Here is a 57,671-nt window from a genome sequence, read left to right as displayed (position 1 = left end):
GAAGCCGATGGTCACGAAGTAATTGGAGCTATCGAAGGTGATCTCGGCGTCGCCGTCCAAGAAATCGTCGAACACACCCGGCATGACATCGATTCTCCTTAATCCACCAAACCACCCAAAGTCGGAATGCCAGATACTGGAGGGTTCCCCTGCCAACAAGTCCGCGTAATTGCCGACAGGATGACTACCTAGCCGCGACAGGCGGACCGAAAGCGGAGGGGCGAACACATCGTCGATCGATCCCTCGGGAGTGTTGAGTCGCTTCAAGCCCTCTTCGCCAACCCCGAACAGTTCGACCGTGATGGTATCGATCGACTCAAATTTCGTGGAGGTCGAGAAGGGAACGGTTAGGGCAGCATCGCCATACGCCAGCGATTGCTGCGGCACCGGCAGATCGAACACGTACGTGCCAGCCGAGGCGACGGGGGTCGTCAGCCATAGCGTCGTTAGCAGCAATACAGACATTCGTTGAAATCGGTTTTGCATGTCGAAACTCCTCACTTCGGAAACTTCTGCCCCTGCAAGCCACGCGTTGTGCGCCCTTCGACTCTTACGCATAAGAGATTCCCATCTTAGCAAACGGTGCGAAATAGCAGACCGTATTTCTCTCGATTTTCACCCTGCCCGGCCACGGAAATGCCGTTCGGAGAGTGAACGAGTTTTTCTCCCCACTTTCCACTATTCCGGGCTGCCCCGAGCGTGGAAATCTCGCCCCCAACTATTTTCCACTTTCTTCCAAAAAGTGACTAGAAAGCGCGCGTTGGGTATGTTCTGATGAACACGTTCGCTGTGTTACTAGGTATTCGACATAGAAAGGCTGGGGCGGAGGTTTAACTGCGTGAGGTGGAGGAATCATGGAGGTCGCCGCTGGGACGAGATTCTTCCGGAACTCCACTCCCGTCAGAATGACAGCGGCCCTAGCCCCTAGCCCCCAACCCCTAGCTCTCCACCCAATAAAGTCGCACCTGCGGGTTCCCCCTGCGACATTACTCGAAATCGATCGACCGCCCTTCACCCCCTAACCTCTTTGACAACAACCACTTACAACAAGGTTTGACGAGCCCCTCAAAAGAGTAATGTCGCACCCATTAAAATAGTGGCGGAACGGCGACTTTATTCCCGCTACCGCGACGTCCCTTAACTCCCGTAAATCCATGAGTAGCCCACGCATTACCTCACCCGACTCCCCTGCCCTGGCCACGCTGTGTGCGCAGCTTGCCGCGAGGGCGGACGCGGCGGACCTGTCGGGTGCCTGGCCAGCGGAGCAACTTCGGCTGTGTGGCGAGGCAGGAGTGTATGAGTGGTTCCTGCCGGTCGAGTACGGTGGGCAGGACTGGAGCGACCTCGATGTCGTGCGTGGGTATCTCGCTCTCGCTGCGGCGGACCTCACCACGACGTTCATCATTACGCAGCGAACCGGCGCGTGCCGCCGCGTGGCGTCGGGCGAGAACGAAGAACTCAAACAGCGAGTCCTCCCCGCCCTCGCCACCGCCGACAACTTCGCGACCGTTGGCATCTCGCACCTCACCACCAGCCATCGCCATCTGGGAAAACCCGTGCTGACCGCGACGCGAACCGCAGCGGGTTACGTGCTCGATGGTTTCTCGCCGTGGGTCACGGGAGGTGATCACGCGGGTTGCATTCTCGTGGGAGCGGTAGTCGTTGACGGCGATGTCGTCACCGACGAGCAGATCCTGGCGTTCGTTCCCACGAGCGACCCCGGTGTCCGTGCCGATATGCCCGCGAAGCTGGTTGCCGTGTCGCACAGCCACACGGGTCGTGTGCAGTTTGATAGCGTCTTGGTGAGCGACGAGTGGATCGTCGCTGGCCCCGTGGCGAACGTGATGATGGCGGGGCGAGCTTCGCGGCCTGGTGGTCACGAGACATCGACCTTAGCGATTGGATTGGCATCGGCGGCTCTCGATTTCTTGAAACAGGAAGCCGCGAAGCGCGAGGAACTCCGCCCCGCGCACGAGGCGCTCGCCGCCGAGCACGCCGAAGTAGTGAGCGACCTCCTCGCCATCGCCGAAGGCAACGCGGTCTGCTCGAGCGAGTCGCTCCGCCAACGAGCCAACAGCCTGGTCCTCCGCTCGACCCAAGCCGCCCTGGCCGCCGCGAAAGGAGCGGGCTACGTCGCCGGCCACCCCGTAGGCCGCTGGTGCCGCGAGGCGCTGTTTTTCTTAGTGTGGAGCTGCCCCCAACCGGTGATGAACGCGAATCTGTGCGAACTCGCGGGGCTGGGCATGGTCTCCGATGGTTAGCGAATGACATAATGGCACACTCCTTCTAATCCCCAGCTCCAAGCCCCTACTCCCCAGCCCCTCCCCATCCCATGTCCGACCCCTCGAATCCCAAAGTAATCTGGCACGATCATGCGGTGACTCGCGACGAGCGGGAGCGGCTCAGCGGGCATCGCGGGTGCGTGGTGTGGTTCACCGGGCTCTCAGGTTCGGGGAAGAGCACCATTGCGAATCTGGTGGAGCAGAACCTGTTTCACTCGGGCGTGCGGACCTACCTGCTCGACGGCGACAACGTTCGGCATGGGCTCAACGCCACACCGCAGATCCTCGCCCCCAAGCATGGCGAAGTATTCGCCCAGCGTTTCGGCCTGGGCTTCGGTTCGCAGGATCGCGAAGAGAACATCCGTCGCATCGGCGAAGTGGCCAAGCTGTTTTGCGAAGCGGGAATGGTGACGCTCACGGCGTTCGTAAGTCCCTATCGCCGCGATCGTCTCGCGGTGCGCGAAGTGCTAGCACCGGGCGACTTCATCGAAGTGTTCGTGGACACGCCGCTTGAGATTTGCGAAGCACGCGATCCAAAGGGTCTGTACAAGAAAGCGCGTGCCGGCGAGATCAAGCACTTCACGGGAATCGATGATCCCTACGAAGCGCCCAGTTCGCCCGAACTAACCCTTCCGGGTGGTGAGCTCGCGGCGGAGCTACTAGCCGATCGGGTGGTCGATTTCCTTCGCGCGAGTGGCAAGTTAGGTAGCTAGCAAAGAGTCGCAGAGAATAATCGATGAAATTGGTGTTCAATTAGGGTGAAGCGGCGTAGCTCGCATTGACAGAAGGAGGTGAATGGCGCTAGATTGGCATACCCCGGCGGAGTTGTCTTTTAGCAACTCAAGAGGATGTTAAGGCCGGGCAACGGAGGCGAGTGTGCCATGGCAAAACGCATGTCGGCTGGTGCGGTGCGAGGCGGTTGGCAAATGGCCGACGACGACCCTCGATCGTTCTACGAAGGAAAGACCGACCCTGCTATGCCCGTACATACTGCCAATCTCTGCGAGCTCATTCGCGATCGAATCCGTCAACGACTCAACCAGCGCGTCAGCAACTTGGAAGTCGAAGAAGAAGCGGGAGCCATCGTGCTCACCGGACGTTGTGCAACGTTCCACACCAAGCAACTCGCCCAGCACGCCGCGCTCGGAGTGCTGAACGACGAACCGCTTGAGAACCGCATCGAAGTCCTGATGCCGTAATCGCCTTAGCGATTACTGCTGGCCTTCAGGCTGCGTCTCGCCTTCCGCCGCGGGAGTTTCGGTAGCCTCCGGAGCTTCAGCAGCTTCCGGAGTTTCGGCTGCGCCCTCCGCGTCGGCTGGTTCGGCCGTCTCGGCTGCGTCACTAGTCTCGGCTGCCTCGGACATTTCCGCGCTTTCGGCGGAGTCCGTGGCTTCGGGAGTTTCCGAAGTGTCGGGCGTTGCGGCAGGTTCTTCCGTGGCGGCGGGTTCGGCTTCGGTGGCGGGCGGAGTCGACTCGGCGGGCGGGGCAGCTGGCGGAGTGCTGGCGGCGGGGAGTTGCGGCAGGCCCGGAATCGCGGCACCCGGGGCACCCAGCATCGACTCGTTAGGATTGGCAGCCGGGGCACCTTCGGCAGTGGTGACCAGCTCCTCGCGCCCCAGGTGGATCTTCTTGAAGACCTCGTTCGGAATCACGTAGTACCAATCACCAAACCGGGCATTGAGCTCCTCTGCCCGCTTCTTGCCCGCTTCGATCTTCTCCTTGTACGTTTCCTCCGCACGCTTGTTGTTCTGCTCGATCCGAGCACGCTCGGCCTCGATCTCCTCGCGGCTAGGCTTGGCTTCCTCACCTTCGGCAGCTTCACCTTCTGCAGCAGGTTTTTCCGCGGTGGCGTCTTCGGCGGGCAGTTCGGGCAGGGCTTCGAGTTCAGGCTTAGGAATCGCCGATTCGTCGAAGCGTGCCATCACGAACAGGTATCGATTGAGCCCCTCGTCGCCAGCCTTGGCGAGTTCTTCCGCCTCGGCGTCGGCCTCGGGTTGTTCGGCTTGCTTGGTGGTGTCGACTTGGAGGTCACCGAACCTCAGCACGTACTGGACGCCATCGTTCTGCGTGATGACGATCTCGCCCTCGCTGGAGAGCAACAGGATGTCGCCCTCGGGGTTATTGGGATCCCGCGTGGCGAGGAACCCACGTCGGGCGAGGCTTTCGACGGTCTCGCGACTCTTGATGAAGTCGTCGCCCGCTCGCAGATCAGCGCTCAATCCGCCGGGCTTCTTCTCGACGTCGACGATCACCAAATCATCGAGCGCGTTCTTGAGTTCGCGCAGGGCGTCGGCGTTGAGCGTCTCGCCCTCGGCGAGCGTGAACTCCTCGTATTTGCCGGCGGCCTTGTTGTAGGTCTCAAGCGTAACGGGCTCCCACTTGCTGTCGGTCTCGTTGTACTTCAGTTCCATCTTCGCGCGGCGATCTTCTTTGATCCCCTGCTCCAAGCCGCGCTGCGTCAACATCAGCTCGGTCTCGATGGTGTAGTCGTCGATGCCAACTTTCGAAACCTCGAACGTGCTCAGCTTCAACAAGTCCTTCTCAATCCAGTTCTCGAAGTTCGTCGTGAACTTATCGAGGTCGAGCATCGCTTTGTACACGACGCCCTGCTTCGCTTTGCGGACGTAGTACTGACCGGGCTGGTCTTTGACTTCTTTGCCGATGATCAGGTCGGCGAGTTCCTTGTCCGAGCCGTCGTAGAGCTTCACGTGCGTGCCATGGCCTTCGTCCGCGGAAGAGTCGGAAGGGTCGATCACTCCGTACATCGCTTGATCGCCACTGCCGGCATCGATCACGTCGAGAATGTCGCGACCCACCACGCCTTCGACCGCCGCGGCCATTTGGGCGGTGGCGTCGGCGGGGTAGCCGCTCTTCGAGGGGATGGTCCACGTGCCATTCACCTCGGCGACTTCAAATCGCTCAAGGTCGCCCGTCTCGGCGTTGCGAGTGACGATCTCCAGACGCTTCGGAGCGTCGGAGGGGAAGGTGTCGACAAGTGGCGTGCCGCGAAGGGCTTCGACGTTGTACTCCTCGGAGGTGGGCCGAGTGAACAGCGCGAGGCCAATCGCCCCAACGGCGACGACAAAGAACACGCAAGTCTTACTGAGTTCGGACATGGTAGGACAACGAATGGGTAGGATTCGGTGGTTGGTTATCTAGTTTCGAGTGACTAACGGATGGCCACAAAAAGGTACAAAAAATCACAAAAAGGAATTGGTGAAGGTGAGGGAAGAACTGCTAGTCGATTCCATCGGTTCGCATTAGGTTCAGTTCTGCCTGACTATTCTTTTTGCGGCCTCTTCGTGCCTATTCGTGGCAATCTATTTAGCGGCGTCGTCTTTTTGGTTGAACCGCAGGCGGGTCTTCGACACGCCCTCGCGTTCGCCACTGCGGCGATGGAAGTACACCAGGATGCCCAGCAAGATCGGCAGGATGGGCGGCAACAAGAGCGCGTAGGCCTTGTACCGGTCCTGCACGCCGCGAACTTCCTTCTCCAGCGCTCTTTGCGTCTGCAACGTCTCGCGGTCGAGTTCCTTTTGCAGGCGCTCGAGCTGACGATCGAGCTTGCGGCGTTCGCTTTCCTGAATGCGGGCGATCGCCTGCGCTTTCTGTTGGTTGTTCAAGTCTTTGCGGGCTTCGATGGCTTCGATTTGCTCGCTGAACTTTCGTTGGGCCTCTTCTTGGGCTTTCTTCAGTTCGGCCTGCGCGTTTGCCAGATCGTCGCGGAAATCCTGACGCGAGTCTTTGGTCGCTTCTTCGATCTTCGTGAGCACGCGGTGCGGGCGGCTTCGCTTGCGGATTTCGACGAACCGCTCGTCGCCCGCCAAATAGTCGAGCACGTTGAGCACGTAGGCGACGTTTTGGAAATCGAGCTCTGCGAGATCGCTAAACTCCTGCTCGCCACGGGCACGAATCTCGAAGAACGCGTCGAACAAGCAGTCGATGTCCGTCATCACCACGGCGCGGATGAAGGTCTTCTCGATTGGCTTACCCGCCTTATCGTCCTTCGCTTCGCCTGCGGCTGCGTCGAGCGACAACCCGCCGGCTAGGTCCTCGGTATTCTCGTAATCGCCTTCAATCAAAGCGCTGATAACGTACGAGTCCTTCGAGGGAGAGGCTTCGAGCGAGATGTTCGACGTGTCGCGCATCGATTCCAAGATTCGCGTCGGCAGCGTCGCGGTGAGTTTGCCCGTCACCGTGAGCGGGATGAACTTCATCTTCGAGCCGTCGACTTGGCGAAGCGAACCCGGGCGGACGAACAACACTTGCTTGAAGCCCGCCGAAATCTCCTGCTCGCTATTGAATGGCTGTGGAGCCTCGTAGGCGGTGAGTCCTTCGTCGATGAACACAAAGTCTTTGGGGAACGGATACTGCGGGTACGGGTTGTACTCCTGCAGGATCACTTGGTCGGGATACATCTCGATACCCAGCAGTTGCCAGAGCTGATTGATGTCGCCCTTGGGTTGTTGCTGACCGCCACCCATCATCGCCATCGGACCGCCACCCGCCGTGCGTGGTTGCGACGTGCCGGGGACCGGCCAGAACGCGGGCATCGGGTCTTCGAACACGGCGATCGGCGTACCACGCTTCACCGCGTCGACCAAATTATTCATCGCGTCGGGAGCCATAGCAGAAGGCTGAACGGCGAGCAGCACGTCGAACTCTTCGGTGATTGGCTGGTTGGGATCGACCTGCACCACGTCGTACTGCTTGCGAAGTTCGACGATCAGTTGCGACTCGGGCGTGCTGGTCATCGCCTGCATGTTGAAGCCGCCAAACAGCTGGGCGTCGGTCGTCACCACGCCGACGCGCTTCCGCTTGTCCTCGGCCACCGTCGTGATTGACCGCACGAGTTCGTATTCGATGGGGATACCCTTGTCGATGAACGGCACCACGACCTTGTCGAGCTTGTGCCGCACGGCGACGCCCATGAAGATGTCCTCGGTGCTCATGACGCCGCGCGAGATGGTGTTGACGCGCTGGGGTGTGATGCCGAAGGCGGTGTCGGCCGTCGAGGCTTCTTCGCTGAAGTTCTCGATCTCGTAGATGTTGGTGCGAATCTTACCGCCGCTCATCGACTCGAGTTCTTGCAGCGTGCCAATCAGGTTCAGCTTGTGGGCCGCGTACTCGCTGGGGACCACGGGGCTGACGTAGGCGTCGACCTGGATGGTGTCGACTTCGTCGTTCTTGCTCAGGTCCTTGAGCAACGTGATGGTCGAACCCGACAGCGAATTGATTCGCTCGCTGGTCACGTCGGCGCGGAGCGAATTGTAGTTGGACAGGAAGACGTTCACGCCGCCGAAGATCAGCAGCAATGCGACCGCGCGGAGCAAGTAGTGAGCCCAGCGGTTGTCGCCATCGTCGCCGGTGCCCCAATGCCGCTTTCCAATGAGCACCATGCAGATGTAAAGCATGACGACGGCGATGCTGACGAAGTACGTGATGCCGGTGAGGCTGATCACGCCACGTTCGAAGTCGGCGAGCTGGGCGTCGGCGCTCCAGCGGGTAATCATCTGGGCGGTTTGCGGGTCTTTGACGATCCAGTCGGCGACGCCAAACACGGCGAGCGGTGCGTTGAACACCATGCCGAGCACGAAGCCAACGGTCAGGTTCTTGGTGAGGAACGAGGCGACCATGCCGATCGCCAGCATTGCGATGCCGAGGAACCAGTAGCCAAGGTAGGTGCAGAGGAACAAACCACCGTCGGGCGAGCCGAGGCCCCAGCTGAACACGAGCCAGATGGAGAACATCGAGAACAACAGGGCGACGGTGAAGATCGCGACGCCCGCTTTGTACTTACCGAGCACCACGTCCATGTCGGTCGCGGGGATGGTAAGCAGCAGCTCGTCGGTTCCTTGCCGGCGTTCTTCGCTCCAAGTGCTCATCGTAATGGCGGGGATGAACACCAGCAGGATGAACGGCATCCATTTGCTGAGTTGGTCGAGGTTCGCCAGGTTGTTGTTAAAAAACTCCGGCGGCCAGAACGCAGCCAGGGCGCTGAGCATGACGAACACGCAGATAAACACGTACCCCGTGGGGTTCGAGAAATAGCTGATGAAGTCGCGCTTGAAGATCGCCTTGATGACGGTGAAATTCATAGTCTAGGGACTGGGGGCTGGGGTCTAGAGTTTGGGATCTGGGGGCTGGGATCTGGAGGGAACAAGTAGCCCCGACCAAGCCTGGTTGGGGAATACTTTGACAAGCTACTCCGAGGCCGCGGCGCCCGTTAATTCGTGGAACTTCTTGTCGAACTCGCTAGGGTTGGTGCCAAGGTCCCCGGGTTTGCCATCGAACACCACGCGGCCTTCGTTGATGAACACCACGCGGTTACACATCGCTTCGACTTCTTGCAGGATGTGCGTCGACAGCAGGATGGTCTTGGTTTCGCCGAGCTTGCGGATGAGCTTGCGGACGTCGCGAATCTGATTGGGGTCGAGACCCGAAGTTGGTTCGTCGAGAATCAGCACCTCGGGCTCGTGCAGCAGCACTTGCGCCATGCCGACGCGCTGGCGATAACCCTTCGACAACTTGCCGATGGGCTTGCCGAGCACTTCGTGCAGGTTGCACAGGTTGATCACCTCGTGCATCCGCTCGTTGATTTCACTGGACGACATGCCGCGGGCTTCGCCGAAGAACCGCAGCAGCGTCCGCGGGGTCATATCGGGATAGAGCGGGCCGTTTTCGGGCAGGTAGCCAAGCACTTTCGAGGCTTCGAGCCGCTCGGTTTGCGTGTCGTAGCCGGCGATGTATGCCTTGCCGGTCGACGGCGCGAGGTAGCCGGTGAGCAACTTCATCGTGGTGCTCTTGCCAGCACCGTTGGGTCCGAGAAAAGCCGCGACTTCGCCTCGCTTGATTTGGAACGAGACATCCTGAGTGGCTGCGAAGTGCCCGTAGTATTTGGACAGCCTCACGGCCTCGATCATGGTGTCGTTTTTCGGTGCCGGGTTCGGCTCGCTCATCGTCATTCGCTCCGCAAGTTCTCGTAAGGTGCTACGAGAAAGGAAGTAAGGGAGATTGCACAGGTGGGGGCAGCGGGCCGTCGGCACCACGCAGGTCGCCTGTTACCCGCTGAGCGAGTGCCCTGCCCGCTGCCGGCCGTCAAAACCGGCGAGGACAAAGCACTAGAGAACGCCCAAGGTAACCCGCGACCGCACGTAATGTCCATACCAGACGGCACTTGTGGCTACGGGAGAGATCGGGCGGGGGTTCGCGGCGGAGGCCAGAAAATGCATGCGTTTGGCCCTTTAGGCGAGCCGGGACCGTCAGGCCGCGGGTGGGTTTGGACTGGATTTCCACGTTGGGATCAGGAAGAACACCACCCCGGGCCTGACGGTCCCGGCTCGCCTGAAGATTAGCTCATAACCCCACGAACTCGGGCTCCGTGTCTCGGCGGAGCAGTATGTGCTTCCGCCAGTTCTTGTCGTCCGACTCTTGATAGTCCGTTCGCAAATGGACGCCGCGGGACTCGGTGCGCAAGAGTGCCGCTTCGATCATCACGCGCGAGACGGTGAGAAGATTTTGCAGCTCCCAGCCGCTGGGGTCGGTTAATTGGCGTGGCAGGGCGTAGCGAATCCAGGTGTCGATCGTGCGGCTGGCTTCTTGCAGCACTTGCTCGTTCCGCCACACCCCGGCGTCGCGCCACATCAGGCTCTTGAGCGAGTTGCGAATGTCGGCGAGGTCGAGTGGTTCGTGACGCGCGCCGGCTTCCGGGTTCTCTAGCGGAATGGCTTGGAAGGTGTCGGGCTCTTCGAGCGCGGCGGCGCTCATCGCGCGGCCGGCGTGGGCACCGTACACCAGGCCTTCGAGCAAACTGTTCGACGCTAGGCGATTCGCGCCGTGCAAGCCACTCGCCGAGGCCTCGCCCGCCGCCCAGAGCCTCGGGAGCGAAGTGCGGCCATCTTGATCGACGCGCACCCCGCCAACCATGTAGTGCGCACCGGGGCGGACCGGAATGGGGTCGCGAGCGATGTCGATGCCGAATTCGCTGCAAGTTTGGGCGATGCCCGGGAAGCGTCCGCGAACGAAGTCGGCGTCGAGATGACTGAGCTTCAGGTAAACACAGGGGTGGTTCGTTTTGGCCATCTGCTCGACGATCGAACGACTCACAATGTCGCGCGGAGCAAGCTCGGCACGCGGGTCGTAGTCGGGCATGAAGCGGTGACCATTGGCATCGACCAGTTCGGCCCCCTCGCCACGCATTGCTTCGGTGATCAGGCTGCGGCTCGAACCGGCGATGTAGAGGACCGTGGGGTGGAACTGCATGAACTCCATGTCCGACAGCACCGCCCCCGCGCGGTAGCTCATCGCGTGTCCATCGCCGGTGGCGACGGGTGGGTTGGTGGTTTCGCGATAGACCTGCCCCGTGCCGCCGGTGCAGAGAATGGTCTGCTTCGCCCACACGAACGTCTTGCCATGCTGGGCATTCCACACCAGCGCGCCGCGACACTCGCCCTCGGTGGTCAAGAGATCGATCGTGAACGTGTTGGGCCAGATCTGTGCTTTGAGTTCCTCGCGAACACGGACGGTCATCGCCCGCATGATCTCGGCACCGGTCGCGTCGCCCATCGCGTGGACGATTCGCTTGTGGCTGTGCCCTCCTTCGCGGCCGAGCATCAACTCGCCACCCACCTCGGTGTCGAACTTGGTTCCCCACGCAATGAGCTGGCGGATGTGATCGGGGGCTTCGCGCACCACCATCTCGACGACATCGGGGTCGCACAAATTCGCCCCGGCGGTCAGCGTGTCGGCGACGTGGTTCGCAAAATTGTCCGCCGTATCAAGCACACCCGCGATACCACCCTGGGCGTAGGTGCTGTTCGATTCGCGCATGTGATCTTTGGTGACCACGAGCAGCGAGAGCCGCGGGTCGATCTCCATCGCCGCCCGCAGACCCGCGATGCCACCGCCGATGATCATCACGTCGACGAAGTGATGCGAAATCCGCTTCGGGTGAAACGGCACCAAATAACGTGGCGGAGAGAATGGCATGCGGGGATTATAGTGGGGCGACGTGGCGAGAGGAATTAGTCGCGGATGGACGCGAATCGAAGCGGATATCCACGGATAAGAGTACGAAATCTACAGCCAGGACCATGGGATTCGTCCATCCTTACAGACGGTCCGCGAGAATCGTCTGTTGATCCGTGGTGATCCGCGACTAATTCTTCTCGTCACCGCGCGAGACCCCTTCGGTGTACGCCTTCAGGCGGTCGCGGTACTTGAGGGGCACTTTGCTTTGGTAGCCTTCGCTCAGGTTGCGGAAGTCGTCCTCGGTCCGCTCCTTGGTGCCACCCTTGATGCCGAGCGATCCCCCCAGACTGCGAAGGCGGGCATCGAGTTCCTGCTTTGCCTCGCTGGCATTGGGTTTTTCGGCGGCGGCGCGGAGGCGGTTCCAACGATCGACGAACTGCCGCAGGTCCTCTTCGCTCCAGCCAAGCTCGTCGAGCATTTTCTGGTCTACTTCGTTCTTGTCGAGTTGATCGGCGAGCTTTTCGAGCACCATGTTGGTTTGCTGACGGGTGTACTCAAGATTCGCTTTGTCACCCTCGGCGAGCTTGCCATCGAACGCCCCCTGAGGTTGTCCCGGCGCGGTGCCGTCGTTGCCGCCAGGTTGACCACCTTGCGACGCGGGGCGGTTCGAGCTTTGCTCGGACTGCTCTTGGTTCTGCTGATTTTGCTGCTGCTCGCTTTTGCCAGGCTGCCCTTGGTTGCCGGGCTCGCCTTGGTTGGCTTGTTCGCCCTCGGCTTCGGTGCCTTCTTGCTGGCCTTGTTGCTGGCCCTGTTGCTGGCCCTGTTGCTGACTTGGCTGCTGGCCTTGCTCGCCCTTCTCTCCTTGCTGCATTCCTTGCTGCTGTTCGCCTTGCTGCTCACTTCCTTGTGGCTGCGCTCCTTGCTGCTCCCCTTGTTGTTGACCCTGGCCTTGGCCTTGGCCCTGGCGCGATTCGGAACCGTTGCCTTTCTCGTCGCCCGACTGACCGGTTTCGCCATCGGCCTTCTGCGAGTCGCCTGCGCGCGTGCCGGTTTCGCCGGGGCCTTGGTCGTCGGATTGACCAGCACCTTCGTCGGCGGCTTCGTTTTGTCCGGCGCTACCTGTGCCCTTGCGTGGAGCTTTCTGACCGCCACCTTCGTCGCCGCCGCCCGCGCGATCGCCACCTTGGCTACTCGCCGAATCGCTCTGGTGCTTTCCATGGGCAGGAGTCGGGGGCTCGTCCCCCTGCCCTTCACCACCTTCGCCCATGTCGGGTTTCTTGTCTCGCTGGCGCATTTTCTCTTGTGCTTCGGGCGTTCCTTCCGCCTTGGTGTCCTGGCCCGCGCCGGGTTCGCCCCCGGCGTTGCGCTCTTCACTGCCGGCGGACTTACTTCCGGCGTCGGGTTGCGACTCGTTGGGCTTGCCACCTTCGCTTTGCGGGGCGTCGGTCTTTGCGTCGGCGCCAGCCCCTTCGGCCTCGCGCTCGGCGGCGGTACCTTCTTGGCCATCGGGCTGTTTCTGCTCGCCCTTCTGACCTTGCTCGCCGGCTTGCTTGTCACCGGCTTCGTTGCTGCCTGCTTTTTCGCCTTGGCCTTGCGAGGGTTTTGGAGCGCCTTCGCTACCCGAGCCTTCGGGGCTCTTCTTCCCTTGCGTCTCGCCTTGCTGACCCCGCTCGCCTTGCTGGGCGTCCTGCTGATCCCCTTGCTCCATTTTGCCGGTGGGATCGGCGGTGCCTTCTTTTTGCTGTCGCGTGGCGTTCTTCTGCTCTTCTTGCGTCATGTGATCGCGAAGTCGTTCGAACGCAGACGTATCGTCGCTGCCATCGTTGGCGACCGGGCGCGAGTTTTGCTCGCCACCTTGATTGCCTTCGCCCGACTGTTGATCGCCACCTTGCTGTGGATCACCTTCTTGCGCGCCCTGATCACCAGAAGCCTCACGGCTTCCGCTCGCCCCGTTTTGACCTTGCTCGCCACCCGCGCCGTCTTGCGATTCGGAATCGGACTGTTGCTCGCCCGCTGCGCCGCCAGCACCTTGCTGCTGGCCTTCGTTCATTCCTTCGCCGCCTTGCTGCTGTTCTCCAGCCGCACCGGCACCCTGCTGGTTGCCCTGGCCTTCGCCGTTTTGGGAGTTCTCGCCTTGCTCGTTGCCTTGGCCTTGCTCGCCTGCCTGCTGACCTTGCTCACTTCCTTCTTGGCCGTTTTCTCCTTGCTGGCCCTGCTGTCCTTGCGCGCCGTTCTCGCCTTGCTCGCCGGCTTGGCCTTGCTGACCTTGTTCGCCGTTCTGTCCTTGCTCGCCATTCTCACCCGCTTGGCCCTGTTCGCCGTTCTCCCCATCTTGGGGTTGGCCCGCACCTTCTCCACGCTCTCCTTGGCCTTGCTTGGGATTGCCGACGACGCGGAATTGCTTGCGGTCGCTTGCCGTGCGATTGGCTTGCGGTGTGCGTATGTCGGTGGCTTCGGCCCAGTACTCGACGATGTCGCCGGGTTGGAGCTTCAGCTCCACCGGCGTGAAGTTCCACTCCTTCTGAAACCGACCTTTGTGCGCACGATCGACCAGCATCTCGTCGTGCACCGCCGTACCATCTTCTTTCGCGAACTTCAGCGTCACCGTCCGCAGCGCGAAGTCGGGATCGAGCGCGTCGACCGAGATCGGAATCGTCTCGTTCATCTGCACGTCCTTCGCACGCTCTTCGGGAGCGAGCACACTCACTTCCGGCGCGTAGTCGGGCACGATCTCCAGGCTGTGCTGCGGCGGCTGGTTGTTCGCCAAGCCCTCGGTGCTTGTGTAGCGCAGCATGTAGCTGGTGGTCTTGATCGCGCGGCGATCGTCGAGCCGCAGGTCGACGTCCACTTGCGCCTTGGAGCCCTCGTGCTTCATCCGCGCGTCGTTGCGACCATCGGACGCCAGATCAAGAAACGCCGCTTCGATGTCGGTGTTCGCCGTGGCCGCAATGGTGACTTTAGTTCCCTCGATCGCCCGAATATCGCCGCGGCCATCGATCGTGACGTCGGCGTAGCCCGTGTAGTCGGGGAAATCGAAGTGCACCTTCTCGACGCGGATCGATGGCGCGGTGAGGACGTGAATGTTGTAATCAATCGTCCGCCCGTCCCCCGCCGTGATGCGGTAGCGAAGGTCTTGATCGATGCCCGATAGTCCCGAGAGATCTCCGGGCGGAGGAAGCGTGACGGCGAACTTACCGGCGCTATTGGCGGGCTGCATGGCCACGCGTTGGTCGACGCGGTGCCCGTCGGCCGTGTCGTAAGAAACTTCGACGAGCTCGCCTTCGCTCAGCCCAGTGACCTGTGCGGTGATCTCGACTTTATCCCCTTCGACAATCTCGACGTCACCCGGCTTGATGTCGTCGATCCGTACTCGGCTTGGCGCGGCGATGTTCGCCCAGGGCATCAACACCCGCGCGGCCGTGGTGAACGAACTCTTCGGCGACAGCATCGCGTAGAGCGTCGCAAACACCACGACGGCCAGCAGCACGTAGCCCAGCTTCACCAGCGCCGAGCGATCGATCGAGTCCTCAATAGAAGTTTGCGACAATCGCTGCGCCGCTTGTTGCTCGAGCGCTTCGTACACCGCGGCGGGCATCTCTTTTTTGTGCGAACGAAACAGCAGGAAGTTCAGCAGGCTGTTCTTCAGCGCCGGGTGCTCGCGCTCGATCGCCGCCGCGGCGTACGCCGGGTTGATACTGCTGGTGATGAGCGGCCAGACGTAACGCACCACGTAGTAACCCAGCGAGCCCGCCATGACAACGAATAGCGCGAACCGGCCGATCGTGCCGAGGCCGCCCGGAAAGATCCAGTGCTCGATGACCGCCGCGGTGAGTAGGAACCCGACAACGCCAATCACCAACACCAATACCGCTTGCGCCAGGTCGATCAGCTTGACCGCCTTGCGGGTTCGCTCGACTTGCAGGTTGATGTACTTGTCGTACTCGACGTACTCGACACCGGGCTTCTTGCGGGGTGGCGCGGGGGGCTGCTGGAGGGTCGACATATTGGGACGCCGTATAGGAACCCAAGACTTCCGTCGTGGGCCGGGGCTGTGCGGATAATATTGGACGCACCAGCGGGGTCTCTCGTTCCGCGGGGGTCTGGCTTATTATACGATTCTTCGCCCAGTCGGCTTCCAATTCCACCCGCCGGGCGTTTTATGACCTATTTTTCGCCCCACCGGCTGCCAGAGCGTGTTCGAACCTAGCGATTTTTACGATCTGGTAAGTGGTCGCCGGCGGGGAATCGTGGCCACGGGGCTGCGAACCGTGCTGCGGGGGGCCGAGGTCGCCTACACGGCCGGCGTCGGTTTTCGCAACCGCCGGTACGACTCGGGGAAGACCGAGATCCACCAAGTCAGCGTCCCCGTGGTCAGCGTTGGCAACCTGACACTTGGTGGCACGGGCAAGACACCGATGGTCAAGTGGCTCGCCAGACACCTGCGAGCCCGGGAACTGCGCGTGGCGATTTTGAGCCGGGGCTACGGAGCGACCGATGGCGGGCGGAACGACGAGGCACTCGAACTCGAACAGTCGCTTCCCGATGTGCCGCACCTCCAATCGCCCGACCGCGTGGCGATCGCCGAGGCGGCCGTCGAGGAACTCGCCAGCCAAGTGCTGCTCGTAGACGATGGCTTTCAACACCGCCGGCTTGGTCGCGACCTCGACATCGTGCTCCTCGACGCGACGCAGCCATTTGGGTACGACCATGTTTTCCCACGAGGGACTTTAAGAGAGCCCGCGCGGAATTTAAAGCGGGCGAACATCGTCTGCCTGAGCCGCGCGAACTTGGTTACTCCCGACGAGCGCGAAGCAATCCGCGAGCGAGCCCTCCACTACGCATCGAGCGCCGTGTGGTGCGAGGTGTCGCACGCTCCCGCGGCTCTGCTGAACTCGTCGGGCATCGAAGGCTCGATGGACAAGCTCCGCGGCGCCCGCGTGTTTGGCTTCTGCGGCATCGGCAACCCCCAGGCGTTTCGCAAGACGCTCGAGAACGCCGGTGCCGAGCTGGTCGGCTGGCGCGAGTTCCCCGACCACCACGACTACCAAGCCGAAGATGTGGCTGCCGTGTCCGCCGCCGCCAACGACTCTGGCGCCGAAATGGCCGTCTGCACGCAGAAGGACCTGGTGAAACTCCGCGTGCCGATGCTGCGGACGCTTCCGCTGTGGGCCGTCGTGGTCGAGATCGAATTCCTGGCGGGAGAAGAAGCGATGCGCGCGGCGCTCGACGCATTAGAGGTTGTCGAAGATGAGGACGTATAAAACACCCAGCGAGCGGGGCCCTAACGGGCCCCGCTCGCTGGGTTAGTAGTTAGGGTATTGAGCATCGTTAGAAAGGAATCTCACGGATGAATTTGCTCTCGATGGTTGTGCTCTACCTGCTCGGCAACATCGCGATTGGCGTGTATGCCTCGCGGCGGGTGAAGAGTTCGGCCGACTTTGCCGTGGCGGGGCGGTCGCTGCCTCTAGGCGTGGTCATTGCGACGACGTTCGCCACGTGGTTTGCTTCGGAAACCGTGCTCGGTATTCCCGCGAAGTTCGCCGAGGGGGGACTGCGCGAGACGATCGAGGACCCGTGGGGCGCGGGGATGTGCTTGGTGCTGGTGGGCATGTTTTTCGCGCGGAAGCTCTACCGTATGCAGCTACTCACCATCGGCGACTACTATCGCGATCGGTACGGACCGGTGGTGGAAATCTTTTGCTCGGCGGTCAGCGTGGTGTCGTACCTGGGCTGGGTCGCGGGGCAAATCACGGCGCTCGGGCTGGTGTTCTACCTGCTCTCGGACAAAGCCGTCGCGCCGCTCACCGGTTCGATGATTGGCATGGGCGTGGTGCTCGTTTACACGCTGCTCGGTGGCATGTGGTCCGTCGCGCTCACCGACGCCGTGCAGATGACCATCATCGTCATTGGTCTCGCCGTGATCGCGGTGCTCGCCGGCAACATGGCAGGTGGCCCCGGCGTGGTGATCGACCACGCGATGGCCAACGATCTGCATCACTTCCTTCCGCATCCCGATACGCAGAGCATCCTGTTTTACATCGCCGGCGGGCTGACCATTATGCTCGGTTCCATTCCGCAGCAGGACGTGTTCCAGCGTGTCATGTCGGCGAAGAACGAGAACATCGCCTGCGTCGGTCCGATCATCGGCGGCATCAGCTACATGGTGTTTGCGCTAGTGCCGATGTTCCTGGTCGTATCTGCCTTCCTCATCATGCCCGAGGAAGCGGACGCACTGCTGGCGGAAGACGATGGCGAAACGATCGTGCCGCAACTGATCATGAACCACATGCCCTACTTCACGCAGGTGCTGTTCTTTGGCGCGCTGCTGTCGGCCATCATGTCGACCGGCTCGGCAACGATTCTCGCACCATCGACCATCTTCGTCGAGAACGTGCTGAAGCACTTGATGCCGCGAATGACCGACGGACGCGAGCTGCTGCTCATGCGAGTGACGTCCGTGGTGTTCGCCGCGGGGACGCTGGTGTACGCGATTCGCATGGAAGGAACCTCCATCTTCGACATGGTGTCGAGCAGTTACCAAGTGCCGGTGGTGGGAGCGTTTGTGCCGCTGGTCGCCGGGCTCTACTGGAAACGCGCGAACAACACCGGCGCGATCACCAGCATCGTGCTCGGCGTCGGCACCTGGTTGTTGTTCATGAACACGCCGATGGGCGAGGTGTTCCCTCAACTGCTCGCCGGCCTGATCATGGCCGCGGTGGGGATGGTCGTGGGGAGTTTGGTGGTCGCGCGAACGAGCTCCTCGCGATAGCGACTCCGTTCGCGTGAGCCGGGCCGTCCCCGGCCCCGGACTTTTATAACCCTCGATAGACAACGCTCTCTCCACGTCGAACTTTCCGGGGGCGGGGACGCCCCGGCTCGCACGCGTTCGTTGCCGTTGCGCGCTGATTCTTATGCGACCAAGTTGAGGCTTCGCCGCGCACTCGTCACGCTCTCATCAGTGCCCATTCGCACGAAATTCGCTTGGCATCGTCTTTGCACGCTCACTTCCTTCAACCACGAGCATGCAAGAACCACTTCAATTCGAGCCATTTATGGATAACACAAAAGCCATCAAACCAACCGTTCTGGTCACCGGTAGCTCCGGTCTCATCGGCCAGCGCATCTGCAAGCGACTCGCAAAGAACTACCGCGTCGTCGGGCTGGATGTGAAGTCTCCCGAGAACGAGCTCGATGGCGTTGCTTTCATCGAGTGCGATTTCACCGAAGGTCCGTCGGTCGAAGACGCCATCGCGCAAGTGCGGCAAGACCATGGCGATCACTTGGCGAGCGTCGTCCACCTCGCGGCCTACTACGATTTCGCGGGCGAGCCGAGTCCGCTGTACGACGAGCTGACGGTGGAGGGTACGCGGCGGTTGCTCGAACAGCTTCACACACTCACGCGTGTGGAGCAGTTTATTTTCTCTAGCAGCCTGTTGGTGATGAAGCCGTGCGACGTGGGGGAGAAGCTCACGGAAATCTGCCCGATGGAGGGCGTGTGGGATTATCCCGCATCGAAGATCAAAGCCGAGAAAGCGATTCGCAGCACGCGGGGCAACATTCCGGCGGTCATATTGCGCATCGCCGGCGTGTACGACGAACACGGGCACTCGATTCCCATCACGCAAAACATTCGCCGCATCGCCGAGAAGGAATTCGAGAGCTACTTTTTCCCTGGCAACGCCGATCGCGGACAGGCCTTCGTTCATCTCGACGACGTGGTGTCGGCGTTTGAAAAGACCATCGAGCGGCGGCACGACCTCGACACGCTCGAGGTGTTCCTGATCGCAGAGGACGAGTGCCTGAGCTACGACCAGTTGCAGGACATCATCGGCGAGCACCTGCATGGCGTTGACGATTGGCCGACCATTCGCATTCCGAAGCTTGTCGCCAAAGCCGGTGCGTGGGCCAAGGACAAACTGGCGTCGAGTGAAGAGGAGCGGCCCTTCATCAAACCGTGGATGGTCGACCTCGCTGACGCCCACTACCCGGTCGACTCGTCGCTCGCCGCGAAGCGATTGGGTTGGCACGCCGAGCATAAATTGTCCCGCACACTGCCGGTGATGCTCGCCAACTTGCAGGCCGATCCGGCGCGATGGTACCGCGAGAACAAGCTGCCACTGCCGGACGAAAAGAAGCTCGAAGCGATCCAATTGTAGGGGCCAATCATGTCCACTCCGCGAACGCCCTCCACCGATCCGATGCAGGCCGCCCCCGCGCCGTTCTCCTACAACCCCTCGGCGTGGTCGCAGCGCATCCCCATCTGCATTCTCGCCGCGGTAGCCACTGCGATCGCGGCCTACATGGCACTCTATCAGTGGCGACTAATCGATAGCGTGTGGGACCCGATGTTCGGCGACAGCACGCAGAAAGTGCTCGACTCGAAAGTCGCCCAAACGATGGACCACTGGATTGGCATCCCCGACGCCGCGCTCGGTGCGTTTGCGTACCTCGGCGACGCCATACTCGGCCTCGCCGGTTCCACGCGGCGGTGGCAGTACCGTCCTTGGATGGTCATCTTATTCGGCGTTGATGTGATTCCGCTTGGCGTGGTGAGCGCGGTGCTCGTCATCTTGCAAGGGACCGTGGTGGGTTACTGGTGTTTTCTCTGCTTGGTGACCGCCATCATTTCGCTGATCCTCGCCTACTGGGCGTACGACGAGGTGTGGGCGTCGGTCGTTTACTTGTGGAAGGTCTGGAAAGAAACGCATAGCGGTCGGGAAGTGTGGCTCGCGTTTGCTGGCTACCGAACCGAGGCAGGCGAGCGCGTCGGCAACCAGATGACAGGCCAAATGCTAAGCGAGGTGACGTGATGTGGGCACGCGTGGTTGAGTGCATGCTGGGACTGTGGCTACTCTTGAGCCCCTTCATCTTCCGCCATCCGGACGACGCCACCACGTGGTGGGCCAGCGACATTGCGACAGGCACACTGGTGATTGTCCTCGCGCTCGCCTCCTACTGGCGACCCACGGAGTGGGCGCACTGGTGGATCATTGCGGTGGCGCTCTGGCTGATTGGCTTCGGACGATTCAGCGCCACACCACCCTTGGATCCAGCGCTTCAGAATTACATCTTTGTTGGCTTGCTGCTGGGCATGCTGGCAATCATTCCCAACGAAGCCTCGAAGCCACCAAGAGCCTGGCGAACGACTCCAACACACAACGTGTGAGCCGGACCGTCCCCGGCCCCGGACTTGTTGTACGTTACATTTGCGACATTTCCGGGGTCGGGGACGACCCGGCTCGCCTAAAGTCAATACACCTCGGTGACCGGCGGCGGTTGCGTTTGTCCCTGCAATCGGTCTCGCAAGATTCGCAACAGCGAGTAGAAAAACGCCGCGACGACTGGTCCCAAGAAGATGCCCCACAAGCCCACGACTTGCAGCGCGCCGAGCGCGCTGATGAGGGCGAGCAGCGGGTGCATCTTCGCCGACCCGTGCAGTACCAATGCGCGGATCAAGTTGTCGGAGGTCGAGACGATGGTCATGCCGTAGATCGCGAGCAGGATGCCTGCCGTGACGTTGCCCTCCCACATCAGTCCAACCGCCACGGGCAGGTAAACGCCGGCGGCACCGACGAACGGGATCATCGATAACAGGAACGTCAGGCCCATCAGCATCCAGAGTCGATCGACGCCAGCAATGGCCATGCCGATGCCGAGTAGTCCTGCTTGGACGAACGCGCACACAAACATGCCGACCACGACGCCGCGCGAGATGACAGCGAAGCGTTCGAACAACACCCACTCGTCCTCGGCGGCAAAGGGCGAGATCGATCGCACCGATCGCAGAATCGTCGATCCCTCGGCGAGGAAGTAGTAGACCGCAATCGCCGTGATCGCGAGGCCCACGACAACTCGAAACGCGTTCGAAATGAACTCGCCAGTCCGTTCGACAATGTTCGAGATGCTCGACTGCACCCCCGAACTAATCCATTCGCGGACCTGCGCCCATTCTACGCCGGGCAGGTAGTCGCGGGCCAGTGTCGTAGCGCGATCGAGCAGCTGGGCCGCTGCGTCGCCATCCCGCGCGAACGACTCACCCGTCACCATCATCTCTCGCGCCGCGAGCGCGAGCACACCCGACAGCGCCGCGAGCCCTACACCAAGTAGCAGCACCGTGATCACCGCGGCAGCGCGAGGGCGACCGCCGAGCCACTGCGCGATTCGCACATGGACGGGTCGAAACAGCACGGCGAGCACCACCGCGAAAAACAGCGGCGCGAAAAACGGCTCGACGATGCGATAGAACAGAAACCCAATGAACGCCGACGCGATCACCAGCGCCCAAAGCGATATCCGCGCCTCGCGGCGGCGGTTGGCGGAGGTGACATCGACCACGGGGGTCGGTTCGGGTTCGGAGGGAGTCGACATCGGTTATCTGGCCCGGCGTTTGCACATCTTGTACATCCATAGGGCACACCGCGCCCTGAAGCGACCACTATAGCATCTAGCCGTGCGAAGCACCTATTGCCCCGCACCCCGCCAGGAGACGCAACCATGTCTTATAAGACCGTTCACGACGTGCTCACCTGCTTGCAAAAGCACTACGCCATGATCGCCGCGGCACTCGACGAGGCCGAATTCTTTGCCAGCTCCGCCGATGAAGAAGCCGCGGTGAATGCTCTTAGAAACGACGAACGACGGGTGGCCGAGGCGATGGGCGATTCGGCCCATAACGGCGGGGAAGGTGGCAATCAGACATGGCTGCAGTACGTCCCCAACGAGCGAGTCAAGGAGTCGGCGGAAGAGCTACTCGAACTCTGTGAGAACGGTGGCACGATCGAACAGCTCGAACAAACGAAGTTGGAGTTCGACGAAGCCGTGCAGGATTTTGTAAAGACCATCGCCGAGCAAGTGAATGCACCCTCGGTAAGGGAGCGTTTAGACTCACTCGCCGAGTACTTTGCCAGTAGGGCCCGGCAAGAGAGCTGGAGCCAGCGGCGCGAGTAACGCGCCGCCGGCTCGGCTTCAGGATGCGATGATGACTGCGGCGTGTTGCTGTAGTTTATCGGGCTCGGAGAGCCCTCCTACAGTATCCCCTCAGGTGCCGGCTTGTCCGCGGCCAAACAAAGTTTGGGCGAGCAAGGTGAGTTGCAACTCGACCGCTTTCTGAGCGCGTTCGCGACGCTGACTGGAAGTCCAGTTCTCGCGAATCTTCTCGATGCGGCGATTCAACTTCTTCGGGGTGGTTTGTTCTTTGAGTTTCATCTGCTCACTCTTCCTTTCGTCAACAAATGGAAGCCGCACGGGGGGAGGGCTCCAAGTTATTACGTTGGCGGAGGCAGCAAAGTTTGCCAGTTGGTTTTTGCTAGCTGCTTCCGCCGATTGGGTCATTGGTTGCCTTGACAGGCAAGGCATGGCGGACGTGAAAAGCAAACTGCGCGCCAAACGTTCTCGATTCAATATTCGCACAAATCGACGCGTTCTATTGCTCCCACCTTGGTTGAGTGGCTTCCAGTGGGGCGGCTGGTAGGCCAAAATGACGCACCTAGCGAGTCCGCGAACGTCATTTTGGCAGCCCCGCGGACCCCGTTTTCGACAAACTCGCGCACTACCGAACGGATGGATCGAAAGAGATGGCTGAGCAATCGCAAACCAAGGTGCCACTCAAAGAAATCAAAATTCGGCACTGGAAGCCTTCGGACGTGCCGGCGGTGGTCGAGTGTCAAAACGCGGCTTACCCGCATCTCGACAAGGAGAGCCTGAACGACGAACGTAAAATGGCGATGCAGCTCGCCGCGTTTCCCGAGGGCCAGTTTCTCGCCGAGCACAACGGCCGTGTCGTCGGTTACACGCAGGCCCTGATCGTTCATCTCGACGAAGACTCCCCTTGGTATTCGTACAACGAGATCACCGGTTGCGGAACGTTCAGCACGCACGACCCCAGTGGCGATACACTGTACGGCTCGGACATCGCGGTGCATCCCGACTACCGTGGCATGGGGGTGGCGGGCAAGCTTTACACGCGTCGCAAATCGTTGCTCAAGCGGCTGAACCTTCGCCGCATGGTGGCCGGCGGACGCATCCCGGGTTACGCCGACTACGCCAAGAAGATGTCGGCAAAGCAGTACGTCGAGCTCGTCAAGCAAGGGAAGATTCACGACCTGGCGCTCTCGGCCCACCTGAAGGCGGGCTACGAAGTCAAAGGAGTCGAGTTCGCCTACCTGAGCGACGCCGAGAGTTTGAACTACGCCACGTACCTCGAGATGCAGAATCCGCAGTACGACCTGGCGAAGCGACAAATCTCCGCGTCCCCCATTCGCAAGACGGCACGCAAGATTCGTGTGTGCGCCGCGCAGTACGAGATGCGGCCCGTCGATAGCTGGGAGCAAGTCGAGCGGCAAGTGAACTTCTTCGCCGAAACGGCCAACGAGTACCACTGCCACTTCTTGCTGCTCCCCGAGTTGTTCACGGCGCAGCTCTTCAGCATGCTGCCACCGGACATGGACTCGCGTCACGCCGTGAAGGAAGTCGCGCGGTACCATCATCGCTACGTGAAGATGTTTCAAAAGTGCGCCGAAGAACATGGCCTGTACATCATCGGTGGATCGACCCCGGTCGAGCATGGCGACGAGCTTCGTAACACGGCCCACCTTTTCACGCCCACCGGCAATGTCTACACGCAAGACAAGATGCACATTACGTCCGTCGAGCGTCACTACTACGACTGCCAGCCGGGCGACAAGCTCAAGGTGTTCGACACGCCGCTGGGACGCATTGGCATTGTGGTTTGTTACGACGTGGAGTTCCCCGAGCTGGTGCGACTGCTCACCATGCAGGGCATCGACGTGCTGTTCGTCCCCTTCGCCACCGACGAACGCAAGAGCTATCACCGCGTGCGTCACTGTGCGGCAGCGCGGTGCATCGAGAACGTGATCTACGTCGTACTCGCGGGCTGCGTGGGCAATTTGCCTCAGGTGAAGAGCTTTCTGGTGAACTACGCCCAAGCCGCGGTGCTGACGCCGTGCGATGTTGGTTTCCCCAAAGATGGCATCCTCGCCGAAGCCGATCCCAACTGCGAAACCGTGGTCATTGCCGAACTCGACCTCAACGACCTCGCCACCCAGCGCGTGCTCGGCAGCGTCAAACCGCTGCAAGATCGCCGCAACGACATCTATCAGGTGTTGCCGAAGATCCCGGTCGAAGTGGTTTATACGCAGTAGGGCGACCTTCTTGGCCGTAGCCGGGCCCCATAGTACACCCCTACTCCGTATGGTTAAGACATCTCTCGGGTGTTCCCATTGCGGGGTGGAGAGCCTGCTACCCCATCGCGCGAACTCCGTCGCCAAGCATGCACCCCGGCTTCTCCATACGGAGTATGGAGGTACTATAGCTACTCCGCCGCGGGCAGCTCGACCCAGAATCGGCACCCCTGCCCTGGTTGGCTTTCGACCCCCACTTGGCCGGCGAACGACTGTACCAGGTGTTTGACGATCGACAGTCCGAGGCCCGTGCTGCCGAGTTCGCGCGAGCGGGCTTTGTCGACGCGGTAAAAGCGTTCGAACACCCGCGAGACGTCGCTCCGCGGAATGCCCGGACCGTTGTCGGCGACTTCGATGCGCACGGTGTCCGCCTCGCGCCGCCAACTGACCACGACGCGGCCCCCCTCGGGCGTGTACTTCACCGCGTTGTCGATCAGGTTGTTGCAGATGGTTCGCAAGCCCTCTTCGTCGGCGCTCGCACGAAGCACTGGCTCGTCTCCCTCGATCTTCAACTCGATCGACTTCGCTTCGGCGTGCTGGGCGTAGTCGTCCATCGATCTGTGAATGACGGGGCCGACCTCGAGCGGGACGATTTCGAACGGTTGCTGGGCGGTCTCGATCCGCGCGAGGCTCAGCATGTCTTGGATCAGGGCGTTGAGTCGTGCCCCTTGTTCGGCGATGCGCTGCAGGAACTGGTCGCGGATTGTGTGGTCGTTCACCGCTCCGTCTTGCAACGTCTCGGTGTAGGCCATGATGCTGCTTAGCGGAGTCTTCAGTTCGTGCGATACGTTGGCGATGAACTCTTGGCGAATCGTTTCGAGCCGGCGGAGTTCGGTATTGTCGTGCAGCACAATCACCGCGCCGACATCCACCGATCGCGGCAGCGGCGTGATCTGCACCGCCAGCACCCGCGGGGCGTCGAGCTGCCAGGCCATTTCGATTCGCTTCGGTTTGCGAGTACGCAGCACCTCGGCGACCGCTTCTTGCAGCGTGTGCTCGCGGATCACTTCCAGCAGCGGCCGTTCGACGGCGCTGGGTGGCAGGAAACCAAACATCTTGCCCGCAGCCGTGTTGGCGAACAGCACCCGCTGCGTGCGATCGACCGCCACCACCCCTTCGGACATACCACCAAGCACCGCGGCTTGGCGTTCGTCGCGCTCGCGGAGCTGCGACAATCGTTCGCCCAGCTCGCCGCTGATCTGGTTGAGCGAGCGGGCCAAGTCGCCGACATCGTCGTCGCTCCGCACAGGCACCCGGTCGCCGTAGTCGCCCGATTCGATAGCCCGGGCCGCGCGGGTGAGTTCGGCGAGCGGCACCACCACGCTGCGTACCACCAGCGCCGCCGCCACTGCTGCCACGACCCACACCACCACGACCCACTGCACCAACTGACTGCTGAGATCGGGCGACTCACGCCAGGCATGCGCGAACACGGCCGTGGCAATGGTTGCCACAGTCACCAAGCCAAAGATAGCCAGGAACAGCCGGACGAACAGCCGCGAGCGAAGAATCATGCATCCATAATGCCCAGCCGAGCCCCAACTGCGAAGGGGGTAATTGTGAAGATTCAGCGGACATGGGCGGGAGTAGTGGGGCTTTCGAGAGACGTAGGCCGTATCAAGCTTGCGCCGATACGGCGCTTGCCGTGTCGACTATTTTTCTACCTCTCCATGGTGTGATCGATTGGCGTAGCGGTTTTCCTTTCTCACGCCAAGGCGCAGAGACGCGAAGCGATTAGCTCCAAAGGAGCGCGCTTTAATAGGCCAGGGCGCAGCCCTGGTTCGGGTAGGGAGTTTTAGTTGTTAGCTCTGAAAGAGCGCGCTACGGTAGCGCGTCCCTTCAGGACTAAGGTTGTCATTGGCAACGGGTTCCCAGGACTTCGTCCTGGGCGGTCGAAGCGCGCCACTTCGTGGCTACGGGATTAGAGGTGCGAGTGGTTGGGTATTCGCGATTGGGTCGAGCGTGAAGCGCCGTATCGGCGCGGAGCTTGATACGGCCTACGGCCAAATAAAAAAGTGACGGGATCCCGTCGGGCGGCTGGGTATTCGCTAGTTGCTTGCTCAGTTTCACTTGTGCCAGTCTGGGCAACTAGTTCCTACACAGCGGGCGCGCAGTTCGAGACAGCCTTACTTGAACTCGTAAGGTCCAAGGTGCTGATCGGCCAAACCACCCGTCTCGATACGTATCGCGTCCGGTTGGGTCCCCTCGACTAAGGTGGTCCGCTATCTCGAAGCACAACTGTCACTCCCCGTGCGCTTTCGCGTACGACGAACGGGGTGGATTGTAGCGGATGTACACTCACTTGTCAAGTGCTGATGTGTACGCGTGGACATTTTGTGGGAAATAGTTGGCGGGGCGGGGAATTGAGCGTTTGGGCCCCTATGTCATCCTGAGGGAGCCTAGGCGACTGAAGGATCTCGTTTGCCATTTTTTAGGCTGGGCACAGGGGCGAGATTCTTCGGGTCGTGCTACTCCCCTCAGAATGACATGCGCTTAAGGCTCCCTGCATGTTTGGGTTCGCTGTCGCCCCTCCGGGGCTTTTGATGCGCGTTGGCGCGCAGTCCTGTGGCTTGCGCCACAGGCTATGCGCTGTCGCCGCTCCGCGGCTGTGAAAAGGGGAATGCGCGAGCTCGTGCAAGTCGCGCAACTCACTGGGGGCTCGTGGAACTCGTCCCCAGGCACCCCCGGGCGATAGAGCACGGCGAGACCTCTTGTGCTGCGCACACGGACAATCGGCCGTGGTGAAACTGCGAGGTGACGGGGCGTGAGTCGGCCGAAAGTCCGTGCCACCCAATTTTCGATTGGGCCGCAGAGCGGCCATCCATGCATTCCCACGCGGAGCGTGGGAACGAGGAGAGAGGGGATGCTTACCCCACGCTATTCGCGGAAGGGGTTGCCTTCGGCGGGTTCGCTGGCGACGCGTTCGTCGGTGCCTAGCTTGCTGAACATGCCGGGGAAGTCGAGGTCGGCTTCGTGCGACAGCGGGGCGATGGGGCCGAGATCGGACGGTGGAGTTGCCGGCGCGGGCTCGTCGAAGTTGGGCAGAGAGTCGAGCTTCGTGGCGTCGCTGCTGTTTGGCAAAGGCTTGAGCGGCTGTGTCTTCAACGGCTCCGACTTCAGCGGCTCTGTGCTCAGCGGCGTTGTCTCTAAAGGTAGCGGCTCGGTGTTGTCCGGCGTCGCCTCGCTGTAGTCAGGCGTTCCGTCGGTCGAGATCACCGTCTCGTAACCCTTGTCGCTCGGGTGCTGGTCGTACACGCCGCGGCTGACGACCGGGGCGAGGGACGAGGCGTAGCTCATGCGGCGTTGGCGGCCGCGGCGGCGTTCGAGCGCGGCGGCGTCTTCGTACGCCTTCTCGGGCCAGGCGCCTTCGGCCAAGTACACACCGTCGTATTCGAGCAGCGTGCCCTTGCTGAAGTGGACGTTCTTAATCGCGATGGCGTACTCGGCAAGCGTGCGGTAGTGCCTCGACTGCGACTCAGCGACGCGACGCTGTGCGTCGAGCAGTAGATCGAGCGACGCTTTATCGGCTTCGAACGCAGCGGTGACGGCAGCCAGTTCTTCGCGGCTGGCTTGCAGACGGTTGAAACTGGTTTGCGACACGACGAACGAGCGATCGAGTTCGGCAATGCTATTCGCGGTGCCGTGAATCACTTCTTCTTGCTGGTCCTTGAGCAGCGCCCGCGAACGAGCCAGCTCGAGCTCGGCATTGCGTACCGCGGTGTGAGCGCGGCGGAAGCCGATTGGCACATCGAGTTCAACACCGACTTGCCACTCTTGGAAATCGCCCGACATGAGGTCGTCGTACGCGTTGTCGAAGCGTCCGTAGAGTCCACCATCGGTTTCGAGCAAGTCCTTGCCAAAGCCGCGGAAGCGGTAGCGGCCGACCGCGTCGAGGCGTGGCATGAGGTGGTTCTTGCTGGCGATCAACTCCAGCTCGCGGCGGCGAATGAGGAATCGTTGGCGACGCAGCTCGGCGCGGCGCTCCACCGACTCGAAGGCCACTTCATTCCAATCGAAGTGGACGGGTGCCAGGATTGGTTCGTCGGCCGGGCGAAGAAGTTCGCCATCGCTGGCCGGCATGTTGAGCAACCGACGCAGCCGACGTTCCGCGACTAGCACACCGCCAGTGCCACGGAACGTGCCCCCCAGGCTGCCGTTGCCCGTCCTGGTACCATCAAACAGGCGTCCGCCGAGCGAGTTTTGCACTTCCTCTTGGAAGCGATAGAACTGCTCGCGGGCCTGCGCCTCTTTCTCTGCCTCGCCGCCGCGTCGCCCTGCATCGTACAGAGCCCGAATGCGTCGCCAAGTGTCGAGCGCCGCATCGCGAGCCGCGATTTGTGCGTCGAGATCCCGATAGGCGTAGTACAAATCCCAATAAGCGTTTTCGATGTTGCTGACGTAATCGCGAACCGCCACTTCAAACGCGGCGAGTTCGACGTCCGTATCGAGTCGGGCGAGCACCACACCGTGATACACGCCGGGAGTCCGCGTGGGACCGGCGATGCGGTTGTACTGCAAGCCGGCACCCTGCATTAACGGTTGTCGGACTTCGCCTTCGACCTTGATGGTCCAGGCGCTGTCGAACAGGTTGCCCGGCGCGTTGTTGCCGTCGAACTCGACGATCTTCCGCGCGGCGAGCTCGGTACCGGTGACGGAGCGTTTGGAGATTTGCGACTGGAGCGCGCCGACGTGCTGCCCGAGTAGTCGAGTACCACCGCCGAAAAACTCGTTGTTGATCGCGCGGTCGTTCTTCTCGGAGAACAAGCTGCTGGTCCACTGGGCGTCGAAGGCGCTCAGGGCCGACTCGATACCGGTGACGGGATCGGTTTCGACGATGGCCGTATCGAATTTGGTGCGAGTGTTGTCCGGCGCGCGGACCACCGTGGCACCGACGTCGCGAAGCACGTCGTTGTTGGTGAAGGCAATCTGTACCGCCTCGGACAGTGCCATGTCGCGGTAATTGGCGGGTTCGTCGGTCGAGATGGTGCGCGGTGCGAGCGAATCGATGCCAGTGTCGCACTCGGCCATCGAGCAACCATTCATGGCCGGGTACTCGATCTCCGCGCTCACCAGTTCGTAGTGGTTGGCGCTGGGATCGTTATGGGCTTTGAACTCCGACAATTTATCTCCCCGGCAGCCCACCAGACTGGTGGCCAGCATCACAATCGCCAGGTAGATGCGGAGCGTGTTGTGCATGAAAAGTTGCGAACAGGTCGTCATGTCCTGCCACCCACCGGTAGTTCCACCGAAGTGGGTACCACAGGGCGACCGCACACGGCGCGGTCCTTGCGCCATGTGGTCGAGATCTGTCATCGGCCAACCGCGGGGTGCACATTCAGTACAACCGTTAAATTTTGCCAGAGGTGCTAGCCCGGTTTCCCAAAAGGTTGCAGGCCAAATCCAGCCGCTCTACCTATACTGGAGGTTATGCGCTCCGCTGCCAGCAACCCGTCCGACACGCCCCCAGCCGAAACCTCGGTGTGGGACGACTTGTCGTTGGTGCTCGACCAGCTCGACGAACTCGCGCGGCAATCGGTCTCGCCGGCCGAGTTTTACAGGCAATTGATCGCTCGTGTGGCCCCCGTGCTAGCGGCGACGCACGCGGCGGTATGGCTTCGCGAACCGGATGGCACGCTGCGCGTTGTCGCCCACACTTCGGGGTGGATGGAGTCGATCGCGGATCGAGGTGTCCACGAAGTGCTGGTGACCGCCGCGCTAGCAGCGAGCGATGTCGTCTCGCTGCCGCCGGGTCAGAGCTACGCCGGTGCCAGCAACACGTCGGCCGACTACTACTTGCTAGCTCCGGTGTCGCTCGCCGACTGGACACGGGGCGTGGCGAGCGGCGTGGCGCTCGTTGAGTTGACGCTGGCTGACGGGCGTGCTCCGTCGAGCTATCGCGGTGCGGCAGAACTTGTCGACGCGGTTCGGCAGCAAGCCGCCGAGTACCACGTCCGCCGGCAACTCGCCGAGATGGCCGGCGAGCGAGGGCAACACGACGCACTGCTCGCGCTAGTCGAGCAAGTCGGCGGTGGAACGGACCTGAAACAAACGGCGCAGCGGATCGCCAGCGAAGGTGCACGGGTTGGCCATTGCGATCGCATGAGCGTGCTGACGGCCACCACGCGCGGTGCGAGGCTGCTCGCCACAAGTGGCACCGATCGCGTCGAACGGCGCGGTCGCGCGGCGCGGTCGCTTGAGCAACTCGCCACGATGGCAGTGAAGCTTGACGAGCCGATTTACTACAGCGATTCGAGTGGCGACGACGCGGCGGACCTGCTGCCGCAAGTGGCGAGCGTGGTGAGTCATTACGTCGACGAGTTTCACGCCAGGTCGCTGGTGGTGATGCCACTTCCTGCGAATGAAAAGAACCGGCGGCGCTCGCGAGGAGTGCTAGTTGCCGAGCAGTTCTCCGGTGAGCGTGGCGCATTGGACCTGCCGTACTTGGGCGAGATGGCCCGCGCTGTTTCGCCAGCGATGACCAGCGCGATCACGTGGCACGAGTTGCCACTGAGTGGCGTGCTGCAGACGCTGGGCTGGGTTCGCATGCCGCGGACGATGTTCCGCAGTGCGGTGGCGAGCTTGGTGCTGGCGGGCGTGGTCGCGGCGCTACTGATGATTCGCACGCCGCTTGTGGTGGATGTTCGCGGCCAGTTAGTGCCGGTGGTGAAGCAAGACGTGTTCGCACCCCGCTCAGCGATTGTCGACCAGTTGTTGGTAGCCCACGCCGATGCCGTAGATGCGGGCGCGGTGCTGGTGGATCTGCGCGACCCGGAACTGGCGGTGGAGATCGAACGACTCCGCGGCGAAGAAACCAAGGTCCGCCGGCAGCTGGAATCGGTTCGCGCGACGCGAACTACGAGTGGTGCGACGACCGCCACGCCACTGGAGCGTTACAAACTGAGCGCCGAAGAAGAAGAACTGAAGACACAGCTCGACAACTTGGCTGCGGAGCTTGCGCTCTTGGAAACGCAAGCGAAGTCGCTCACCGTCACCAGCCCCATCGCCGGCACGGTGACCACGTGGCAAACCGACGAGCGGCTTGCTCCCGGCCGGCCGGTGGAGCGTGGGCAGGTGCTGGTGTCGGTGGCCGACACGGCGGGCGACTGGAAACTGGAGCTCGACCTGCCCGACGAGCGGCTTGACCAGCTTCGCGAAGCCGGCGGCGAACCTCTGAAGGTCGAGTACCGCATGGGTAGCGACGCCAGCCGAATGCACATGGCAACCGTTTCGCGAATCGCCGACCGCGTGGACGTGGTTACGGAACCAACTGGAGAAGAGATTCGCCGGGTGCGTGTGGAAGCGACGCCTGACGCGGCGCTGCCTGACGAACTTCGTGAAGCGGCACTTCGGCCTGGTGGGTCGGTGCGGGCGCGGATCGTCGTGGGCGAGCGGCCGCTGGGATACGTGTTGTTTCATGACCTGGGCCGCGCGGTTCGCAACTGGTGGGAGTTCTAATTCATGCGTGTTGGCCATTGCGTAACCATTATCGCGATTTGTCTTGCACTCGGCGGCATCGGCTCGGCCTCGGCAGCGGCCGAGTCGATCGTCGTCGAGTCGGCGGTGTTGCAACTTTTGGACGAAGCCGACTTGGCGGCGGGCGAGAGTGGGATTCTGGTCGAACTCAACGCGAGCGAAGGCCAGACCGTGAAAAAGGGCGACCTGATCGCCCGCATCGACGACACCGCGGCACTCATCGCCGAGAAGACATCGCGGGCCGAACTGGCGCTCGCCAAGGCTGAGGCGGAGAACGACGTGGCGATCCGTGCCGCCGAGACCGCCCAGCGGGTGGCGGAAGCGGAGCTCGCGCGGAGCGAAGAGTCGATCGCCGCGTTTCCGAAGAGCGTGTCGCAATCGCAGATCGATGTCGAACGATTGAGCGTCGACAAACTGAAGCTCGAAGTCGAAGCGGGCAAGCAAGAGCGGCGTCTCGCGCAGCTCGCACAGACGGTCGCCGAGCGGAAGCTCGAGGCCGCGCAGCTCGATATTCGCCGCCGAAGGATCATCGCGCCGATCGATGCCGTGGTGGTGGACGTCGACGCGAACGTCGGCGAGTGGGTCGAGCCGGGACAGAAGGTGGTTCGGCTGGTGAGCACCGAAAGGCTCAAAGCCGAGGGCTTCGTGACCTCTACACAAGCGGCGACAAATCTCGTTGGGCACAATGTTCGCGTGCAGCTAGAGGGTGGCGAAGCGGTGACCGGCCGGGTGGTGTTCGTGAGCCCGGAGATCGATCCGATCAATCGCCAAGTCCGACTGTGGGCCGAGCTCGATAACCGCGACGGCCGACTGCGGCCGGGGCAACCGGTGGTGATGACGATGGAGACGGAGAAGAACTAGCCACGAATGGACACGGATCGAACACGGATACAAACGGCGTAAGAGTTTTGGGAACACTAATCGACGCTAATCTTCGCCAATAGAAACAAGAGAGAAATTGCCCCCCGAAGGGGCTCAACATGTCAGCCCAGGGGAAGCGGAGGCGAGGTACGAGCCGGAGTGCCGCCCTGGGTTAAGGATGGTTCGGGCGACTCTCGATGGCCCCCGAATTCTTGCGAATCCGGCTACGAATTGCGAATCCGGCTACAAGTAAATCATGAACCCCATTCCTGCCACCAATGATGCACCGCTTCTGCTCACGCCGCGTGCGGACGTGATGGCGACGGCGGTTTGGGTGCCGGGGCGGGCGATGTGGGTGCTTAAGGATCCGATGACGCTCGAGCATCATGAGCTGGGCGAGATCGAGTACTTGTTGCTCACCGAACTTGGTGGGCGGACGTCGCTTCGCAAGTTGCAGCGGGCGCTCGCCGCGCGGTTCGCGCCGCGGACGTTCAACATTGTGGAGATACAGACTTACCTCGGCCGGCTCCATCAGGCGGGACTGGTCGTGGCTCGCGCGGTGGGGCAAGGCGAGGCGCTCGGCCAGCGGGCCGAGGAAACGCGGGCTCGCCGGCTGCGGTGGAGCTGGGCCGAACTCTTGGCCCTGAGGCTGCCGGGATTCGATCCTGATCGAATGCTCGATCATTTACTGCCACTCGCGCGGGTGCTGTTTCATCCGATGTCGCTTGTGGTGGCAGCGTGCGTGGTGCTTGGTGCGCTGGGGCTTGTCGTTTCGCATGGGGAGGAGTTCGTCGATCGCCTGCCCGCGCTCGACGTGCTGATGGCTCCGCAGAATTGGTTGCTGCTTGCATTGGTCGTTGCGGTGGTGAAGGTGCTGCACGAACTGGGGCACGCGATGGTCGCCAAGTACTTGGGGGCCGAGGTGCACGAGATGGGCGTGCTGCTTTTGGTGTTTGTGCCGACGCTGTACTGCGACGTGACCGACATTTGGAGCCTCGCGAGCAAGTGGCGGCGGATGGCGGTGTCGGCGGCCGGCATGGGAGTCGAGCTGGTACTCGCGAGCCTCGCCACGTTCGTGTGGTGGTTCAGCGAGCCGGGGCTGGTGAACCTGCTCGCGCTCAACACGATGATTGTCGCGTCGATTGGCACCGTGCTGGTGAACGCCAATCCGCTGATGCGCTACGACGGCTACTACCTGCTCGCCGATCTATGCGAAGTGCCCAACTTGTGGCAGCGCTCGCGCGATGCGGTGCGAAGCCGAGTGGCGAGGCTGTTCTTCCGCCCGCCACAGCGCGAAGTCGCGGAGCCGGCGTGGATGGCCGTGTATGGCGGGATGTCGACGATTTATATGACGCTGGTTCTGGTGGCGATTTTCTGGATGACACTCGTGGCGCTCGAACCGCTCGGTGCCGGCGTGATTGCCTATGCGATTGGCGGAGTGATGCTCGCGGGCGTGGTCGCGCGGCCGGCGCAGCAACTCACCACCACGCTCAAAAACCCGGTACGCCGCGGCGAGTTCCGCCCTGGCATGTCGCTCGGGGTGCTGCTGGTCGCGGGGCTCGCGCTCGCGGGCTTGTGGCGGCTACCCATTCCTGGGCACGTGGAGTGCGCGGCGCACGTCGCTCCTTCGCATGCCGTGCCGATTGTCACGACGATGGCGGGATCGCTTCGCACAGCATTGCCGGCGGGGACAATGGTCGAGCAAGGCGATGTGGTTGCGGAACTCGCGAGTCCGGAACTAGAGCTAGCCGCCGCGCGACTCGCCGGCGAAGTGCGACTGGCGAAGCAAACGGTCGAGAAGCTCGAAACCCTCCGTGCCCGCGATGCCGAGTCGAGTCGCGAACTGCCCGCCGCGCGGGCGACGCTCGCCGATGCCAAGCGGCGCGTCAAGGAACTCGATGCCGAACGCGAGCGATTGGTGCTTCGCGCTCCACGCTCTGGCGAGCTGTTGCCAACTGAGCGAAAACCGGCGGAGCGCGAGACGGTGACGCTTGCCACGTGGTCGGGGACACCGCTTGAAGAAGTAAATCGCGGGGCATGGCTCGAAACAGGGACGCCGGTTGCGATGGTAGCCGATCGCGAACGGCGTGAGATTGCGCTCGACATTGACGAGCGCGACATCGAACGCGTTGCGCCTGGGCAGCGCGTCCGCGTGCAACTCTCCGCCACCGGCAGCACGCCACTCGAAGGGACGATCCGCGAGATCGCTCGCGTCGGTCAGTCGAGCGAACGCAATTCGGGTCGCAACGACTCAAAGTGGCTACCCTCCCCGGCCGACATCACCACGCGTTACCAGGCGCTAGTGGACCTCGACGACTGCCCTGCAGAGCTACCGCTCGATAGCGGTGGGCGGGCGAAAATCGATGTCGGCCGCACGACGGTGGGCGAGTGGATCACGCGCGAGGTGCGGGAGACGTTTCGTCTGCCGTAGCGTTTCCATTCACGCGTAGCCGGACTCGCAAGAGTTCGGGTCTTCGTATCAGGCTGACGAATAGAACGCGGATTTGCGTGGATTTGGCAGGATGCACGCGGATCCGGTTTTGCTTTGGGACGACCGCCATTTCTGGCTGCCATCGACACAACTGAGTTTGCGAATCAGTAGGGTCTTCCCCGAACTCTTGCGAGTCCGGCTACAAGAGAGGACTACCACAGCCGGAAGTCGTAGCACGGGATGCAGTGGCGGCGCCATGGCGGGCAGCTTCCGGGGCGGTAGTTGCCTAGGGTGTAGACGCACTCACGCGGGCAGTTGACCGTCATCAGGTAAGGCAGCGCGGGTAGCGTGCCGAAGAAGTGGGCGGTCGAGACGAACGGCTGGGCAACCCAGTTGCACTGGTAGCCGTAGCGCTCGGCGTTGACTTCTTCGAAGTACAGCGGCTGATGCCAAGTGGCGGCCGCTTCCCAGTGGTAAACGAGCGAAGGCCAAGGCCTTGGCATGTTGCCGGCGAAGGGAACGTTGCTGACGATCTCTTGCGATTCGCTCTTGGGGAGTGCTCCCTGAGGCAGCGAGATGTTCACGCCCAATACGCCAATTGGCTTTTGGTAGGGCTGCGACCGGGGCGTGGCGACCTCCTCGGCGGCCGCGGGAACCCACGCCGTCTTCACGTCGCCCATTTTCACGGCGAGCGGGTTGGCGAGCAGCACGTTCTCGGTGGCGAAGGGGTCACACGTCAAAGGATCGCACGCGAAGGGGAAGAACACTTCGTCCTTACCCGCAGGTTGCGGCTTCTTCTCCGAAGAAATCGCGGGCGGCGCGATAACTTCCACAGCGGCGGCCGTCTGCTTCGCTTCGTTGTCGTGCAAGGGGCCGGGAATGGGGCCGCGGAATGGATTGTCGTTGCGGTCTTCGAGCGCGGCGTCGAGCTCTTTCGAGTCGACTCGTTTCGATTCCGACGGCGCAGCAGCCTTGGTTCGGACTTCCGTCGTGCGGAAGGGATTGGTGGCTTTGGGTTTGGCCTGGACCGCGCACGCGGCAACCGCGACGCAAAGGCACGCCAAGCCCCGGGCAAGTTTGTTCGACGCCAGCATGGTTCCCCCCACGTTCACGCAGGCCGAGTCGCTCGGCGAGCAGGCCGGATATACCGGTTATTCAGTCATCGGCCGACCGCGACGGGTTGCTGCAGCAATTGTCCGCGACGCGCCTGAGGCGGCGAAGCTCGGGTAGATCAGCGAAAGCAGATTGGTCAAGCGTTTTTCACGGGATTTTAGGGGTGTTTTGGCATGCCAAAAGTTTGACACTCTGGCCGGCGGCTCGTGATAATAGGACCTGGTACCAAACTCCCTCGAATCTACCCACCTTGCCAAGCGTGCCCCGGTGGCCCGCCCCCGCTGTCTGGACTGGAACGCGCCCCCGATGAGTCGCAACCGCTGGCCTGAACGACCACCGCACTCGTCGCGATCGGGGAAACCTCGCTCGGCCGAGGAGCTCGCGCTTCGGCATTTAGAGCGCCGCCGCGTACTCAATGGCACCGTGCCGACGATTCTCATTGCTCCCACCCCCGCGTCTGAGGGCGACACGGTCACTGTGTCGACCGACGCCGCACCGGGTGGCGGGACGCAACTCGACTGGAGCGTCTCCGTCGATTCGGTGGTCATCGCCACCAGCAACCAGCAGCTGTTCGAGTTCACCCCCCCCGACGATGGCAACTACACCATCGACTTGGTGGTTACCGATCCGATGGGCCAGAGCATGGCCACGCGAGAGATCGGTGTGAACAACGTTGCGCCCACGCTCACCGTGGTTGGCGATCAGACCACCCAGGAAGGCGCGCCGCTGGTGATCGAGAACCTCGGCATGATCTCCGACCCGGGGTTCAACAACCCCGACGCCGGGACGACCGAGACCTTCACCTACCACATCAACTGGGGCGACGGAAAGGTAAGCGCCGGCAACGCCACCATCGATCAGCTGGGCGGTCCTGGTGTGCCGACGCTCGCCTCGTTCGACGCCACGCACTACTACGCCGACAATGGCATCTACACGGTCGAGGTGACCGTGGGCGATGGCGATGGCGGCACCGCGATGGGGACCTTCAAGGTCACGGTCGGCAACGTCGATCCTTCGCTCAACGTGGTGGGCAACCAGCAGGTGCTCGAAGGCGCGCCGCTTACGATCGAGAACCTCGGCACGATCATGGACCCCGGATTCGCCAATCCGACCAAGGGGACCACCGAAACGTTCAGCTACTCCATCGACTGGGGCGACGGTTCGCCTGCCGTCACTGGCCCCGCGACCATGGACCAGATTGGCTTCGCTGGCTCGCCCACCATGGCGTCGTTCGATGGGTCGCACAACTACGCCAACGCCGGCAACTACACCGTGACCGTCAAGGTGACGGACGACGACGGTGGCATGGCGACCAAGACGTTTGAAGTCGAAGTGCTCAGCGCCGCCCCCACGCTCACCGTGGCCGGCGATCAAGCCACGACGGAAGGGACTCTGCTTACGATCGAGAACATCGGCTCGGTCAGCGATCCCAGCTTCACCCCCGCGACCGACGAGATCACCTACACCATCGATTGGGGCGATGGCAGCACCGCCGACGCGGGCACGGCGACCATCGACCAGCTAGGCGGCATCGGCATGCCGACACTCGCGTCGTTCGATGGTGCCCACACCTACGCCGACGATGGCATCTACACGGTGACCATCACGATCAACGATGGCGATGGCAACTCGGCCCAAGACACCTTGTCGGTCACGGTGGGCAACATCGCCCCCACGCTCACCGTGCCGAGCGACCAAGCGGTGCTCGAAGGGACGCCCCTGGTCCTATCGAACATCGGCCAAATCAGCGACCCCGGCTACTCGAACATCAACCCGCCCTCGACCGAGACGTTTACCTACTCGATCAACTGGGGTGACGGGACGGCCGCGGACACGGGGAACGCCACCATTGATCAAGTTGGCAGTGAAGGCGTGCCGACGCTCGCGTCGTTCGACGGATCACACACCTTCGCCGACGATGGCGTTTATACGGTGACCGTCACGGTCACTGACGACAATGGTGGCGTCGCTTCGCAAAGCTTCACCGTCACGGTGGGTAACGTCGCCCCGACGCTGACCGTCTCGCCCAACCAGAACGTCAACGAGGGTTCGCTCCTCACGCTCACGAACATCGGGCAGATCAGCGATCCTGGTTATTCGAACATCGATCCGCCTTCCAGCGAGACGTTTACCTATTCCATTAATTGGGGAGATGGCACCGCCGCGGATACCGGCAATGCCACCATTGATCAAGTCGGTTCCGAAGGCGTGCCGACGCTCGCGTCGTTCGATGGAGCTCACACCTTCGCCGACGATGGCGTTTACACGGTGACCGTCACGGTCACTGACGACAATGGTGGCGTCGCTTCGCAAAGCTTCACCGTCACGGTGGGCAACGTCGCGCCGACGTTAACGGTGTCTCCCAACCAGAACGTCAACGAAGGCTCGCTGCTAATCCTGACCAACATCGGTCAGATTAGCGACCCCGGTTACTCGAACATCGACCCGCCTTCGACTGAGACCTTCACTTACTCCATCAACTGGGGCGATGGCACGGCCACGGATACCGGTAACGCCACGATCGATCAAGTCGGTTCCGAAGGTGTGCCGACGCTCGCCTCCTTCGATGGGGCTCACACCTTCGCCGATGACGGTGTCTACACCGTGACCGTCACGGTCACCGACGACAACGGCGGTGTCGCAAGCCAGAGCTTCACGGTGACTGTAGGCAACGTCGCGCCAACGCTCACCGTCTCCCCGAATCAGACGGTCAACGAAGGCTCGCTGCTCACCCTGACCAATATTGGCCAGATTAGCGATCCCGGCTACTCGAATATCGACCCGCCTTCGAGTGAGACGTTTACCTATTCCATTAATTGGGGAGATGGAACGGCCGCGGATAGTGGGAACGCCACCATCGACCAGCTTGGCTCGGAAGGCGTGCCGACATTGGCGTCGTTCGACGGCTCGCACACCTTCGCCGACGATGGCGTTTACACGGTGACGGTCACTGTCACTGATGATAACGGCGGTGTCGCAAGCCAGAGCTTCACGGTCACCGTTGGCAACGTCGCGCCCACGCTGACCGTTTCGCCCAACCAGAACGTCAACGAAGGCACGCTCCTCACCCTGACCAACATCGGGCAGATCAGCGATCCTGGTTATTCGAACATCGATCCGCCGTCGAGCGAGACATTTACCTACTCCATCAATTGGGGTGATGGAACGGCCGCGGATACCGGGAACGCCACGATCGACCAAGTTGGCTCGGAAGGCGTGCCGACGCTCGCGTCGTTCGACGGTGCTCATACCTTCGCCGATGACGGCGTTTACACGGTTACGGTCACTGTCACCGATGATAACGGCGGTGTCGCAAGCCAGAGCTTCACGGTCACCGTGGGCAACGTCGCACCGACGCTCACCGTCTCGCCGAATCAAAACGTCAACGAGGGCTCGCTCCTCACGCTCACAAACATCGGGCAGATCAGCGACCCCGGTTATTCGAACATCGATCCGCCTTCGAGCGAGACGTTTACCTACTCCATCAATTGGGGCGATGGCACGGCCGCGGATACTGGGAACGCCACGATCGACCAAATTGGCTCCGAAGGTGTGCCGACACTGGCGTCGTTCGATGGCTCGCATACGTTTGCCGACGATGGCGTTTACACGGTGACCGTCACGGTCACTGACGACGATGGCGGTGTGGCATCGCAGAGCTTCACCGTCACTATCGGCAACGTCGCGCCCACGCTCACCGTCTCGCCAAACCAGACGGTGAACGAGGGCTCACTCCTCACCCTGATTAACATTGGCCAGATTAGCGACCCCGGTTACTCGAACATCGACCCGCCTTCGAGCGAGACGTTCACCTATTCCATCAATTGGGGTGATGGGACCGCGGTCGACACCGGGAACGCCACGATTGATCAGCTTGGTAGCGAAGGCTTGCCGACGCTCGCTTCCTTCGATGGGGCTCACACGTTTGCGGACGATGGCGTTTACACGGTGACTGTTACGGTGACCGACGACGATGGTGGCACGGCGACGCAAACATTCCAGGTGTCGGTCGCGAATGTTGCGCCGACTTTGAACGTCTCGCCGAATCAGACGGTGAACGAAGGTTCGCTGCTCACACTGCCGAGCATCGGGCAGATCAGCGATCCTGGTTACAACAACAATGCCCTCGGCTCGCAGGAGACGTTTACTTACACCGTCAATTGGGGCGACGATCCCTTTGTGGTGTTGACGCCGCAGTCGGCGACCGTCGATCAGATTGGTAGCGAGGGCGTGGCGACGATGGCGTCGTTCGATGCCTCGCACACCTACGCCGACAATGGCACGTACACCGTCACTGTCACCGTGATGGACGACGACGGTGGTGTAGCGGTCCAGACCTTTACGGTCACCGTGAACAACGTCGCGCCGCAGCTTACCGGTGTCGACACCCCGCACGTGCTCGACGAGGGCCAGCAGTTCTCGCTTGCGGACCTTGGCGTAGGACTCAGCGATCCCGGCTTCGATGGCGTGGTCGACAGCGTCACCGACCCGTCGAGTCCCGCCCCGATTTCGACAGAGACCTTCACCGCGGCCTCGATCAACTGGGGCGATGGCACGACCACCACGCCCGTCTCGGTGGTGAATCGCGTGAGTGGTTCGCCCGGCTTGACGACCAAGGCCGGTTTCGACCACGCCGATCATGCCTACGCCGACAATGGCACGTACACCGTCACCGTCGAGTTCGCCGACGACGATGGCGGCATGGTCTCGCAAACCTTCACCATCGTGGTTAACAACGTCGCGCCGACATTGACGCTCACGGGCGAGTCGTTCGTCATCAACGAGGGCGATACGCTCAACATCCCGAACCTCGGCACCTTCACCGATCCGGGCTACAACAATCCGAATCGTCCTAGCGGTGCATCGAACGAGACCTTCAGCTACTCGATCAACTGGGGCGATGGCACCCCGGTTGAGACCAACGTGCTGCCCGCGTCGCTGGTCAATGGCGGGCAAGGTGTGCTGACCGCGGGTTCGCTCGCCGATAGCCACACGTACACCGATAACGACATCGACAACACCTACACCATCACCGTCACCTTGATGGACGACGATGGTGGCACGCATGTCCAATCGTTCGAGATCACCGTGATGAACGTCGCCCCGACGCTGCACGGCATCGCTGCGATCGACATCACGTCGGGCGGAACCACGACATTGACGCTGACGTTCAGCGATCCAGGTGCCGACTCCTTTGAGATCCTCGTGGCTTGGGGCGAAAACCAGCACCTACCACTCGCCGAGCGGTGGGTGGTCGAACAAGTTTACGCCGGGCCTACGCCGGGGACCTTCGTGCTGCAACACAAGTACGATGGCCCGCCGAACCCCAACGACATCTCGGGCGACGTGCCGATCTCGGTGGTGATCCGCGACGACGATTTCCACAACCCGCAAACGCTCGCCGTGGGCGAGAGCAACATCATGACGGTGGCCGTCGGTCAGCCCGGCACCGACGACGCCAAGTTCGCGATCGACACTTCGGCAGACATTCCGACCGTGGAGTTTCCAGCGCTTGTCGAAGCCGTGGCGACGTTCGATTACACGTCGGGCAACGTGCAGCTCGCGCAGACCAACAACATCGAATCAGGCGGCGGCGACGTATCGAGCAGCAGCGAGCGGTTCTTCCGCTTGCACGTGGTGCTGCCGGACGGCCGGATGCTCGAAGGCATTCGCCTGCCGGACGGCGCGATGGACGACCTGAGCAAACTGTTCGCTCGCCTGCCGGACAATCATTACCGCATCTACATGGTGCGGAGCGACAACCAGTCGGAGCGGCTGGTGCTGGACGTGGTGGTTCGCGATCATCGCCCGATCGACCCCTCGGACGCGTCGGACGGCACGCGGGATCGCCCCCCCACCGAGCAGGGTCCCAAAGAGAATCAAAACCCGGCGGCTCCCGATGCCCCGGCGGGCGAACTGCCGCCGTTGGAAGAAGGGGAGCTGGGCGAACCCGCCGAGCCAGCGGACGATCTGTTTGACGACCAATCGTCGGTACTGCCCAGCGAGGGTGAACCCACTCCGGGATCGCCAATCACCAAAACTGCCCGTCGCGTCGCGGCGGCGTCGGCCGTGGCGGCGGCGGCGCTGGTTTTGGACCCCAAAACCGACTGGGCCGTCCGGCTCGACCGGGCGTTCGCCCAGGCCGACACCCGACATTGGCAGCGGCTGCGACGACGGCGGCCCCGTTAATTGGACAAATCCGGATTGAACAAATCTTGATTACACTAAGGTAGGCGTTTGGGGGGACGCCGCGGGGGATCACGATCTCCCCGGCCCTCGACACAGCGTCACCTAAACTTTTCCCGCGCGACCTTTTGAGACCCGTATGAGCTACTGCCCCCACTGCCAGCACTCACTCGCTACCCCGGCAACCGCCGGTGGAGTGTGCCCGCATTGCGGTGGCGTGCTCGCGCTCGACGACTCGGGCCTCGCGGGAAAGCAGACGTTCGAGCTGTTCCCCGACAGCACCAGCGACAACGTGCTGGACGACATCGAGCTCAGCTTCGAAGAAGACGACGCCGACGCCACCCTGCCCTTCGGCCGAACGGTAGAGATCCTGCCCCCGTCGGTTGACAACATCGATGTTGAAGAAACGGCATCGGCGAAAGACAACGATCATTCGACCGTCGACTTCATCGAGCCCGAGGTGACGGATTCCTCGGACGCGACCGTCGAATCGGTGGTTTACGATCTGGATGCCAAAGACGATGGCCCTTCGCAGGGCGACCCTTCCAAAGACAATACCTTGAAAGGGGACACTTGGAAGGAAGGCGACCCCACTTCGACGGTCGACTTTGTCGCTGATAAGACCATCGAGTTCGGCCCGTCTCCAACCAGCGCCGAGAAGAACGGCGCGACCATCGACTTCGATTCCGACAAGACGGTCGACCTCAGCACCACGCATCCCGAACTCGCCGCGAAGCTAAGCAGCCAGTGGGCGGGGACCATCGACCTCGCAACGCCTCAGCATCAGACCATCCGCCAGATGGAGTCGGGCGAACAGCCCACGCAGCGCTCGACCGTCCCCGTGAAGTCGCGGACGCTCAGCCCCGCACCGACCGGCGATGTGTCGTACATTCGCCCTAGCGACGCTCCCGACTATGAACTGCTCCGCCAGATCGGCGAGGGTGGTATGGGTGTCGTGTACGCCGCGCGGCAATCGTCCATCGCCCGCACCGTGGCGGTGAAAATGCTGAAGCCCGGCGCCAAAGTGGGTGCCGACCAGCGCGACAAGTTCATCAGCGAAGCGGTGGTCACCGGCGAGCTCGACCACCCGAACATCGTGCCGATCTACGATCTGGGATCGAACGATCAGGGCGCGCTATTCTACTCGATGAAGCACGTCCAAGGCACGCCTTGGGAAGACGTGCTCTACAAAAAGAGCCTCGACGAGAACCTGAACATTCTGTTGCGTGTGGCCGACGCCGTGGCGTTCGCCCATGCACGCGGTGTGGTGCATCGCGATCTCAAGCCCGAGAACGTAATGCTCGGCGAGTTCGGCGAAGTGCTGGTAATGGACTGGGGACTCGCCCGCGTGACCCAGCAGTTCCCGAGCGCCAAGTCGATCTACCAGGCGGGTTCGCTCGGTGGCACGCCGGCGTACATGTCACCCGAAATGGCTCGCGGGCCGGTCGAGAAGATCGATCACACCAGCGACATCTACCTGCTAGGTGCGATTCTTTACGAGATCATCGGCGGCCGGCCACCCCACTCGGGCCGAGACGTGATGCAGTGCCTGATGGCCGCGGCGCAGAACACACTCGATCCCATCGAGTACCTGGGCGAGCTGAAAGACGTCGCGCTCAAGGCGATGGCGACCGAGCAGCGTGATCGCTACCAGTCGGTGAAGGACTTCCAAGCGGCGGTGCGTACCTACTTGTCGCACTCCGAGAGCTTGGTGCTGGCGTCGCACGCCGAGCAGCGTCTCAAAGAAGCCCGCGAGAAGAAAGACTACCAACTCTTCGCTCGCTCGCTGTACGGCTTTGGCGAATCGTTGTCGCTGTGGCCCGACAACGTCAAAGCTCGCAAGCTGCTAACCGAGACCGAGCTTGAGTACGCAGGGATAGCGCTCGCGAACGACGATCTCGACCTGGCCGACTCGCTGCTCGATAAATCGAAAGAAGAACACACCGAGCTCGTTACCCGCGTCCGCAAGGCGCAACGCGAACGCTACAAGCGACAGTCGCTGCTCAAATGGACCAAGCGGGCGGTGGCGGCGCTATTAGTGGCGATCGTCGGCTTGGGGACTTATTCGTACGTCGAGATCGCTCGCGGTCGCCGCGAAGCCCTCACGCAGCGTGACAAAGCCCAAGAGCAAGAGAAGATCGCTAAGGCCAACGAGCAACTGGCCGCCGAGAACGAGGTAAAGGCCACCGCCAACGCCGAAGAGGCCCGCCTGCAAGAAGTCGAGGCGAAGAAGCAAGCCGAAATAGCGGTGGCGAACGAGAGGGAAGCCATACGACAGAAGGCCGAAGCCGAGAAGCAGGAAGCACTCGCCAACGAAAATCGCCAGAAAGCCGAACAGAACGCCGAGGCGGCCCGAGCCGCCGAACGCGAGGCACTCATCGCACGCGACCGCGAAGCGTACGAAGCGTATATCGCCGGCATTGGTCTGGCGGCAGCCAAGATTGACGAGAACGCCTACGACTTTGCCCGCGAGTTGCTCGACGCTTCGCCCGCCGAACGTCGCAATTGGGAGTGGGGCCGTTTGGGTTATCTCTGCCAGTTGAGCGAAGCGGTCTACAACTACGCCGCGCCGCTCGACGCGGTGGCGTACTCGCCCGACGGAAAGCTGATCGCCACGGGCGACCGCGAAGGAAAGCTCACGCTTCGCGACGCCGCGACGGGCGACGTGACGTTCGCCACGCCGCTGGGTCAGTACGTCTACAGCGTGGCGTTCTCGCCCAACGGCAAGCTCGTCGCCGCCGGTGTCAGCGATGGCAAGGTGCAAGTGTTCCGCACCACGGGCGGCGAACCGATTCGCACGCTCGAAGGCCACACCGATGGCGTGCTCGACGTTGACTTCTCGCCCGACAGCAAGCAGCTCGTTAGCTCGTCGTACGATAACACCGCGCGGGTTTGGGATCTCGAACGCGGTGTGTCGACCGACACGCTCGCGGGGCACAGCTGGTGGGTGTGGGCCGCGCAGTTCGCGCCCGACGGCAAGGCAATCGTGACCGCCAGCCAGGACAGCAGTGCCATCGTGTGGCGGCGTGACGCCACGGGACAGTACGAGCCAGTGGTTCGCTTCACCGATCACGATGGCCCCGTCTACACCGCCGCGTTCTCGCCGTCGGGCGACGAGGTAGCCTCGGCGGGTTACGACAAAACGATCCGTGTCTGGAGTCCCGATCGTGTGGGTCAAGTCGACCTCGTTGCACAACTCAGCGAAGACGAAGCTCCTGAGACTTCCGACGCCGTCCTCACCGGCCACACCGCGGCGGTGCGTAGCGTGGCGTTTGGGCCAGGTGGCGAGACGCTGCTTTCCGGCGGTCACGACAACACATTACGCCTTTGGAATTTAGAGAACGAGCGCGAGCTGAAGACGCTTCGCGGTCATGGCAGCCGCGTGGAATCGGTTGCCGTGAGCGCCGATGGTTCCGCCGCCGCTTCGGCGAGCCAGGATGGCACGCTTCGCGTGTGGGACATCATGGGCTACGCCGAGTCGCAGAGCCTCGGCAGTCGCACACTCGCGGGGCACAACGACGCGGTACTCGCGGCCAGGTTCACCGGCGATGGTCACGTGATTACCGCGAGTCGCGATCGCACGGCTCGCCTGTGGGACGACGAAGGGAAAGAAGTCGCCGAGTTCTCCGAGGGACACGAGTACCTCGCCTCGGCCGCCGAGTTTTTCGCCAACGGCCAGCGACTGGTCACCGGCGCGGGAGACAATACCGTCCGGCTCTGGGACGCCGCGAGTGGTGCCGAACTACGTGAGTTTCGCGGCACCGGCCGCGTTGGCGCCGTGGGCGTGGATCCCGATGGCCGCTTGCTTGTAACGGGTGGTCGGAATAACGTTGCGCAGATTTGGGACCTCGCGACCGGCGAGCGACTTGCCGAGCTCAAAGGTCACGAAGCCGAAGTCACCACGGCGACCTTCCACCAAGATGGCAAACTGTTCGCCACCGGCGACGACCGGGGTGAGATCCGAGTGTGGCAACTCACGGATGCCGCCCCCGAGCTAATCGCCAGCTTCACGGGTCACAACCGCTCGATCACAGGCCTCGAGTTCGCTCCCACCGGCACCACGCTCTACTCTTCCAGTGGCGACAACACCTGCGGGCAATGGGACGTGGCTTCGGGCAACGAAGTCGCCGATGGTGTGCTCGCTCACCCCGATTGGGTCGCGGCGATGGACCTGTCGAGCGATGGTCGCTTGATGCTCACCGCCTGCGAGGATGGCAAAGTCCGCGTGTGGGATCTCGCCACCCGCCAAGTGATCGCCGAGGCCACGCTCGATATGGGCTCGGCCACCGGCGTTGCGCTGTCGCACGACGGCCAGCGATGCCTGGTGACTTCATCCGAGAACCAATCGGTGTGGCTGTGGGACTGGAACGCCGACAGGCAAACAAATCTCGCCGACACTCGCCCCATCGTCGAGACCAAAGCAGCCGGCACGCTGTGGACCGCACGGTTCACGCCCGATGGTCAGCGTATTTTGACGATCGGCGGCAACGATGCGAGGATCGTCGACCTGGAAAACGACCGCGTCATGCTGCGATTCAGCCCCCACGGGGCGGTGGCGGCGATCGCAGCGACGGACGACGGCAAGCTGGTCGCCACCGGCAGTTGGGATGGCACCGCCAAACTATGGGACGTCGCCACGCAGCGATCGGTGCGACAACTCGTTGGCGGCCACACGGGCTACATCAACAGCATCGATTTCTCGCCCGATGGTTCGATGGTCGCCACGGCCAGCGACGACGGCACCGTACGACTTTGGAAGACCACCAGCGGCGAACTTCTGCCCGCCGTGATCGATGGTCACACCGGCAGTGTGCATACCGTTCGCTTTTCGCCCGATGGCATGCAGCTCCTCACCACGGGCAGCGATCGCACCGCGCGGCTGTGGGATGCTCTCACGGGTCATCCGCTCCAAACGTTCTCGGGCCATGATTGGGCCGTGCTGTGTGGCGAGTTCTCGGGCGACGGTAAACGCATCGCCACGGGGGGTCGCGACAACACGGCTCGCGTTTGGGACTGCAACTCGGGCGAGCTACTCGCCACGATGTCGGGACACACCTCGGCAGTAACCGGCGTCGCTCTGTCTCCCGACGGAGCACGACTTCTCACCGCAAGCCAGGACGTGACCGCGAAGCTATGGGACATGTCAACCGGCGACGAAATACTCACCCTCGCCGGCCACACGCAAGATCTCACCGCCGTCGACTTTTCGCCCACCGGCGGCACCGCGTTGTCCGCGAGCCGCGATGGCACCGCCATGCTGTGGCCGACCATCGATTGGCGGGCCAAGGATGCTAGCGACGCCCGCTAGCAACTTGCGCTGTCGCCTTACCTAAGGCAGGTCGCCTGAGATATCGACCTGAATGATTGCCGGGATGCGACCCTTGGTATAAATCAAGTCGCCATCCACTTCGCCCCGCATACCGCTGTCCAAATCAAACGGGGAAACGTGCCAGATCTCGCGGCCCAGGACGTTGCGATTGCGATCAAGCGCTGTGTAGACCACTTCGACCCATTTGTAGTTGTCGGGCCCCGTGTTGGTCACGGTTCCTTCGATACGAACCTTGCCGAGCACCCACTCGACCTTGCGCGCCTCGAATTGCAGCGCGACGCTCGACGACGGAAGTACCTCGAACTTGACGGTCTTAATCTCACGACCGTCGGCGGCGGACATCGCCACCATGGCGATCGCTAGCAGGCTGAAGTGGATGGTAGTTCGGAGCATGATGGCGCGGAGCGAACGGGTAAGGGTAAACAATACGGAGAACCAGACTGCCCTCAACGCAACCCTACCACACGATCAGGGGGTGACCGAACGTTTTAGAAACTGCATGCGACTCCCGTTCATCACGATGCACAATCGCCGAGAAAAGAAGCCCCGACGCCTAATCCGCTAGCAGTGCATCACCGGCAAAACCGGACGAATCCTCAAGGCTTTCCCAATCGAATCCGATACTTGCCAATGGGCACCCCTGTGCCCCGGCTGTGGCGCGCTGCTTTGGACGCGCCAATAGCCAAGACTCGCCGCCAGCTACAAGGACGTAGGGCAAGTGAATACCGCCACCAATTACGAACCGAACCCGCAGGGATGCGAAGCGGCTGAGTTGCCACCTGTGTTGGTTCGCGTGCCATGGCTTGGTGCGAAGCAGACACCGGCGGCCGTGGAGCTCGCTCGCGCCACGAGCAAACCAATTATCGATCGCGCGCTGTTCGAGCCGCACCAGCTTGTCGCTGCCGCCGACATGGACGAGACCGACTTCGGCACCGTCCGCACGCACTGGCGGGTGGATCCGCCGCAGGATCGACCGATCTCGGCCGAAGTGCATCTCCGCCGACCTATCACAACCACCGCGACCCCGACCACACCCGTCGCGCCTCCCGCCAGCCTTCCGCCCGCGCTGCCGGTGCGTGAAGTGACGACGCCCACGAGCGAAGGGATCACCCACTTGCGGTTCGATCCACCGATCAGCAGCGTCGTCGAACCGCCCGTGCAGCAGCCGCAGCCACAGCACACGGTGCGCGACGAAAGCTCAGTCTGGCACGAAGCCGTAACTGCGCTTGACGCGGTGCTACGGCGTTACCATCGCATGATCATGCTGGCCGCGCTGATCGCCGCCGCCGGATTGATGGCACTGGTGATGGACGGACGCACGCCGGCCATCGAGAAGACGCCCGATAGCACTGCACCCAACACCATCGACATCGGCGAAATCGGCCCGATGCCGCTCGCCGACGTGACACACGCGCACCAACCAGCGTCGGCTCCGGAAAGCGTGCGAATGGCGAAGGGTCCTGGCAGGGTTCAACGAGAGAACGTTCCGCCGACGATCGAAAGCCCCGCGGCGCCGCTAATGCTCGATCCGATCCCGCCGCACCGCGAACCGAACATCACGCCCATCCAAGAGAGCGAAGTGCCCGCGAGCGAATCCGGCTATCCATCCACCGGCGATCCGGCGTTCTCGCTCACCTTTCCGACGACAGCAAATAGCGAGCCCGTAGTTCCGGGTGCACGCTTGTCGAATCAGCTTCAATCGGTCCCCCAAAAGATTCAGCAATGACCACGACGAACAAGGCCTTTATTGACGCCTACAACACGTCTCGGCGAGTGGCACCCGTCCGCGCTTCCTATTCGACTGCTGAGTCGATGGACGCGCACGTGGTGATAACCGACTCGGTCGCCATGGCGGTCGAATCGATCGATACGTCCGAAGTCGGCGACTGGGCGAGCACGCCTGCCACCGATTCCCAGACCACCACGCGCCGCACTTCGGTTCGGCGGCCCTTGTCGCAGGTCCAGGCCGACGAGCTGTTTGGCTTTCAGCCACAGCGCACGCAGAAGCCCTCGACCTACCGTTGGCCGGAGATATGCCAACAACTGGTCGCCCGCGCGGCCGATCGTTACGACTCGCTACTCCGCCAACTTGCGGGTGGACCCACTGGTACACTGGTCGGCGTGGTTGGTGTGAAACCCGGGGCAGGTTGCACCACCACGTCGATCTGTCTTGCACTACGCAGCTCCGCACTCGGACGCCGTACCGCGCTGGTCGATGGCGACATCGTCCACGGTGGGCTCGCCAAGGCGCTCGGCGTGTCGCAGTACGCGTCTTGGCCCGAAGTGCTCGCGGCGGGTGAATCGATTCAATCCGCACTGGTACCAGCCGACGACGTCGGCATCGACCTTTTGCTCGGTGGCTCGCGGCGTTCGACCGACATCGAATCGGCGTCACGCTTCCGCGCGTCGCTCGCCGCTGGTTCACTTCGTCGCCACTACGAGCGTGTGGTGATCGACCTGGGGAACGTGGCTCGCGGCGAAGTCAGTCTCGCCACGTCGATGGGCATCGACTACCTGTTTGCCACGCGGACGCCCGACTGCACCGACGCCGATGTCGAGGCGACCGTCGAAGCCCTTGCGGCCGCGGGACTGGGACTCGCCGGCGTGATCGAAGCCGCGTAACGCTCGTTCGCTACCAATCTTCACTACCTCTGCGAATCACCATGTACCTCGAACACTGGCAACTCGCCTCCAAGCCATTCGAACCCACGACCAGCGGCGGGTTCTATTACGCTTCGGAATCGCACCAGGGCGCGCTGCTCAAGCTTCGCTACGCGCTCGAGAACGGCCGCGGTGCCGCGCTCGTCGCCGGGCCGAGTGGCGTGGGGAAGACGCTGCTGGTTCACCGCTTGCTCGCCCAACTGCCCGATACCGTGCGGCCCATCGTCCATGTGATCTATCCGCAGATGTCGAGCCGCGAACTGCTCGCGTACCTCGCCTCGCGACTCGATCCGGGGACCGAACCAACCACGGTGACTCCCTCGATTGATCAAAGCTGGCTTCGCATCGAGTCGGCGCTCGCCACCGCGGCCGAGCGGGGCGAGCGGCCCATCGTCGTGATCGACGAAGCCCACCTGCTTGAAGACAACGGCACGCTCGAGACCATCCGCCTGCTGCTCAACTTGCAGCGCAACGATACACCACTACTAACGCTGCTGCTAATCGGACAGAGCGCACTTCTTTCGACGCTTGGCCGCACACCGCGGCTGGAAGAACGCCTCGACATCTCGGCGCTGGTCGATCCGCTGTCGGCGGACGAGACGCACAGCTACGTCCAGCACCGCCTCGCCCACGCCGGTGCTACGCGGCCATTGTTCACGGAGGACGCGGTCGATACGCTGCACCAACTTTCGCACGGCGTCGCCCGCCGCATCAATCGCCTGGGCGACCTCGCCCTGCTGGTTGGCTACGCCAACGGTGCCCGCGTGGTCGACCCGTCGCTGGTACAGTCGGTCGCCAGCGAATTGGCGTTCGCCCGGGCAGCTTAGCTGTCACCTGCGGTAAAGTGCGGACTATTAACCGCAATCCGCCCTCGCGGACCAGCCACCGCATGGATGAATTCGCGATAGCTGGGTAGACTGCATGGTTTGCAGGCGTTCTACCAGCTTCGGGACCCAACGGGTGGACTTCAACCGCGTATTGCGAACTCTGATGCTTCTGGGCGCTGCGGTCATCGCCGCTGAGAGCCAGGCTCAGCTTCGCATCGTCACCTACAACTCGATCCAAGGCCCGCATCCCGGTTTCGACACCGTGGTCCAGGCAATCGGCGAAGAGTCGTACAGCGGCTTTGCCAAGCCCATCGACGTGCTACTGCTGCAAGAGCAGAACGACATCCTCAGCCCCACCGGCAGCACGCGTCAGATCGTCGACATCCTAAACGGCATCTATGGCCCTGGGACTTACGCGAGTGGCGTGCAGGTAGGCGGCCCCCCTTTCTCGGGTATTCGCCAAGCGATTGTCTACAACACCAACACCGTCGAACTCGTCGACGAGATCGCTTTCGGCTCGATTAGTTCCGAAGGGGCAGCGCGGCAGACACTTCGCTACCAACTGCGGCCCGTGGGCTACGACTCGGCGGCCGACTTCTACGCTTACAACAATCACTACAAGGCGTCCGACGGCACCTCCGAAGCGGCACAACGGTACAACGAAGCGATCGCAGTCCGCGCCAACGCCGACGCTCTGGGCGAAGGAGCCCATGCGATCTTCGCGGGCGACTTCAACACCTATCGCTCTAGCGAACCCGGCTTTCAGCACTTGATCTCCGAAGGGCCCGGTCAAGCCAACGACCCCATCAACCAGATCGGCTCGTGGACCAACAACTCCACGTACGCCCAGTGGCATACACAGAGTCCGTGCGAGAATGACTGCACCGGCGGCTTCGCCAGCGGGGGTGTCGACGATCGGTTCGACTTTCAGCTCGTCACCGGCGAGTTTCTCGACAGCGAAGGCCTCAGCTACATCCCCGACAGTTACCACACCTTTGGCAACAACGGCAGCACCTTCAACAACGCGATCAACGTCGGCAACACCATCAACTTCCAAGGCATCTCGTCTTTTACGAAGACCGAAGTGCTCAACGCCCTCGAAAGCGCAAGCGACCACCTGCCCGTCGTAGCCGACTATCAAATCCCGGCGATGCTCGAAGCGCTGGCCGAAACCATACCCAGCACGATTGGCGTCGGGCAGAATGTCACCCTCGACCTCTTCATCCGCAACGCCGCCAGTGCGATCACGGCCTTGGGGGCCGACGAGCTTGATTTCACGTTCACAACGACGGGGGCTCTGTCAGGTGGCGGCATGGGCGTCCGGAATGCTCTCGACCCTGCATTGGCGTTCCCCATTACGCTCGACACCAGCACGCAGGGAGCCAAGTCGGGTTCGATCATCGTTCAATCATCGAGCCAGGGTGCCGGCAACGCGTTCGTCAACATTCCCATCTCGTTCCAGGTTGGCGAACCCAACCCGACCGCCGAGCAAGTCATCGCAAGGGCCCTCTATCCCAACGTCGCCGACGATTTGAACGTCACCACCTTCGCCTTTGGCGGTGCTTTCACCTCCGAGGTACCCGCGGGCAACCTGCCTGTTGGATCCGATGCCCGCACGCTGGCGTTCGCTTCCACTGGCGACATGTTCGGTATCGAAGATCGCAACGACGCGCCCGCCAGCGCACTGCTAGACAACACAGCGATCGGCAGTCCGTCGGACGCCTCGGGCATCGTTCGCGGTAGCGACTTCGCCAACTTCTTTGGCGTCGCCGATACCGAGAACAACGACAACGCCGGCCCGCTTACCGCCACCTGGACGTTCGACATCTCCCAGGCGCTTGGCGATCTGAAGGTGTCGATCGACATGGCCGCGATGGGCGACTTCGAAGTGAGTGGCGACATCATTCGCTTCGAAACCTCCATGGACGGCAGTCCCTTCAGCACGCTGTTCGAGGCCACCGTCGACGAAGCAATCTCGCAGGACTACGTGATGGAGAGCGGAGCGATTCGGACGTTGAACGATCCCCTATTGATGGAGGGGCAACTACTGACGAATAGCTTCGCCACTTTCACCAAGGCGCTGAGCGGCGTGGGCCAGGAACTTATCGTCCGCTTCACCGCGGCGCTCAACGCCGACGAGGAAGTCTTCGCCTTCCGCAACCTCGAAATCTCGGGCCTCGTCGAACTCCCGGGCCTCGCCGGCGACTACAACGGCGATGGCTTCGTGAACCTCGCCGACTACACCGTGTGGCGAGACAATCTGGGTGCCACCGTCGACGCCGGCACGGGTGCGGACGGCAATGGCAATGGCACCATCGACGCCGACGATTACCAGCTCTGGAAAACGAACTTCGGCAACAGCTCGGGCGAAGTCGCGGGCGTGACCGCCCAAGTGCCTGAACCCTCTACGCTGGCAACGATCGCCCTCGCGGCGGTGTGCTTTTTTCTCGGTCGCTCGCGGACTAAACTGGCGGCATGAGCCAGCCCACCAAGAACGACCCCCAAGAACCGAACCTTTCGCAGCACGCGGTGACGCTCGACGTCGATCGCTCCCGCCGTTGTGGATACCCCGAGGTCATCTACGCCGCCGGTAAAACCGCGGCCGCCATCGAGGCGATCGCCAGCGAACTCCACGCCCGCGGTGAGGAAGTGTTCGCCACGCGTGTGTCCGAGGAGCAAGCCCGCGAACTGCTCGCCGCGCTCCCCTCAGCACGCTACAACCATACCGCGCGGACGTTGCGGCTTGAGCAATCCGCCACTCGCAAGCTGATTGGCAACGTCGCCATTATCACCGCCGGTACCAGCGATCTACCCGTCGCCGAAGAAGCCCGCGAGACCATCGAGTGGATGGGCGTGGCCACTACGATGGTGCACGACGTTGGAGTCGCGGGTCCGCATCGGCTCCCCGCGCGGCTCGCCGAGTTCGACTCGGCCGACGCGGTGGTGGTCGTCGCCGGCATGGAGGGTGCCCTTCCCAGCGTGGTGGGTGGTTACCTTTCGGTACCCGTGATTGCGGTGCCGACAAGCGTCGGCTACGGAGCCAACTTCGGCGGCCTGTCCGCCCTGCTCTCGATGCTCAACAGCTGCGCGGCCAACGTCACGGTGGTCAACATCGACGCCGGCTTCAAAGCCGGCTACGTCGCGGGCATGATCTCCCGGCGTATTCATGACACAAATTAGTCGCGAATGTCGCGGATCTAGGCGGATAGTCGCGGATAGAACCTTCCTGTGAATGCGCGCGTTCTCCAAGAAAGCGCGGGCATTCCTACTTGCTTAGTCTTATCCGCGCCCGTCCGCTCCAATCCGCGTCCATCCGCGACGAATTCTGCAACAGACTTACCACTCGTAAACCTTCCCATCGATTCGCACCATCACCGGGGCATCGATCGCCAGGTACTGTCCCACGTGCTGGCCATGCTGGGACGCGAGGTCGAAGTACTCTCGGCTGTAGCGCTCGACCTTGATCGTGTTCTGCTGTTCCGTTTCGCTGAGCGACGAATCGACCCACCGACCATTCTGTTGGAAGAACGTCTTGCGGCCGCACGACAGGATGTTGGTAGCCACCTCGGCGCAGTCGGCCTTGGTGTTGTACCAGACCGAGTTTCCAAGTGCCACTTGCCGCTTCATCTGTTCTTGTTCAAGCGCTGGCATCTCAGCCGGCACACGACTTTCGCCCAAACCACTCAGCGACAACGCGTCGGCCTGCGGAGCGCTACGCAGATTGGCTTTCGTCGCCCGCTGCGAGAACGCGTACCGCCCGTTGGTCTCGGCAAGGCCCTCCTCGGCCATCTCGCCGCCACGCTGAAGGTTGAAGGCCATGTCCGTTGGTCGAGCATTCGTTTCGTCGGCTAGGAAGCTCGTGTACTGGGTCAAGATGCCGTGCTTGGTGGCGAGCTCAACGAGCTCCTTCATCAGTTCGTCGTTCTTCCCCTTCAGATCGATCTCGTCGATGATCTCGCCAACGCGACGCGCTGCCCACAGCTTGGCAATAAAGGCATTGGTGTCGTCCGCACTCGACTCGACGAGCTTGGCCGGAAAATCGAAGCTCTTCTCTTTGCCTTCGATCGCACCACTCAGCACCACCTTCGCATCGCCAGGTTTGGAATAACGTCCGACGATCACCGCTTGATCCCCCGCGAACAGATCGAACGCCCCAGCGGGATACGTCCGCGTGACGATTGGTCCGTCGGAAGTCTTGGCCCCCTCGACGTCAAACGTGAGCTTCACGTCGGTCAGCGCCGGCGTACTGATCCGGCGATAGACGTTGCTCACGGCGGTTTCAATGTTCTCCTCCGGCCGAACGTACTCGCTCTGGCCAAAGTTTGCACTCACCAGCCGATCGAGCAGCCGGCTGTTCACGTCGTAACCCACGCCGAACGAGAAAATGCGGGCTCGGGCGTGATTGGCTTTGCTCGCCGCGTCGACGATCTTCGCCTCGTTCGTTTCGCCGGTGGTCGGAATGCCATCGCTGAGGAACACGATGTACGAAGGCCGCGACGAGTCGGTGAGCATTCCGAGCGATCGCTCAAGCGCCCCCGCGATGTTTGTACTGCCACCCGCGTAGAGCCCCGCAACGTAGCCGAGCGCCTCTTCGCGCGTCTGATCGTTGAATCGTTCGAGCTCGGGCCGGAAGGTATCGACCGCACTGTCGTAGGCGACGATGTTGAACGTGTCCCCCTCGCGAAGGTTGTTGATCACAAACCGCATGGCGTCCTTGGCTTGCTCCATCTTCTCGCCCGTCATGCTCCCCGAGCGATCGACCGCCAGCACGACGGTTTTCGCCGGCGGCTTGTCGTTGGTCGCTTTGATATCAGGGCTCGCTAGCAGCAGGAAGTAACCCGCGTCGTCCTTATCAGGTCGATAACTGACGACGTTCGCCCCCAGTCCCTTAGCCGTCGCGTCGTAGAACAATCGAAAGTCGCTGGCCGGGATCTCGTTCTTCGATTCGAAAGTCACCTCGGCACGCCGCTCGCCATTTCGCTCGATGTCCACCTTGTGCGACGCCGAGTAAATGTTCTTGATCGGTTCGCTGCATTCGATGGCCACCGTGACCTTCAGCGAGTCGAGCGTTCCGCTGGTATAACGAGCCGTGCGAAGCGGCAGCAGTAAGTCGGTGAGCCCCTGCGCCTGCCGGCAGACTTGGGTATAACGAAGGTTCACCGTGCGCTTCGCCCCCGCTGGCACCGGAAACACGCTGGTGCGAAACAACCCGCTTCCCATCCATTCCAAGAGTGCGGGGTCCTGATTCTTGCGGACGATCTCCTCGTAAATCTTCCGAGCCTCGTCCGCCGGCAGAACCTTTCCTTCGAACTCCTTGCCATCGACCATCAGCGTCAGTTGATCCACCGCTCCGTCGTACGGCAGCGGGAATAGGAAGCAGACTTCCATCTGCTGACTGCCCGTGTTCTGGAAGGTCTGACTCATCGTCACCTTCGCCACCTGATCGACGAGGTGCACGTGGACGTCGATCGACTCGACTTTGTAGCTCGATGGAGGGGTCTCGGGGTGTGGCGGAAGAATTGGCCGTGGCAGCGGCATCGGATGCCGCGGAGACATGTCCACCAGCAACCCCTGCCCGCTAGCGAAGGGACCTGCGAGAGCCAGCGACGCAAAGAGAGCCAAGTAACTGAGCAATCTGGGTAGCTTGAACATGGGAACCACCTCGCAACGAACAGCCGGGAAAAACTCGCTATCCCAGTAGACGAGCGGCGTTCGGCGAAAGTTCCCAAAATCTCTCCTCTTACCCCAGCGTTGCGACGTAATCGCTACCCTGGGAGATGTGCTCGACGCACTGGTCCGCATCCTCGTCCACCAGTTCGATGTCCATCTCTTCGCCGGGTAGCCAGAAGCGTACGGTCGTCCCCACACCCACTTCCGAATCGAGTTCAATACGACCTTGGTGGTGCTGCACGACGACGCTGTACGTGATGGCAAGACCCTGTCCGGTCCCTTTGCCTACCTCTTTGGTAGTAAAGAACGGATCGAACGCCCGTTTTTTCACTTCCTCGCTCATGCCACAGCCGCTGTCGGTGAGCTCGAACAGCACCCCGCCATCGACGTGCCGCGTGGCGATCCGAATTGTGCCCAGCTCATTGGTTCCTTCGGCCTCGACACGATCGGTGATCGCGTCCGCCGCATTCACCAGCAGGTTCAGCAGCACCTGATTGATCTGCCCCGAGAACATCGGCACCAAAGGCAGCGACTTCTCCAGGTCCATCTCCATCGTTGCGCAGTACTTCCAGTGATTGCGGGCGACCATCGTCGCGCTATGGATCATCTCGTTCAGGTCCATCCATCGCTTTTCGTCCGCGCCGGGATGGGTCATGTTCTTCATCGCCC

General features: G+C 62.0%; 34 protein-coding genes (2 of these 34 running past the window's edge). 20 read left to right on the top strand and 14 right to left on the bottom strand.

What is annotated here, in order from left to right:
• Positions 1–486 carry the 5' portion of a PEP-CTERM sorting domain-containing protein gene (locus SH292x_RS03190; RefSeq protein ID WP_442484137.1) on the bottom strand. The gene continues 198 nt to the left of window position 1, outside the view, so the window shows 486 of its 684 coding nt (coding positions 1–486); the start codon lies at positions 484–486; its stop codon lies beyond the left edge, outside the window.
• Between the two features lie 668 nt (positions 487–1,154).
• On the opposite strand from SH292x_RS03190, the gene SH292x_RS03185 reads away from it, so the two are divergent.
• The 3 genes from SH292x_RS03185 to SH292x_RS03175 all read left to right on the top strand — a co-directional run bounded on the left by SH292x_RS03185 (position 1,155) and on the right by SH292x_RS03175 (position 3,481).
• The gene (locus SH292x_RS03185; protein ID WP_442484136.1) at positions 1,155–2,261 is read left to right on the top strand and encodes an acyl-CoA dehydrogenase family protein; all 1,107 of its coding nucleotides are present in this window, start codon (positions 1,155–1,157) and stop codon (positions 2,259–2,261) included.
• A gap of 71 nt (positions 2,262–2,332) precedes the next feature.
• Positions 2,333–2,995: an adenylyl-sulfate kinase gene (gene cysC, locus SH292x_RS03180; RefSeq protein ID WP_442484135.1), complete on the top strand. Its 663-nt coding sequence runs from the start codon at positions 2,333–2,335 to the stop codon at positions 2,993–2,995.
• A gap of 168 nt (positions 2,996–3,163) precedes the next feature.
• A complete protein-coding gene (locus tag SH292x_RS03175) occupies positions 3,164–3,481 on the top strand; it encodes a BON domain-containing protein (RefSeq protein ID WP_442484134.1) in 318 nt (105 codons plus the stop codon).
• Between the two features lie 12 nt (positions 3,482–3,493).
• Here SH292x_RS03175 and SH292x_RS03170 read toward each other — a convergent pair whose 3' ends face one another.
• The 5 genes from SH292x_RS03170 to SH292x_RS03150 form a co-directional block, all read right to left on the bottom strand.
• Positions 3,494–5,398: a DUF4340 domain-containing protein gene (locus SH292x_RS03170; protein WP_442484133.1), complete on the bottom strand. Its 1,905-nt coding sequence runs from the start codon at positions 5,396–5,398 to the stop codon at positions 3,494–3,496.
• Positions 5,399–5,602: 204 nt separating this feature from the next.
• A complete protein-coding gene (locus tag SH292x_RS03165; RefSeq protein WP_442484132.1) occupies positions 5,603–8,380 on the bottom strand; it encodes a Gldg family protein in 2,778 nt (925 codons plus the stop codon).
• Between the two features lie 105 nt (positions 8,381–8,485).
• On the bottom strand, positions 8,486–9,241 hold the full coding sequence (locus tag SH292x_RS03160; protein WP_442484131.1) for an ABC transporter ATP-binding protein: 756 nt from the start codon (positions 9,239–9,241) through the stop codon (positions 8,486–8,488).
• Positions 9,242–9,638: 397 nt separating this feature from the next.
• Positions 9,639–11,270: an L-aspartate oxidase gene (gene nadB, locus SH292x_RS03155; protein WP_442484130.1), complete on the bottom strand. Its 1,632-nt coding sequence runs from the start codon at positions 11,268–11,270 to the stop codon at positions 9,639–9,641.
• A gap of 169 nt (positions 11,271–11,439) precedes the next feature.
• On the bottom strand, positions 11,440–15,255 hold the full coding sequence (locus tag SH292x_RS03150) for a hypothetical protein (protein WP_442484129.1): 3,816 nt from the start codon (positions 15,253–15,255) through the stop codon (positions 11,440–11,442).
• Between the two features lie 190 nt (positions 15,256–15,445).
• On the opposite strand from SH292x_RS03150, the gene lpxK reads away from it, so the two are divergent.
• From lpxK to SH292x_RS03125, 5 genes are all read left to right on the top strand, one after another.
• On the top strand, positions 15,446–16,513 hold the full coding sequence (gene lpxK, locus SH292x_RS03145) for a tetraacyldisaccharide 4'-kinase (RefSeq protein ID WP_442484128.1): 1,068 nt from the start codon (positions 15,446–15,448) through the stop codon (positions 16,511–16,513).
• Positions 16,514–16,599: 86 nt separating this feature from the next.
• Complete coding sequence (locus SH292x_RS03140) at positions 16,600–18,021, top strand: sodium:solute symporter family protein (protein ID WP_442484127.1); 1,422 nt, start codon at positions 16,600–16,602, stop codon at positions 18,019–18,021.
• A gap of 283 nt (positions 18,022–18,304) precedes the next feature.
• Entirely contained in the window at positions 18,305–19,408 is a 1,104-nt protein-coding gene (locus SH292x_RS03135; protein WP_442484126.1) for an NAD-dependent epimerase/dehydratase family protein, read from the top strand.
• 9 nt (positions 19,409–19,417) lie between these two features.
• Positions 19,418–20,062 (top strand): vitamin K epoxide reductase family protein, encoded by a 645-nt coding sequence (locus tag SH292x_RS03130; RefSeq protein ID WP_442484125.1) that lies wholly within the window; start codon positions 19,418–19,420, stop codon positions 20,060–20,062.
• A complete protein-coding gene (locus SH292x_RS03125) occupies positions 20,062–20,418 on the top strand; it encodes an SPW repeat domain-containing protein (RefSeq protein ID WP_442485841.1) in 357 nt (118 codons plus the stop codon). Before SH292x_RS03130 ends, SH292x_RS03125 begins: the two co-directional genes overlap by 1 nt.
• An 83-nt stretch (positions 20,419–20,501) precedes the next feature.
• On the opposite strand, the gene SH292x_RS03120 is transcribed toward SH292x_RS03125, so the two are convergent.
• Entirely contained in the window at positions 20,502–21,620 is a 1,119-nt protein-coding gene (locus tag SH292x_RS03120; RefSeq protein WP_442484124.1) for an AI-2E family transporter, read from the bottom strand.
• Between the two features lie 126 nt (positions 21,621–21,746).
• On the opposite strand from SH292x_RS03120, the gene SH292x_RS03115 reads away from it, so the two are divergent.
• The gene (locus SH292x_RS03115) at positions 21,747–22,199 is read left to right on the top strand and encodes a hypothetical protein (RefSeq protein WP_442484123.1); all 453 of its coding nucleotides are present in this window, start codon (positions 21,747–21,749) and stop codon (positions 22,197–22,199) included.
• 90 nt (positions 22,200–22,289) lie between these two features.
• Here SH292x_RS03115 and SH292x_RS03110 read toward each other — a convergent pair whose 3' ends face one another.
• The gene (locus tag SH292x_RS03110; protein WP_442484122.1) at positions 22,290–22,457 is read right to left on the bottom strand and encodes a hypothetical protein; all 168 of its coding nucleotides are present in this window, start codon (positions 22,455–22,457) and stop codon (positions 22,290–22,292) included.
• Between the two features lie 368 nt (positions 22,458–22,825).
• On the opposite strand from SH292x_RS03110, the gene SH292x_RS03105 reads away from it, so the two are divergent.
• Entirely contained in the window at positions 22,826–24,412 is a 1,587-nt protein-coding gene (locus SH292x_RS03105) for a GNAT family N-acetyltransferase (protein WP_442484121.1), read from the top strand.
• 170 nt (positions 24,413–24,582) lie between these two features.
• On the opposite strand, the gene SH292x_RS03100 is transcribed toward SH292x_RS03105, so the two are convergent.
• Together SH292x_RS03100 and SH292x_RS03095 are read right to left on the bottom strand one after the other, a co-directional pair.
• Complete coding sequence (locus tag SH292x_RS03100; RefSeq protein ID WP_442484120.1) at positions 24,583–25,965, bottom strand: HAMP domain-containing sensor histidine kinase; 1,383 nt, start codon at positions 25,963–25,965, stop codon at positions 24,583–24,585.
• A gap of 1,363 nt (positions 25,966–27,328) precedes the next feature.
• Positions 27,329–29,764: a TolC family protein gene (locus tag SH292x_RS03095; RefSeq protein ID WP_442484119.1), complete on the bottom strand. Its 2,436-nt coding sequence runs from the start codon at positions 29,762–29,764 to the stop codon at positions 27,329–27,331.
• A gap of 114 nt (positions 29,765–29,878) precedes the next feature.
• Between SH292x_RS03095 and SH292x_RS03090 the strand changes: the two genes are divergently transcribed.
• From SH292x_RS03090 to SH292x_RS03080, 3 genes are all read left to right on the top strand, one after another.
• The gene (locus SH292x_RS03090) at positions 29,879–31,906 is read left to right on the top strand and encodes an efflux RND transporter periplasmic adaptor subunit (RefSeq protein WP_442484118.1); all 2,028 of its coding nucleotides are present in this window, start codon (positions 29,879–29,881) and stop codon (positions 31,904–31,906) included.
• A gap of 3 nt (positions 31,907–31,909) precedes the next feature.
• Positions 31,910–32,785 (top strand): efflux RND transporter periplasmic adaptor subunit, encoded by an 876-nt coding sequence (locus SH292x_RS03085; RefSeq protein WP_442484117.1) that lies wholly within the window; start codon positions 31,910–31,912, stop codon positions 32,783–32,785.
• 256 nt (positions 32,786–33,041) lie between these two features.
• The gene (locus tag SH292x_RS03080) at positions 33,042–35,216 is read left to right on the top strand and encodes an efflux RND transporter periplasmic adaptor subunit (RefSeq protein ID WP_442484116.1); all 2,175 of its coding nucleotides are present in this window, start codon (positions 33,042–33,044) and stop codon (positions 35,214–35,216) included.
• Between the two features lie 212 nt (positions 35,217–35,428).
• On the opposite strand, the gene SH292x_RS03075 is transcribed toward SH292x_RS03080, so the two are convergent.
• Positions 35,429–36,310, bottom strand: a complete 882-nt coding sequence (locus SH292x_RS03075; RefSeq protein ID WP_442484115.1) for a hypothetical protein — start codon at positions 36,308–36,310, stop codon at positions 35,429–35,431.
• A 325-nt stretch (positions 36,311–36,635) separates the two neighbouring features.
• Between SH292x_RS03075 and SH292x_RS03070 the strand changes: the two genes are divergently transcribed.
• Together SH292x_RS03070 and SH292x_RS03065 are read left to right on the top strand one after the other, a co-directional pair.
• Positions 36,636–42,518, top strand: a complete 5,883-nt coding sequence (locus SH292x_RS03070) for a PKD domain-containing protein (RefSeq protein ID WP_442484114.1) — start codon at positions 36,636–36,638, stop codon at positions 42,516–42,518.
• A 136-nt stretch (positions 42,519–42,654) separates the two neighbouring features.
• Entirely contained in the window at positions 42,655–47,823 is a 5,169-nt protein-coding gene (locus SH292x_RS03065; RefSeq protein WP_442484113.1) for a protein kinase domain-containing protein, read from the top strand.
• A 21-nt stretch (positions 47,824–47,844) separates the two neighbouring features.
• Here the strand turns inward: SH292x_RS03065 and SH292x_RS03060 are convergent, their stop codons facing one another.
• Positions 47,845–48,237 (bottom strand): FxLYD domain-containing protein, encoded by a 393-nt coding sequence (locus SH292x_RS03060; protein WP_442484112.1) that lies wholly within the window; start codon positions 48,235–48,237, stop codon positions 47,845–47,847.
• Positions 48,238–48,562: 325 nt separating this feature from the next.
• On the opposite strand from SH292x_RS03060, the gene SH292x_RS03055 reads away from it, so the two are divergent.
• From SH292x_RS03055 to larB, 5 genes are all read left to right on the top strand, one after another.
• A complete protein-coding gene (locus tag SH292x_RS03055; protein ID WP_442484111.1) occupies positions 48,563–49,570 on the top strand; it encodes a hypothetical protein in 1,008 nt (335 codons plus the stop codon).
• Positions 49,567–50,466: a tyrosine-protein kinase family protein gene (locus SH292x_RS03050; RefSeq protein WP_442484110.1), complete on the top strand. Its 900-nt coding sequence runs from the start codon at positions 49,567–49,569 to the stop codon at positions 50,464–50,466. The genes SH292x_RS03055 and SH292x_RS03050 overlap by 4 nt, the downstream gene beginning before the upstream one ends.
• A gap of 41 nt (positions 50,467–50,507) precedes the next feature.
• A complete protein-coding gene (locus SH292x_RS03045) occupies positions 50,508–51,332 on the top strand; it encodes an ExeA family protein (protein WP_442484109.1) in 825 nt (274 codons plus the stop codon).
• A gap of 163 nt (positions 51,333–51,495) precedes the next feature.
• On the top strand, positions 51,496–53,811 hold the full coding sequence (locus tag SH292x_RS03040) for a dockerin type I domain-containing protein (RefSeq protein ID WP_442484108.1): 2,316 nt from the start codon (positions 51,496–51,498) through the stop codon (positions 53,809–53,811).
• The gene (larB, locus tag SH292x_RS03035) at positions 53,808–54,512 is read left to right on the top strand and encodes a nickel pincer cofactor biosynthesis protein LarB (protein ID WP_442484107.1); all 705 of its coding nucleotides are present in this window, start codon (positions 53,808–53,810) and stop codon (positions 54,510–54,512) included. Before SH292x_RS03040 ends, larB begins: the two co-directional genes overlap by 4 nt.
• Before the next feature lie 156 nt (positions 54,513–54,668).
• Here the strand turns inward: larB and SH292x_RS03030 are convergent, their stop codons facing one another.
• Positions 54,669–56,984, bottom strand: coding sequence for a VIT domain-containing protein (locus tag SH292x_RS03030; protein WP_442484106.1), 2,316 nt, complete (start codon positions 56,982–56,984; stop codon positions 54,669–54,671).
• A gap of 88 nt (positions 56,985–57,072) precedes the next feature.
• Positions 57,073–57,671: the final stretch of a PAS domain-containing sensor histidine kinase gene (locus tag SH292x_RS03025; protein WP_442484105.1), read on the bottom strand. Its footprint extends 1,258 nt past the window's final position; the window shows 599 of its 1,857 coding nt (coding positions 1,259–1,857); its start codon lies off the right edge, out of view; its stop codon occupies positions 57,073–57,075.

This window comes from Aeoliella fuhlenseeensis (genome assembly GCF_052161615.1).
In the GTDB taxonomy this organism is placed as follows: domain Bacteria; phylum Planctomycetota; class Planctomycetia; order Pirellulales; family Lacipirellulaceae; genus Aeoliella.
The sequence above is the reverse complement of the archived record's forward strand: the minus strand, read 5'-3'. Positions and strand labels throughout refer to the sequence as shown.

Excerpts from the sequence above, each read along its gene's own strand:
- SH292x_RS03185 (WP_442484136.1), top strand. The coding sequence starts at position 1,155 with ATGAGTAGCCCACGCATTACCTCACCCGACTCCCCTGCCCTGGCCACG.
- cysC (WP_442484135.1), top strand. The coding sequence starts at position 2,333 with ATGTCCGACCCCTCGAATCCCAAAGTAATCTGGCACGATCATGCGGTG.
- SH292x_RS03175 (WP_442484134.1), top strand. The coding sequence starts at position 3,164 with ATGGCAAAACGCATGTCGGCTGGTGCGGTGCGAGGCGGTTGGCAAATG.
- SH292x_RS03170 (WP_442484133.1), bottom strand. The coding sequence starts at position 5,398 with ATGTCCGAACTCAGTAAGACTTGCGTGTTCTTTGTCGTCGCCGTTGGG.
- SH292x_RS03165 (WP_442484132.1), bottom strand. The coding sequence starts at position 8,380 with ATGAATTTCACCGTCATCAAGGCGATCTTCAAGCGCGACTTCATCAGC.
- SH292x_RS03160 (WP_442484131.1), bottom strand. The coding sequence starts at position 9,241 with ATGAGCGAGCCGAACCCGGCACCGAAAAACGACACCATGATCGAGGCC.
- nadB (WP_442484130.1), bottom strand. The coding sequence starts at position 11,270 with ATGCCATTCTCTCCGCCACGTTATTTGGTGCCGTTTCACCCGAAGCGG.
- SH292x_RS03150 (WP_442484129.1), bottom strand. The coding sequence starts at position 15,255 with ATGTCGACCCTCCAGCAGCCCCCCGCGCCACCCCGCAAGAAGCCCGGT.
- SH292x_RS03140 (WP_442484127.1), top strand. The coding sequence starts at position 16,600 with ATGAATTTGCTCTCGATGGTTGTGCTCTACCTGCTCGGCAACATCGCG.
- SH292x_RS03135 (WP_442484126.1), top strand. The coding sequence starts at position 18,305 with ATGGATAACACAAAAGCCATCAAACCAACCGTTCTGGTCACCGGTAGC.
- SH292x_RS03130 (WP_442484125.1), top strand. The coding sequence starts at position 19,418 with ATGTCCACTCCGCGAACGCCCTCCACCGATCCGATGCAGGCCGCCCCC.
- SH292x_RS03125 (WP_442485841.1), top strand. The coding sequence starts at position 20,062 with ATGTGGGCACGCGTGGTTGAGTGCATGCTGGGACTGTGGCTACTCTTG.
- SH292x_RS03120 (WP_442484124.1), bottom strand. The coding sequence starts at position 21,620 with ATGTCGACTCCCTCCGAACCCGAACCGACCCCCGTGGTCGATGTCACC.
- SH292x_RS03115 (WP_442484123.1), top strand. The coding sequence starts at position 21,747 with ATGTCTTATAAGACCGTTCACGACGTGCTCACCTGCTTGCAAAAGCAC.
- SH292x_RS03110 (WP_442484122.1), bottom strand. The coding sequence starts at position 22,457 with ATGAAACTCAAAGAACAAACCACCCCGAAGAAGTTGAATCGCCGCATC.
- SH292x_RS03105 (WP_442484121.1), top strand. The coding sequence starts at position 22,826 with ATGGCTGAGCAATCGCAAACCAAGGTGCCACTCAAAGAAATCAAAATT.
- SH292x_RS03100 (WP_442484120.1), bottom strand. The coding sequence starts at position 25,965 with ATGATTCTTCGCTCGCGGCTGTTCGTCCGGCTGTTCCTGGCTATCTTT.
- SH292x_RS03095 (WP_442484119.1), bottom strand. The coding sequence starts at position 29,764 with ATGACAGATCTCGACCACATGGCGCAAGGACCGCGCCGTGTGCGGTCG.
- SH292x_RS03090 (WP_442484118.1), top strand. The coding sequence starts at position 29,879 with ATGCGCTCCGCTGCCAGCAACCCGTCCGACACGCCCCCAGCCGAAACC.
- SH292x_RS03085 (WP_442484117.1), top strand. The coding sequence starts at position 31,910 with ATGCGTGTTGGCCATTGCGTAACCATTATCGCGATTTGTCTTGCACTC.
- SH292x_RS03080 (WP_442484116.1), top strand. The coding sequence starts at position 33,042 with ATGAACCCCATTCCTGCCACCAATGATGCACCGCTTCTGCTCACGCCG.
- SH292x_RS03075 (WP_442484115.1), bottom strand. The coding sequence starts at position 36,310 with ATGCTGGCGTCGAACAAACTTGCCCGGGGCTTGGCGTGCCTTTGCGTC.
- SH292x_RS03070 (WP_442484114.1), top strand. The coding sequence starts at position 36,636 with ATGAGTCGCAACCGCTGGCCTGAACGACCACCGCACTCGTCGCGATCG.
- SH292x_RS03065 (WP_442484113.1), top strand. The coding sequence starts at position 42,655 with ATGAGCTACTGCCCCCACTGCCAGCACTCACTCGCTACCCCGGCAACC.
- SH292x_RS03060 (WP_442484112.1), bottom strand. The coding sequence starts at position 48,237 with ATGCTCCGAACTACCATCCACTTCAGCCTGCTAGCGATCGCCATGGTG.
- SH292x_RS03050 (WP_442484110.1), top strand. The coding sequence starts at position 49,567 with ATGACCACGACGAACAAGGCCTTTATTGACGCCTACAACACGTCTCGG.
- SH292x_RS03045 (WP_442484109.1), top strand. The coding sequence starts at position 50,508 with ATGTACCTCGAACACTGGCAACTCGCCTCCAAGCCATTCGAACCCACG.
- SH292x_RS03040 (WP_442484108.1), top strand. The coding sequence starts at position 51,496 with ATGCTTCTGGGCGCTGCGGTCATCGCCGCTGAGAGCCAGGCTCAGCTT.
- larB (WP_442484107.1), top strand. The coding sequence starts at position 53,808 with ATGAGCCAGCCCACCAAGAACGACCCCCAAGAACCGAACCTTTCGCAG.
- SH292x_RS03030 (WP_442484106.1), bottom strand. The coding sequence starts at position 56,984 with ATGTTCAAGCTACCCAGATTGCTCAGTTACTTGGCTCTCTTTGCGTCG.